This is a genomic window from Vibrio sinensis (assembly GCF_003605645.1).
In the GTDB taxonomy this organism is placed as follows: Bacteria; Pseudomonadota; Gammaproteobacteria; order Enterobacterales; family Vibrionaceae; genus Vibrio; species Vibrio sinensis.
Map to the genome: position 1 here is coordinate 1 of NZ_QVMU01000031.1, position 52,174 is coordinate 52,174.

The 52,174-nt window shown below is 43.1% G+C and carries 67 protein-coding genes; 49 read left to right on the plus strand and 18 right to left on the minus strand.

Annotated features, from left to right (window positions below; translation table 11 throughout):
- Window positions 1–94 precede the first annotated feature (94 nt).
- The 4 genes from DZ860_RS20885 to DZ860_RS20900 all read right to left on the minus strand — a co-directional run bounded on the left by DZ860_RS20885 (window position 95) and on the right by DZ860_RS20900 (window position 4,642).
- Entirely contained in the window at window positions 95–355 is a 261-nt protein-coding gene (locus DZ860_RS20885; protein ID WP_120034896.1) for a helix-turn-helix domain-containing protein, read from the minus strand.
- 5 nt (window positions 356–360) lie between these two features.
- Window positions 361–945: a DUF2913 family protein gene (locus DZ860_RS20890; protein ID WP_120034898.1), complete on the minus strand. Its 585-nt coding sequence runs from the start codon at window positions 943–945 to the stop codon at window positions 361–363.
- An 80-nt stretch (window positions 946–1,025) separates the two neighbouring features.
- On the minus strand, window positions 1,026–4,199 hold the full coding sequence (locus DZ860_RS20895) for an LPD7 domain-containing protein (RefSeq protein WP_243641899.1): 3,174 nt from the start codon (window positions 4,197–4,199) through the stop codon (window positions 1,026–1,028).
- 95 nt (window positions 4,200–4,294) lie between these two features.
- Entirely contained in the window at window positions 4,295–4,642 is a 348-nt protein-coding gene (locus DZ860_RS20900; protein WP_120034902.1) for a plasmid mobilization protein, read from the minus strand.
- Between the two features lie 281 nt (window positions 4,643–4,923).
- On the opposite strand from DZ860_RS20900, the gene DZ860_RS20905 reads away from it, so the two are divergent.
- The 3 genes from DZ860_RS20905 to DZ860_RS20915 are packed head-to-tail and all read left to right on the plus strand — an operon-like array spanning window position 4,924 to window position 6,757.
- Window positions 4,924–5,451, plus strand: a complete 528-nt coding sequence (locus tag DZ860_RS20905; protein ID WP_120034904.1) for a hypothetical protein — start codon at window positions 4,924–4,926, stop codon at window positions 5,449–5,451.
- A 30-nt stretch (window positions 5,452–5,481) separates the two neighbouring features.
- Window positions 5,482–6,189: a StbB family protein gene (gene stbB / locus DZ860_RS20910; RefSeq protein WP_120034905.1), complete on the plus strand. Its 708-nt coding sequence runs from the start codon at window positions 5,482–5,484 to the stop codon at window positions 6,187–6,189.
- Between the two features lies 1 nt (window position 6,190).
- Window positions 6,191–6,757: a hypothetical protein gene (locus tag DZ860_RS20915; RefSeq protein ID WP_120034907.1), complete on the plus strand. Its 567-nt coding sequence runs from the start codon at window positions 6,191–6,193 to the stop codon at window positions 6,755–6,757.
- 451 nt (window positions 6,758–7,208) lie between these two features.
- Here DZ860_RS20915 and DZ860_RS20920 read toward each other — a convergent pair whose 3' ends face one another.
- From DZ860_RS20920 to DZ860_RS20930, 3 genes are all read right to left on the minus strand, one after another.
- Window positions 7,209–7,634 (minus strand): hypothetical protein, encoded by a 426-nt coding sequence (locus tag DZ860_RS20920; protein ID WP_120034909.1) that lies wholly within the window; start codon window positions 7,632–7,634, stop codon window positions 7,209–7,211.
- 59 nt (window positions 7,635–7,693) lie between these two features.
- Complete coding sequence (locus DZ860_RS20925) at window positions 7,694–7,906, minus strand: hypothetical protein (RefSeq protein ID WP_120034911.1); 213 nt, start codon at window positions 7,904–7,906, stop codon at window positions 7,694–7,696.
- A gap of 527 nt (window positions 7,907–8,433) precedes the next feature.
- On the minus strand, window positions 8,434–9,399 hold the full coding sequence (locus DZ860_RS20930; protein WP_120034912.1) for an ArdC family protein: 966 nt from the start codon (window positions 9,397–9,399) through the stop codon (window positions 8,434–8,436).
- Window positions 9,400–10,214: 815 nt separating this feature from the next.
- Here DZ860_RS20930 and DZ860_RS20935 point away from each other — a divergent pair.
- The 3 genes from DZ860_RS20935 to DZ860_RS20945 all read left to right on the plus strand — a co-directional run bounded on the left by DZ860_RS20935 (window position 10,215) and on the right by DZ860_RS20945 (window position 12,145).
- A complete protein-coding gene (locus tag DZ860_RS20935; protein WP_120034914.1) occupies window positions 10,215–11,456 on the plus strand; it encodes an IS91 family transposase in 1,242 nt (413 codons plus the stop codon).
- Window positions 11,457–11,631: 175 nt separating this feature from the next.
- The gene (locus DZ860_RS20940; RefSeq protein WP_120034916.1) at window positions 11,632–11,760 is read left to right on the plus strand and encodes a Hok/Gef family protein; all 129 of its coding nucleotides are present in this window, start codon (window positions 11,632–11,634) and stop codon (window positions 11,758–11,760) included.
- 172 nt (window positions 11,761–11,932) lie between these two features.
- A complete protein-coding gene (locus DZ860_RS20945) occupies window positions 11,933–12,145 on the plus strand; it encodes a hypothetical protein (RefSeq protein ID WP_120034918.1) in 213 nt (70 codons plus the stop codon).
- Here the strand turns inward: DZ860_RS20945 and DZ860_RS20950 are convergent.
- The 8 genes from DZ860_RS20950 to DZ860_RS20985 form a co-directional block, all read right to left on the minus strand.
- Complete coding sequence (locus DZ860_RS20950) at window positions 12,135–12,404, minus strand: hypothetical protein (protein ID WP_120034921.1); 270 nt, start codon at window positions 12,402–12,404, stop codon at window positions 12,135–12,137. The two genes, DZ860_RS20945 and DZ860_RS20950, sit on opposite strands and share 11 nt — an antisense overlap.
- Window positions 12,405–12,737: 333 nt before the next feature.
- Window positions 12,738–12,911: a hypothetical protein gene (locus tag DZ860_RS24525; protein WP_165862946.1), complete on the minus strand. Its 174-nt coding sequence runs from the start codon at window positions 12,909–12,911 to the stop codon at window positions 12,738–12,740.
- Window positions 12,912–12,982: 71 nt separating this feature from the next.
- Entirely contained in the window at window positions 12,983–13,198 is a 216-nt protein-coding gene (locus DZ860_RS20955; protein ID WP_120034923.1) for a hypothetical protein, read from the minus strand.
- Window positions 13,199–13,256: 58 nt separating this feature from the next.
- Window positions 13,257–13,871: a ParA family protein gene (locus DZ860_RS20960; protein ID WP_120034925.1), complete on the minus strand. Its 615-nt coding sequence runs from the start codon at window positions 13,869–13,871 to the stop codon at window positions 13,257–13,259.
- Window positions 13,872–14,025: 154 nt separating this feature from the next.
- Window positions 14,026–14,373 carry a helix-turn-helix domain-containing protein gene (locus DZ860_RS20965; RefSeq protein WP_120034927.1) on the minus strand — a complete coding sequence of 116 codons (348 nt, stop codon included), beginning with the start codon at window positions 14,371–14,373 and terminating at the stop codon, window positions 14,026–14,028.
- A gap of 63 nt (window positions 14,374–14,436) precedes the next feature.
- On the minus strand, window positions 14,437–14,691 hold the full coding sequence (locus tag DZ860_RS24920) for a type II toxin-antitoxin system RelE family toxin (RefSeq protein ID WP_110416396.1): 255 nt from the start codon (window positions 14,689–14,691) through the stop codon (window positions 14,437–14,439).
- Between the two features lie 945 nt (window positions 14,692–15,636).
- Window positions 15,637–16,464: a hypothetical protein gene (locus DZ860_RS20975; RefSeq protein WP_120034929.1), complete on the minus strand. Its 828-nt coding sequence runs from the start codon at window positions 16,462–16,464 to the stop codon at window positions 15,637–15,639.
- A gap of 451 nt (window positions 16,465–16,915) precedes the next feature.
- The gene (locus DZ860_RS20985) at window positions 16,916–17,542 is read right to left on the minus strand and encodes an XRE family transcriptional regulator (protein ID WP_120034933.1); all 627 of its coding nucleotides are present in this window, start codon (window positions 17,540–17,542) and stop codon (window positions 16,916–16,918) included.
- 141 nt (window positions 17,543–17,683) lie between these two features.
- Here DZ860_RS20985 and DZ860_RS20990 point away from each other — a divergent pair, with 141 nt between their 5' ends.
- From DZ860_RS20990 to DZ860_RS21080, 21 genes are all read left to right on the plus strand, one after another.
- Entirely contained in the window at window positions 17,684–17,860 is a 177-nt protein-coding gene (locus tag DZ860_RS20990) for a TraY domain-containing protein (protein ID WP_120034935.1), read from the plus strand.
- A gap of 65 nt (window positions 17,861–17,925) precedes the next feature.
- Window positions 17,926–18,462 (plus strand): hypothetical protein, encoded by a 537-nt coding sequence (locus DZ860_RS20995; RefSeq protein WP_120034937.1) that lies wholly within the window; start codon window positions 17,926–17,928, stop codon window positions 18,460–18,462.
- Window positions 18,463–18,749: 287 nt separating this feature from the next.
- Complete coding sequence (locus tag DZ860_RS24530; protein WP_165862947.1) at window positions 18,750–18,914, plus strand: hypothetical protein; 165 nt, start codon at window positions 18,750–18,752, stop codon at window positions 18,912–18,914.
- Window positions 18,915–18,943: 29 nt separating this feature from the next.
- Window positions 18,944–19,228 carry a conjugal transfer protein gene (locus tag DZ860_RS21000; protein ID WP_120034939.1) on the plus strand — a complete coding sequence of 95 codons (285 nt, stop codon included), beginning with the start codon at window positions 18,944–18,946 and terminating at the stop codon, window positions 19,226–19,228.
- Window positions 19,229–19,230: 2 nt separating this feature from the next.
- On the plus strand, window positions 19,231–19,602 hold the full coding sequence (locus tag DZ860_RS21005) for a conjugal transfer protein traD (protein ID WP_120034941.1): 372 nt from the start codon (window positions 19,231–19,233) through the stop codon (window positions 19,600–19,602).
- Window positions 19,562–21,928: a VirB4 family type IV secretion/conjugal transfer ATPase gene (locus tag DZ860_RS21010; RefSeq protein WP_165862948.1), complete on the plus strand. Its 2,367-nt coding sequence runs from the start codon at window positions 19,562–19,564 to the stop codon at window positions 21,926–21,928. Before DZ860_RS21005 ends, DZ860_RS21010 begins: the two co-directional genes overlap by 41 nt.
- A gap of 53 nt (window positions 21,929–21,981) precedes the next feature.
- Complete coding sequence (locus DZ860_RS21015; RefSeq protein WP_120034945.1) at window positions 21,982–22,638, plus strand: type IV secretion system protein; 657 nt, start codon at window positions 21,982–21,984, stop codon at window positions 22,636–22,638.
- A 6-nt stretch (window positions 22,639–22,644) separates the two neighbouring features.
- The gene (locus DZ860_RS21020; RefSeq protein ID WP_120034947.1) at window positions 22,645–23,595 is read left to right on the plus strand and encodes a TrbL/VirB6 family protein; all 951 of its coding nucleotides are present in this window, start codon (window positions 22,645–22,647) and stop codon (window positions 23,593–23,595) included.
- 24 nt (window positions 23,596–23,619) lie between these two features.
- Window positions 23,620–24,123, plus strand: a complete 504-nt coding sequence (ssb, locus tag DZ860_RS21025) for a single-stranded DNA-binding protein (protein ID WP_120034949.1) — start codon at window positions 23,620–23,622, stop codon at window positions 24,121–24,123.
- A gap of 44 nt (window positions 24,124–24,167) precedes the next feature.
- Window positions 24,168–24,305: a hypothetical protein gene (locus tag DZ860_RS24535; RefSeq protein WP_165862949.1), complete on the plus strand. Its 138-nt coding sequence runs from the start codon at window positions 24,168–24,170 to the stop codon at window positions 24,303–24,305.
- Between the two features lie 9 nt (window positions 24,306–24,314).
- Complete coding sequence (locus DZ860_RS21030) at window positions 24,315–25,103, plus strand: VirB8 family type IV secretion system protein (protein WP_120034951.1); 789 nt, start codon at window positions 24,315–24,317, stop codon at window positions 25,101–25,103.
- On the plus strand, window positions 25,100–25,873 hold the full coding sequence (locus tag DZ860_RS21035) for a TrbG/VirB9 family P-type conjugative transfer protein (protein WP_120034953.1): 774 nt from the start codon (window positions 25,100–25,102) through the stop codon (window positions 25,871–25,873). The genes DZ860_RS21030 and DZ860_RS21035 overlap by 4 nt, the downstream gene beginning before the upstream one ends.
- The gene (locus DZ860_RS21040; RefSeq protein ID WP_120034955.1) at window positions 25,866–27,038 is read left to right on the plus strand and encodes a TrbI/VirB10 family protein; all 1,173 of its coding nucleotides are present in this window, start codon (window positions 25,866–25,868) and stop codon (window positions 27,036–27,038) included. Before DZ860_RS21035 ends, DZ860_RS21040 begins: the two co-directional genes overlap by 8 nt.
- A 5-nt stretch (window positions 27,039–27,043) precedes the next feature.
- The gene (gene virB11, locus DZ860_RS21045; RefSeq protein WP_243641900.1) at window positions 27,044–28,057 is read left to right on the plus strand and encodes a P-type DNA transfer ATPase VirB11; all 1,014 of its coding nucleotides are present in this window, start codon (window positions 27,044–27,046) and stop codon (window positions 28,055–28,057) included.
- Entirely contained in the window at window positions 28,057–29,838 is a 1,782-nt protein-coding gene (locus DZ860_RS21050; protein ID WP_243641901.1) for a type IV secretory system conjugative DNA transfer family protein, read from the plus strand. Before virB11 ends, DZ860_RS21050 begins: the two co-directional genes overlap by 1 nt.
- A 171-nt stretch (window positions 29,839–30,009) precedes the next feature.
- Window positions 30,010–30,279, plus strand: coding sequence for a helix-turn-helix domain-containing protein (locus tag DZ860_RS21055; RefSeq protein ID WP_120034957.1), 270 nt, complete (start codon window positions 30,010–30,012; stop codon window positions 30,277–30,279).
- 40 nt (window positions 30,280–30,319) lie between these two features.
- Window positions 30,320–30,574 (plus strand): type II toxin-antitoxin system prevent-host-death family antitoxin, encoded by a 255-nt coding sequence (locus DZ860_RS21060; protein ID WP_120034959.1) that lies wholly within the window; start codon window positions 30,320–30,322, stop codon window positions 30,572–30,574.
- The gene (locus DZ860_RS21065; protein ID WP_120034961.1) at window positions 30,567–30,836 is read left to right on the plus strand and encodes a type II toxin-antitoxin system RelE/ParE family toxin; all 270 of its coding nucleotides are present in this window, start codon (window positions 30,567–30,569) and stop codon (window positions 30,834–30,836) included. Before DZ860_RS21060 ends, DZ860_RS21065 begins: the two co-directional genes overlap by 8 nt.
- 72 nt (window positions 30,837–30,908) lie before the next feature.
- A complete protein-coding gene (locus DZ860_RS21070) occupies window positions 30,909–31,505 on the plus strand; it encodes a hypothetical protein (protein ID WP_120034963.1) in 597 nt (198 codons plus the stop codon).
- Window positions 31,506–31,507: 2 nt separating this feature from the next.
- Window positions 31,508–32,044, plus strand: a complete 537-nt coding sequence (locus tag DZ860_RS21075) for a conjugal transfer protein TraL (protein ID WP_120034965.1) — start codon at window positions 31,508–31,510, stop codon at window positions 32,042–32,044.
- 11 nt (window positions 32,045–32,055) lie between these two features.
- Window positions 32,056–32,493, plus strand: a complete 438-nt coding sequence (locus DZ860_RS21080; RefSeq protein WP_120034967.1) for a hypothetical protein — start codon at window positions 32,056–32,058, stop codon at window positions 32,491–32,493.
- Here the strand turns inward: DZ860_RS21080 and DZ860_RS24540 are convergent.
- Entirely contained in the window at window positions 32,482–32,652 is a 171-nt protein-coding gene (locus DZ860_RS24540; protein WP_165862950.1) for a hypothetical protein, read from the minus strand. The two genes, DZ860_RS21080 and DZ860_RS24540, sit on opposite strands and share 12 nt — an antisense overlap.
- A 167-nt stretch (window positions 32,653–32,819) precedes the next feature.
- Here DZ860_RS24540 and DZ860_RS21085 point away from each other — a divergent pair, with 167 nt between their 5' ends.
- The 20 genes from DZ860_RS21085 to DZ860_RS24650 all read left to right on the plus strand — a co-directional run bounded on the left by DZ860_RS21085 (window position 32,820) and on the right by DZ860_RS24650 (window position 49,877).
- Entirely contained in the window at window positions 32,820–35,066 is a 2,247-nt protein-coding gene (locus DZ860_RS21085) for a DNA topoisomerase (protein ID WP_120034969.1), read from the plus strand.
- Window positions 35,011–35,829, plus strand: a complete 819-nt coding sequence (locus DZ860_RS21090; protein WP_120034971.1) for a TrbG/VirB9 family P-type conjugative transfer protein — start codon at window positions 35,011–35,013, stop codon at window positions 35,827–35,829. The genes DZ860_RS21085 and DZ860_RS21090 overlap by 56 nt, the downstream gene beginning before the upstream one ends.
- Before the next feature lie 16 nt (window positions 35,830–35,845).
- Window positions 35,846–36,199: a hypothetical protein gene (locus DZ860_RS21095; RefSeq protein ID WP_120034973.1), complete on the plus strand. Its 354-nt coding sequence runs from the start codon at window positions 35,846–35,848 to the stop codon at window positions 36,197–36,199.
- Window positions 36,196–36,927 carry a hypothetical protein gene (locus tag DZ860_RS21100; protein WP_120034975.1) on the plus strand — a complete coding sequence of 244 codons (732 nt, stop codon included), beginning with the start codon at window positions 36,196–36,198 and terminating at the stop codon, window positions 36,925–36,927. The genes DZ860_RS21095 and DZ860_RS21100 overlap by 4 nt, the downstream gene beginning before the upstream one ends.
- A 3-nt stretch (window positions 36,928–36,930) precedes the next feature.
- On the plus strand, window positions 36,931–38,370 hold the full coding sequence (locus DZ860_RS21105; protein WP_120034977.1) for a type II secretion system protein GspD: 1,440 nt from the start codon (window positions 36,931–36,933) through the stop codon (window positions 38,368–38,370).
- 9 nt (window positions 38,371–38,379) lie between these two features.
- Window positions 38,380–39,486, plus strand: a complete 1,107-nt coding sequence (locus DZ860_RS21110; RefSeq protein ID WP_120034979.1) for a hypothetical protein — start codon at window positions 38,380–38,382, stop codon at window positions 39,484–39,486.
- Window positions 39,483–40,196 (plus strand): hypothetical protein, encoded by a 714-nt coding sequence (locus tag DZ860_RS21115; protein ID WP_120034981.1) that lies wholly within the window; start codon window positions 39,483–39,485, stop codon window positions 40,194–40,196. Before DZ860_RS21110 ends, DZ860_RS21115 begins: the two co-directional genes overlap by 4 nt.
- The gene (locus DZ860_RS21120) at window positions 40,183–41,802 is read left to right on the plus strand and encodes a GspE/PulE family protein (protein ID WP_120034983.1); all 1,620 of its coding nucleotides are present in this window, start codon (window positions 40,183–40,185) and stop codon (window positions 41,800–41,802) included. Before DZ860_RS21115 ends, DZ860_RS21120 begins: the two co-directional genes overlap by 14 nt.
- 59 nt (window positions 41,803–41,861) lie before the next feature.
- Window positions 41,862–42,806: a hypothetical protein gene (locus DZ860_RS21125; protein ID WP_133305461.1), complete on the plus strand. Its 945-nt coding sequence runs from the start codon at window positions 41,862–41,864 to the stop codon at window positions 42,804–42,806.
- A 14-nt stretch (window positions 42,807–42,820) separates the two neighbouring features.
- Entirely contained in the window at window positions 42,821–43,342 is a 522-nt protein-coding gene (locus DZ860_RS21130) for a hypothetical protein (RefSeq protein WP_120034987.1), read from the plus strand.
- Window positions 43,342–43,815 (plus strand): transporter, encoded by a 474-nt coding sequence (locus DZ860_RS21135; protein WP_120034989.1) that lies wholly within the window; start codon window positions 43,342–43,344, stop codon window positions 43,813–43,815. Before DZ860_RS21130 ends, DZ860_RS21135 begins: the two co-directional genes overlap by 1 nt.
- Window positions 43,816–43,823: 8 nt before the next feature.
- Window positions 43,824–44,795: a type II secretion system protein gene (locus DZ860_RS21140; RefSeq protein WP_120034991.1), complete on the plus strand. Its 972-nt coding sequence runs from the start codon at window positions 43,824–43,826 to the stop codon at window positions 44,793–44,795.
- A gap of 12 nt (window positions 44,796–44,807) precedes the next feature.
- Window positions 44,808–45,350, plus strand: a complete 543-nt coding sequence (locus DZ860_RS21145) for a hypothetical protein (RefSeq protein ID WP_120034992.1) — start codon at window positions 44,808–44,810, stop codon at window positions 45,348–45,350.
- Between the two features lie 91 nt (window positions 45,351–45,441).
- Window positions 45,442–45,636 carry a hypothetical protein gene (locus DZ860_RS21150; RefSeq protein WP_120034993.1) on the plus strand — a complete coding sequence of 65 codons (195 nt, stop codon included), beginning with the start codon at window positions 45,442–45,444 and terminating at the stop codon, window positions 45,634–45,636.
- 58 nt (window positions 45,637–45,694) lie between these two features.
- The gene (locus tag DZ860_RS21155; RefSeq protein WP_120034994.1) at window positions 45,695–46,804 is read left to right on the plus strand and encodes a trypsin-like serine protease; all 1,110 of its coding nucleotides are present in this window, start codon (window positions 45,695–45,697) and stop codon (window positions 46,802–46,804) included.
- A gap of 110 nt (window positions 46,805–46,914) precedes the next feature.
- Window positions 46,915–47,151, plus strand: coding sequence for a hypothetical protein (locus DZ860_RS21160; RefSeq protein WP_120034995.1), 237 nt, complete (start codon window positions 46,915–46,917; stop codon window positions 47,149–47,151).
- A gap of 68 nt (window positions 47,152–47,219) precedes the next feature.
- Window positions 47,220–47,897, plus strand: a complete 678-nt coding sequence (locus DZ860_RS21165) for a hypothetical protein (protein ID WP_120034996.1) — start codon at window positions 47,220–47,222, stop codon at window positions 47,895–47,897.
- 69 nt (window positions 47,898–47,966) lie between these two features.
- Complete coding sequence (locus tag DZ860_RS21170; protein WP_120034997.1) at window positions 47,967–48,335, plus strand: hypothetical protein; 369 nt, start codon at window positions 47,967–47,969, stop codon at window positions 48,333–48,335.
- A gap of 16 nt (window positions 48,336–48,351) precedes the next feature.
- Window positions 48,352–48,870, plus strand: coding sequence for a lytic transglycosylase domain-containing protein (locus DZ860_RS21175; protein WP_120034998.1), 519 nt, complete (start codon window positions 48,352–48,354; stop codon window positions 48,868–48,870).
- Window positions 48,867–49,877, plus strand: coding sequence for a hypothetical protein (locus DZ860_RS24650; RefSeq protein WP_207890662.1), 1,011 nt, complete (start codon window positions 48,867–48,869; stop codon window positions 49,875–49,877). Before DZ860_RS21175 ends, DZ860_RS24650 begins: the two co-directional genes overlap by 4 nt.
- Here DZ860_RS24650 and DZ860_RS21185 read toward each other — a convergent pair.
- The gene (locus DZ860_RS21185) at window positions 49,840–50,568 is read right to left on the minus strand and encodes a hypothetical protein (protein WP_120035000.1); all 729 of its coding nucleotides are present in this window, start codon (window positions 50,566–50,568) and stop codon (window positions 49,840–49,842) included. The genes DZ860_RS24650 and DZ860_RS21185 overlap by 38 nt on opposite strands.
- Before the next feature lie 26 nt (window positions 50,569–50,594).
- Between DZ860_RS21185 and DZ860_RS21190 the strand changes: the two genes are divergently transcribed.
- Window positions 50,595–50,951 (plus strand): hypothetical protein, encoded by a 357-nt coding sequence (locus DZ860_RS21190; protein WP_120035001.1) that lies wholly within the window; start codon window positions 50,595–50,597, stop codon window positions 50,949–50,951.
- A gap of 51 nt (window positions 50,952–51,002) precedes the next feature.
- Here the strand turns inward: DZ860_RS21190 and brnA are convergent, their stop codons facing one another.
- Window positions 51,003–51,245, minus strand: a complete 243-nt coding sequence (gene brnA / locus DZ860_RS21195) for a type II toxin-antitoxin system BrnA family antitoxin (protein ID WP_120035003.1) — start codon at window positions 51,243–51,245, stop codon at window positions 51,003–51,005.
- A gap of 309 nt (window positions 51,246–51,554) precedes the next feature.
- Here brnA and tenpIN point away from each other — a divergent pair, with 309 nt between their 5' ends.
- Window positions 51,555–51,995 carry a type III toxin-antitoxin system TenpIN family toxin gene (gene tenpIN, locus DZ860_RS21205; RefSeq protein ID WP_165862951.1) on the plus strand — a complete coding sequence of 147 codons (441 nt, stop codon included), beginning with the start codon at window positions 51,555–51,557 and terminating at the stop codon, window positions 51,993–51,995.
- The last annotated feature ends 179 nt before the right edge of the window (window positions 51,996–52,174 follow it).

Here is a 52,174-nt window from a genome sequence, read left to right on the forward strand (position 1 = left end):
AAAGATCGGGAGTAGCCACAACACGGCATTGCTATTTTTGGGTTGAGCTTGTTTTTGCTCTAAGGCGCCATTGAGATATATTAGCCCCACCAATTTAAAAATAACGCCTATATTTTCGCCAATGCATCCGTATCGTCCCTCGATTGATCCCCAATATTCGTGCTGCCTGGCATTGATTACCTCGCGTGTGTTGCAACACAGATTCAATCACAGCGTAACCTAATAAGTCCAACACCCCTGATAAATCAGGGTCACCACTATGATTGCGAGGGGTGTATTGACTTCGGCTCTCATTATCCCCAAGGATAAGACGCATCTGTCTAGCTAACTCTTGTTGGTCAATAATTGTCGACATCGCCGTTATGTTACCGGATGAATAACAATATGAGCTTGATGAGTCATGGCGTTCCACTCGTTCATTTCCGCCATAAACCAACCATGCCGATTAATCACATCAATCAACTCTGGTGCTCTTTCCAACTGGATCAGCATTGATAACGGGGCTTGTTGATGACCACTCTCATCAAAACAATGGTCGATATGATCCTCAAGGATGTATAACATACCAGGCTCCGTAACACTGCCCTCCTCAAAAAGTCGCGACTCTAGCCTCTCTTGATCATACAGATACACTAAAAGAGAATAGAACTTCTCAGCACCAGCTAATTTCGTTTTCTTCGCTTGTTCGTTCAACTCGTACAATTTTTTCTCCAAACACCCATCCTTTCGTCTTGCAACCACCAACATCAACTTAATGTCCTTTTTGATATTGGCTAAACGGGCATCTTTCAATTTTATCTTTAAGAACTTAATTAAAATCTCATTGCGACTCGATGTCGGGCAATAACGTTGAGACATCGCAACCTGACTCAATAAATGAAGCAGCGCATGACTCACGGTTGCGTGAAGATTTTTGTAATATTCAAAATCACGTTTAATTTGCATAGATCATCACTGTGCATTATTTAACTAACTATATATGGTCAAAGCCCACAGTATCCAAGTCGCATCTTATTGCATTACACTCATTTTAACGTATTCGTTGAAGCTTCTTGCTCTGTGAGGTCAATTACCTCACCTTGCTGACTATAAATCTTATTAACCGGCAATTGACCTTGAGCTTGCTTTTGGTCTAAAGCATCATTAAGAATGTCCTTAACTTCATACTGACTCAGGAATTTATCACTTTCGCGGATAGCCATCAGAACTTCCATTGGTATTTCTTTTGCGGCTTGGCCGTTAAAGCGTGGCTGCAACTTACCCTCTTCTTTCGAATAGTGATATTCGACGGTGATAGCATCGTTCACTAACTCAACCTTATCACGACCACGTTGAACAAGAGTAATATCCCACTCAACACGGTGGGTTTCTAATGGCTCGATACCAATCTTTTTCCCGTCCTCATCTTTGACATCGGCCATAACGGTAACGTCACGCTCTCCAACTCGCTGAACATCCACACTATCACCAATTTCGACGCCACTTTCTTTAATCGCATCTTGAAGGCCAACACCCCACTTTGTTTCGCCATTACTTAACTCAACATAATAACTTGGCTTTGCGCCCTCTTCATGAAGATAAGGGGCTTTACCATGCGCAACTAAAATGACAGCTTCATTTTCGACAGCTTTCTCGTCTAAATCCTTTGACTCAACATACTCATGATCGTCGGCAACAGGCTGACTTTGATTTTGCTCTTTCTGAATGACTGGTGCTAAAGCATCGCCATAGTCCTTGTTGCTTTCCGCACCTTGCTCAAGCTGCGCAATAATATATTTATACCCTGCACTATCAGTATGCTTCTCTGCCAGCCCTTGATGACGCACTGCCATTTCAGCAAGACCATGACTATCAAGCTGTTCCATCTTTTTCTGATCACGGGCCAATACATCAACGACCTGTAAAGCCTCTTTGATTTGCTGTGATACCTTACTAACCTCATCCATTGAATGCTCAACGCTGTTAGATTGAGACTTAGCATTAATATCCGTTACATTGTCACTATTTACATGTAAATGATCAGCTTTAAACTCATCACGGCACTTAACAAATAACGCCTGCATCTCTTTTGAAGCAAAGACGATATTTAAGTTTTTAGCCACGGCCACATCGATCACTTGTTGCTGAAATGCTTTCGTTCCTGTGATATTGACTGTCCCAAACTTTTCAGCAGCCAACGTCATAGCGGCTGCAATATGTGCAACATCAGGCTTTCTGCTACTCATGACAATTTGGTTGCCGGTATCTCTAAAGATTGCATCACCGGTATTCACGTCTTTGAAAGTGATCTGCTTGCCTTTTAAGTCCTTGGTAGGAACAAGATCCGCTAACTTTAACGTTAGCTGCTCAGCGAGTGCTTGCTGGCGTTTAAAGTTGTCTTTAATACTTCGCAACTCAAGCTCAGCGTTAGAGATACTATTTTGCTCTCTGCCTGGCAAAGTGCTGTATTTTTTCAAATCTGATAATGCCATTCTCTTTTCCTCAAATTGCTCTTGTCTAACCAAGAACCTAAACACCCTAATAGATTCATCAAGGCGCGATAATTTTTGTTTATTGCTGTAACCCTGCGTGACATAACGGCTTGCTGACGAGATCGCGTTCAATACTTGTCGGTCTTCTCGCTCCAAACACTGATCTCGATACATCGATGAAAGTAGCGTTTTTGTTTGATCCCAATTCAAGTGCATGTGACCAGTACAAAAATCACTGACGTTATAGGCTCGACTCTCCGTTTTTATCCTTGCGCTACCATCCTTTGCTCTAAAAACCTCGTAATTCTGTGGAACTAAACCGTGACTCTTTTTAAAGTGTTCTATTAGACGCTCTGGTTCAAGCCGCTGACGGATCACACGAAATTGATCGCGCTCTTGCTGGCTAGTTCTATGCGATAAATGAGTTTTTAAAAGCTGCTCAGCAACAGATTTCGGTTTATCGACAACAGCCGCTTTAACCGGTGAAACAGTTAATAATCTCGATGGCAAACCAGTAGTGCTTCCTTTCCCTAATCGACTGGTATTAATTCCGGCTCGAACTCCTCCATTGGTGCTTCTGGCATCTCTGCTTCTTCCACCCCTATCAGCAGTCCGTCGCAATTGGTGATCTCGACTTGTTCTTCGGGCGTCCAAATCAGTGTTTGCATCACTCGGCAAAATACTTTGGGAAACCTCTGACCGTTCTCTGTTTGCTCTAACCAAACCGCGTTGGGGCAAACTTGGCAAGCCGTTTGAGATTTTGGCAAACTGTTTAAATCCAACTCGTTCAAAACCAGACTCTCTATTTGTCGTCCGTCGTCTCGATTGAAAATAGGTGGTATCGAATTGTTTTCGTCGTTCATTTAATAACTCCTGCCTTTCTTGTGGTTCCAGTGAATAATAATATTTTCTAAATTTCGGTGACGCGGGATGAACATGTTTCATTTCATAACTTCGCGTATTACGCCATTCATTAACCAAATTATCGATTTGTGTATCCGTAGGCTTTATTCTTAACAACTCTCGCCGTTCAATATAATCCAACTTAAAACACGCATCTTTTAACCGAATGTTTTTTGATTGACCTGGTAATTTTATTTTTAAATACTCACTATCAGACCCAGCTCGTCCAGATGAAACTTCACCAAGTTTTGATAATTCATTTTTAAACTGAGAAAGAGTTCGAATATCTTTCTTATTAATCATCTCAAACACCATTTGTCTAAATTCAGCATTTGCTCCTTTGAATGTATCACCTTTGTAACGACTAATAAATTCAGAACTATTAGAGAACAGCCTATACTTTCGTTGATTATCGTAAGGTGATTCTAATTGGCCTTGTCTATTTATCCGCTCTTGAATGGCATCATGATAATCTATATTATCCTTATAAACACCAAACGGCGCTAGTGATTTATTTGTGACCAAGTTAACTTTTGGAATAACAATATGCACATGAGGGAAACGCTCTATTAAATCTCCTGTTTTTTTGTCCTGATAGGATTTTATTTTCGGGTAATGAATCTCAGCATAGATGTTATATTCATCTTTATGGTAAGCGGACATTATGTTAGACTTATATTCGTTATAAGCTTTTAATATTCTATCATGTTCAATATCGCGCTCACCAAAACTCAGCGTAATATGTAAGTAGGCTTCTGTATCTTTTTCATCATTGATTTTATTAATGATACTTTCGGTTGCCTGTAAATTACCATCAATACACACGCGATGATCAAGTTCGTCACGACTTAATTCACGACCAGACTTAACGCCATCGACTAAATACTCAACAATACCTGATTGACCACCTGATACTCTCGCTAACATTTATTCAGCGCCCCTTGGAGTAAACGTTCAATGCTAATAAGATTATTCAAGGTTTCTATATATACTTTTTCACTGATCACATTACCACGATATGCACTATTAAGTTTATGCGCTATCTGGTTTAAATTGTTACCTGACTTATTGAATATAAAGAGCAACTTATCATATTCAACAGGGCGCCGTTCGTTAACGTTAAACGTATATTCTTGGTTCAAGAATATACGGCGGAAAAACTCAGTTTTTGTCAATTCCGTGGTTTCCATAATCTTCTTATATGGCTCGTATTCCGACTCGGTCAGCCTAAAAGATATCGGTACATTCTTGTTCTCTTTATTCGCCATTATCAATCGTCCATTTTGGTTCGTAGAACCTTGCGCCTTTAGGGGTTCAAAGGGGGGTTCCCCTTTGGCACGCGATTATACCAAATTACGAAGTAATTTTGTATACATCGACAGCGTGCCTATGTTTTTAACTTAGCTTAAAGGCTCAACTCAAAACTCAATAGAATTACAATACTTTTCCAAGAGGAATCCAACTTAAGTTCAATTAATGTACAAATTGAATTCAATTGATATACAATCATAAACCATGAATAATTCAACTAAATATCAATAGTAATCTTATGGACACCAAATATCACGATATCATTAGAAAAAGATTAGCTAGTTTCATAGAAGACCTAGAAGCTCCTATATCATTCTCGAAAGCTGTTAGAAACAACCATGAAGAGATAAGAATGGTGATGAACGACGGATACAAAGTTGCTTTCATCATGGAATGTGTATCTATGAAACAAAGCATTCGAGTATTTAGAGAGGCTCTCTATCAGACGAACAAAAGAATAAAACTTCAATCAACATCGTCTACGAAAGATACACCAACAGCACAGAAATCAGATAAACAAAGCCACAAAATGCAAAACTCTGTAGCATTAAGTAAACCAACTAATAATGAAATCCCCCCTCAAAAAGAAGATGTTATAGACAAATGGAAGAATGCTAATGTTTCAGACAAAAACCTTATTAGAATGTTGGAAAAAAACAGCATTTCGGTAGAAACCGTCCTATCTTGGAATTGCGCTAACGAGTTTCAGCTATCGCGAAAAATCACTGAACATATTATTTCCATAAAAAACAAAAAGACAATATAATAGAGCAATTAACGCACAATAGGAAAAATCATGAAACTGGCTATCGTTAACAACTCCGGTAATGTAGGCAAATCTACAATTTGCCAGGTATTACTACAACCTAGACTAACCAACTCAAAAATAATAAAAGTTGAAACTATAAACTCAGATGGAACCGATGATCTTAAATTTGCAGCAGGTGAGTTTCATTCAATAATACAAGAAACCGATTTATACGAACATGCGATATTAGATATAGGATCATCTAATATTGAAACTTTCATGAACCAGATGAAAGAGTTTAAAGACTCTCATGATGATATTGACTATTTTATTATCCCTATCACTCCGAAACACAAACAACAGATAGATTCGGTTTCCACTGTTACAACTTTAAACACATTAGGCGTTGAAGCAGAAAAAATTCGTTTTATCTTCAATCAAGCTGACAGAACCATTCCGACTGACAGGCAGTATTCGGTGTTTATCAAAAATATTAAAGAAGTACTAGATCTAATCATAAACCATTCAAATACACCAACCATATATGAAACATCAGCATTTTCATTACTATCACAGCAAGACAGAACATTTAATGAAGTAACTAATGACAATAGAGACTTCAAAGCAATGCTTAGAGAAAGCACTGATAGAGAAGAACGTTTAGCAATATCAGAACTACGCACAACAAAACAACTAATAAATGGTGTCAATGATATTCTTGATGCTGCATTTTTAAATCTAAACTTAGGATCTTAACATGAATCCCTTAAATCTAAATAGAGTTGATGAGGTTGTCGATGCGCGACTACGTATTTTACTTGCTGACTACTTCGAATTTGAATCAATCATTCAAAAACTTCCTACAAATGTAAAAGAATCTCTAGCTAATGTTCTATTAGAAATAGAAAGTTTAAATAAATCTCTTGACTCTATTCCAAATGAGTTTGATGAAAGATTTTCAAAAAAAATGAATCAAATTGTTGCAGTAACAGAAGAAATAGACAAACACAGCACTACGCTGGCGGATACATTACGCGATGTAATCGCTGATATGAATAGCAAAAATCAAGCATTCCAAATTGAAGCTAATAACCAAAATCAAGCTATTCTTGAGCAAAAAGCCTCTCAGTTTGAAGCCGCAGCAAAAGAACACGCAATCAAGTTAGAACAAAAAACCATCTGGCAATTGGAAAGTACCATCAACAGGATGGTCTTCTTCGACAAAAATTCCATTTACATAGCTCTCATCACAGCCCTTATTATACTGCCAATAGCGAGTAGCATGATGACCATTGCTATGTTGAAACACTTCAATTTGATTTAACCAATTTTGAATGTTTTTGTGCTTACCCATAGCAACCTTAGAGCAATCTCAACCTTTTGACTCTCGTTACTCATGGATAAGTACAAAAACTAAACTCTCACACCATCAAAAATCATTAACCAAACTACCCGCTATCTTAAAAGCGATTCTGTAGGGTGCGCATCCGATTTTGTAAACGTTAGAATATCTCCACACGCAAACATACTCTCGTTCCCGCTAGTCGTTCATCAACACATCCTCACTCGTTAATTCTTTCTCTGGTGTGCAGTAGCTTTTAGATTGTTGAGCCTGATAATACCTTTCCCAAGTAGGGGTCTTTGATGTGATAAATACAGCGCATATAACGAACGTATGCGCGATAAGTTTATTCTCGCTTCGCTCCTCCCTACGGGGTGAAAAGCATAAAGCCACAAAATAGAATCTCGCTAGATTTATGGCTTGACTACTTTATTTAATAAAACTTGGCCCATGCTTTCTGACCATCTGCATCTGGAATTCTATTCACTTCCACGACTCGGCCATCTAAAACCAACAACAACCGCCAAGCTGGATAAGGGATTTCATTCTCTCCTGACTTCCAACGATTTAATGTTCGTGTCGGGTTAGATTTACTCTTTAACCCCAACTGCTTTGACACGACCCCTAACGAATGAATCTCAGCCAAGTGATCAATCACTTCTGTGATCTCTTCTGCTGTTGGCTCTCGATATAAGGGGTCATCAATCGAACGATAGCTATCAGGGCGATCAATGTGGTGATTCATAAAATGAACTAACGCACAATGCCTCGACACCAAATCCAATTCATAATCAAAATCCTCTCTGATTTTCTCTTGCTTTTCTTTTGGTAAATCAAAAAGCGTAGGGTTAATCCTCATTATTCATCACCTTATCAAAGTTAATCTAAAACGGGGCATCCTTGCCCCTCTTTGATTAGTTATCCTATGCTGTTAAGCCAATCCGCCGTAAATTTCCCTGCCGCTGGCCTTGTCATTAATATCATCCTAATCAGCAATTCAGGATCGCAACTAGGGTCAATAACGACGCAACCAATTAATTCAGGGTGATACTTTCTAGATACTGAACCATTTTCAGTTAACCAGAATGCCGCATCAGGGCAATTGCTTTCAACAAAAAGAAAACCTTTCATCGAACTTCTCCATAAATGATCAAACCCACTGTCTGACCTTACGGATATTATATCTTAATTACGAATAAATTACACCAAATAGGCAACATAAACACTTAAATGTGCTTTTTTGTCAGTTTTTAAATTTATCGCTATGCGATAAATACCTGAACGCGCTCACGCAGTGAGTAAGAAGCAAGCCATCAACACAAACAAAATATAAACTTTATCTCCACAATATCAGCGTCAAAAAACACCCCTCATCCTGCCAAGATATGAATACGTTGAACAAAACACAAAGACTCGATACGAATTAGATCGTTCCACTTAATGACCAGCGTTTACGAAAGGTGATAGTCGTAAGACAAAGAAAAGATCAGCACACGACTCGAACTTATCCATATATCCATATGAGACCGGAAACCAAAAAAATTCAGGTCGATTGTGGGGATGTGGGTAAGTTCGATTGAGCCTTTAGGCTCATTTGGGGGCGAGGCGAAGAATGAGCCTCGCTCGCAAAAAAACCAGCCCGTAGGCTGGTTGCCAAGTCAACCGATGAGATATTGATGGGCTTTGCTTGCGAGGCTGGCAGCCTTGAAGATGAATTTTTTGTCACTGTTTAACTTGCTTAACCATCCAGCTATATAACTTTCATGCTGCACATCGCCTATAATCCCCAAATCAGCACAACAAAACGCTGCGCCTAATTCCGCTACAAGTTCCTCAAATGCGTAATCTTTAGAACCAAAGCTATTTTTTAGATTGCGGTCTAAACGGCTGCTATGACCTGTTGCGTGGACTAGCTCATGCCATGCTGTCGCGTAGTAATCACTTGATGATTGAAAACGGTCTACCATTGGCAGTGTAATTTGATCATGTGCTGGCGAATAAAAAGCACGTACACCGCAATGATTAATTGTGATATTCGTTTTAGCGATCGCATCCTCTACATGTTCCAACACCTCAAAATCATGCTTGGGGCGAGTTTCGTTAACGCTTACGGCTGGCTTTTCGATGTTCTCGATTTGATCAAGGTTGAACACAACAAAGGTCTTTAGCATTGGGATCAATTCTTTTTCGCCGTTCTCGTCCTCTTTTTCCCAGGTTTTATAGTAAACAATGGCCGTCCCTTTCTGCCCTTTGATCACGTTGCCGCCTAATTCCACCGCTTGCTTGAACGTCAACCAATAAGGGCTTGAAAAACCTTTCTCGACCGTCTCCGACCAAAGCAAAAGAATATTAATACCTGAATACGTCGATTTCGTTTTAAAGTTCATCGGAAGCATTGAACATTCATTGGTTCTATCCCAAGGACACGCCCACGGTTTCACGCCATTTTCTAACGCCGCAATCACGCGATCTGTCACGATTTGATGTATATCTTTCGCGACTTTAACAACTTTACGTTTTTTACCTATTTCATTTTTGGAGGAGTCCTTCGACTCCAAGTTCGAGAACTTGGTCGCTTGCTGCTGGTTAGTGCTTGTTGAGTGGGTTGCAGTTGAGTGAGTCATGGCTGTGTTTCCTATTTAGTGTGTTTTCATCTTCGGTATCGCCTGACTGTCCGGCCTCCTGTCATGGTTCTCTCTTGCAAGGGCGCGAAGCGTTTATACACCCTTGCAAGAGAGGTTCTGATAGGAGACGGTTAACAGGAAGACGCGAGAACGTTGATGAATAACGCACATAGGAAGCACAATGACGCACGAGACAGCAAACCGCGATTACAAGCACTTATCAGGAGAAAGTGAAATGCTTTGTGAACACTCCGCAGGAGTGAGAATGCTCTAGCGAAGCGCGCCGCTTCAGGCGCATAGCGTAGTTGCGTTAGGGATAGTGTGGCAGGAACTTAAACGAACAGAGCTGGCTAATACCAAGTGAAGTATGAACCTGGTATTAGCCAGTTCGTTTTGAGTTAAGTTATCGACACGAGGCGAAGCCGAAAAGCCCGACCGCGTTAGCGGTAACGCCCAATGCTTTTGATTGTAAGGAAATGGTTAATTAGAAATGTTGAATAAACAAAAAGATAGAGCGTAGAGCAGAAAGGCACTAGAATAGCGATGGGTGCTTTTGGTGGTTTACCGAAAGCAATACTCCTTTTGCGGACGGTAAATATCAAAAAACCCCGAATGAACTATAAATTCAAACGAGGTCTTAATGATTTTTCCTGACAGAACAAATCTTAGCCTCTATTACGATTCAGATCAAGGAGGCGATAGTATGCCAAGATAGCGATGCTGCGCATCGAGCGTGGGCGCGTTAAATCATTTATTCAACATTCCCCCTGTTGACGCTATGCTCTCTTCACTTCATTTCTCACACAATCAACAAATTGACCTTCTATTCAGGACGCAGATACCACTCTCAAAAAGAATTTGTCCCTCGGGCTACAAAACTCCTTTTTGAAAAAGACAACACCTGGGAAAAAGTACTTTGGGAGCACGCTAGTACATTCACGCTCTGGCAAATCACTTGTGTTGAAAGGATGTTGGCGTGCGGAACCAACTTGATAGGAGCTAAACACTACGATTGTGGTAATAGTAACTGCCCCCATACAAAAGTCATTTGCCAAAGCTGTAAGACTAAGGCTTGCAGCTCTTGCGGGACGAAGTCCACCGAGCAATGGATAGCAACGCAAATGGAAGTCATGCCAGATTGCGAGCATCAACATATAACCTTTACGATGCCTAGTGAGCTCTGGCCTATATTCGAAGTCAACCCAAAGTTGCTAAACGACTTATTTTCATTAGCGGCAAACACCTTGTTAAATTGGGCGAAAAAGCATGGTCTTGAAGTAGGGATATTTGGCGCCTTGCATACATATGGGCGAGGGCTAAATTGGCATCCCCATATTCACTTGTCAGTCACCCGAGGTGGATTAGATGAAAATCACTCCTGGCAACCCATCTATTTCAAAAAGAAACAGGTAGAGAGCCACTGGCGTCGGGGCTTGATAACACTTCTAAGGAAAAAATTTTCAGAGCTCAATTTATCAACTGAGAGCACGGGGCATATCTATGATTATCGACAGTGGTCCATTTTTTTAGACAGTCAATATCAGCGTTATTGGAACCTACATTTTTCGAAGAAAACAAAAGCGTTAAAGCAGACAGTGAATTATCTAGGGCGATACTTAAAGCGCCCACCAATCTCAGCATCGAGATTACGACATTACAGCGGTGGAACCGTAGCGTTTAAATACCTAGACCATCGAGATGGAGAGCATAAAACGAAGGTGTTAACGCAAAAAGAGATGATCCTTCGCTACGTAAGCCATATCCCACAACACCACTTTAAAATGGTTCGGTATTACGGTTTTCTGTCGAATAGGAAACGTGGTCGTTTACTTCCACTCGTTTATCTTGCGCTCGACAAAGAGACGGCGAACAAAGCAGAAACACTCTCTTATGCGAAGCTATATAAAGGGCTAACAAGAAACGACCCATACCAGTGCATATTATGCGGTAATAGGATGATTTTTAGGGGCTTTACAAAAGGAGCGGGGAATGCCGAATTGTTGGATGGACGCCGAATGAGTATGCGAGAATCACGGCGCCTTAGAGTAGCAGCCTAGAATAAGTGTATCTAAAAATCGGCAATTAGCTGAAAAAACAACCAATAGAGTAATCTTTAAGGTTTTTATCCACCCTATATCAAATCAATTATGCCTCAAATAGCCATTAAACATCGAAATTCTACTTGATGGTAAGGATTGAAATTCCTAACCATCAAGAAGTAAAACCGCTCTATTGAGCTTAATTGTTATTTGCTTAACAATTTTGTGTTTCACATGGATGATGAAAGACTCACTTTGTGAGGTTTACATCAAGGATGGTCACTCGGTAATTTCAGCGACTAACGCCTACGAATCGAAATAGTAGCTGAACAAGGAGGGGGGTCACAATCCCCCTCCTTGATTCAGTTTGTTTTGTTTGGAACAGCCCTAAGCACCCAAATCTTTAATTGTAGTGATGATAATGACGGCGAAAAGTCCTAGACCTTTCGCCGTTATCACATCAGGTCATTGAAATAGACAAGGAAGAGAACCTCATGGCAGCATTTCAGTTCATTTTTAAAGGTACAGAAGACAACGAATTAAGTCGTGAAGTGATATTTATGAAAGGTTTAGGGGCGGCAAAACGTTCAGCAAAAGCAACCGCACCAGGGAACGCTTACAAAATCGAGATCACAGACTTAATGGGAAAAGAATTAACGCGCATAACATTAAGCCTCTCCAACTCATGGCATGATGCTATTTTGTAAGATGCTGTTCGAGAACTTGACGCATACGCCAGTATTCATCAAAGCTTAAAGGCTCTGGTGTCTCTAACACTGATTCACGGATGAACTGCTTGGCTGGCTCTAGCTTGATATTCAAATATTGCTGAGAGCCAAACACCAGTTTGGAATAATTCGGCTTGTTAATCACAAGCGGTTTTTTCCCTTTTACCCTGACCTCGAAACGTTCAATGACGTAATCATCCTCACCATTCTCAAGACAAACCCAATCGTCAGTTTCCAAAGTGATACTCCATATAAAATTTCACTCCTTAATCGTACCCGTACGATTAAGAATGATTTTAATAAACACATCACAGAAATGAGATAATTGATTATTTTGGGTGTTAGGTGGTGAGATCGAGGCGAAATAAAAATGCATAACAGGCGTTTAACATTTGTCAAAAAGCTGTAATTAACTTTCAGAATAATTTTGAGGGTTCTTGGAGAGGAAAGCCCCTACTTTCGCCACCTTGGCGCAAGGCCAGTTCCCTAAGCGGCAAAAGTAAGGGCAAACTTAGCTATTTAACGTAATAGGCATAATCTGAATTCTGATATGCCATACGGTAAAATATTATTAGTCGTAATCCTCCAAGAAATTTTTAATCGCATTGCGACTAATAAAAGCCGCAATGACAGGCTCTTGGTTGGGGCGGAAAAAGTTACGCTCCATGAGGCTAGTCAGCTTTTTTAACTCTTCATTAGTAGCTGATTGGTTTAGGGTGTGAGTGATGCTACAATTCATTTGCATCTTAATTCTCCTTAGAGTTAATTGCACCTCTCGATGTCTGTCGTCGAAAACTACATCGAGAGGTTTTTGCATTATATAGATTGATCTTCTCTTAACCGCTTCAAAAAAGAACCTATTATGTAAGCATTAAGAGATCCCGTAATTTTTCCATCTTTCTTTAATTCTTCAAAATCCCTTTTTGCTTTCTTGGGGATTTTTTTTAATCCGTAATCAAAAGTGCCTTCTGTATCGTCTAATACCGTTTCATTTAAAACTGTTTTTGATACACCTATTGGTTTTCTTGCCATAACACCTCTTAACACCATAATGATGCCATAACGATACCATAAAAATACCACTTCAACATCATAATGATGCCATATTGGTGTTCTTTAATTGTTTTGCTAACAAGCTAAATTTAGCAGCTACGGAGCCATTCTGAACCGCTTGTCCATCGAATTGCGCTTTGGGGATCGAAGCGGAAAAGGGAATTACAATACTTGATAAGATGAGATTAGATTGTTGCTTGATAAAAGACTCCATTACACTAAAGTCTCTACGTGATGGATGAACTTTATTAAGAACAACAATGGACTTGAGCTTTACACCAACTAGCTCAGATGCAGCAATCATAGCTTCATTGAAATTAGCCAAACCAAATTGTTCAGTTGGGTCATCGTTACTAGGGGTAACAATGACATCGGCTTGGCTAATTGCGTATTGAGTCAATGTAGAATCAAAACCACCACAATCAATAAGTATATTTTTTTCTTCCGCTTCTTCTGCCCATTTCAAAATGTCTTCCTTTGTTTTTGCATGTCTAATTTCTAATGTACTTTCACCTAATGACAGTACACTAGTTAAACCTAAATGAGTTACATCTACATCAATCACAAAGTCAATGTCTAGATGATGAAGTAAATTAACAGAAAAAGCAGTTTTACCAGTTCCACCTTTACTATTGGCAATACAATAAATCATAATCAATCTCGCTCAATCAACTGGCATCATAATAACACCGTAATTACGCCATAACAACATCAAAATGATGCCATTTTGATGTTGTTATGGCGTAATTATTAAAAATCCATCAAAGAACTACAATAAAAAGCACCTTTAACGCACGTTTTATTGGTTACTGTATAAGTTGCTCAACTTCAATTCCTAAAGCTAAAGCAACAGCCTCTAGCGTTTTTCGTTGAGGATTTATGTCAGGCTTTTCCATTTGACTGACAGCGGATTGTTTAATACCCATTCTGGTAGCTAGTTCCGTTTGATTGATTCCTAGATGTTTGCGCCATGCAGCGATATAACTAGTACCGTTAGTCAAAATCTCTTTTGCCACCTCATGAGGAATAAAAACACCATTATCTTCATCGGATTTATGATTTTCTGCCAGAACCAAGTATTCATCATAAGGAATGACGGCAAACGCAGGCTTTCCATCTTGTTTGATGATCTGAATATTTTCACTGTGTATCATATAATTTACCCTTATACGTACGTAATCTATTTGTTGAGTTCGGGGCGTTGCCACCCCGTTTGATCAATAGGTTTGAGTGTCCCTTTTCTTAATCTCTTGTATCTCAACAATTCGCACAGAGCCATCAAAATCAAATAGAACTCTGTATCTCCCTACCCTTAGCCGATAATCATATTCGTGATTGGTCAGTCTCTTGACGTTTCGGCAGTTCGGAAAGTCTTTCAGGGTTTCCACATTTTCAACAATTGCAAGTCTATCTTGTGTTTGGACTTTCCTAGCTTGCTTAACAGCTCGCTTCGACCACAGTATTGTGTTCACGAGATAATTATAAGTTAATTTACTTATAATTGCAATAAAAACTAATATTTTGATTGTAAATGACCCCAATAGTTACAACGTAACATTTTAGCGATAATCAACGATGAAACATATGTCAAACTGAGCAAGACCTGTTCAGTTCAAAAAAATCTTGCAGTTTTAAGTTGTTACTTTTCATGAGTCGCTGTGCGACGAATACCGAAATGCGCTCGCTTTAGCGAGTAAGAGACCATCTAAACGCTTCTGAGAACGTTTAAAAGAGAAGATAAAGGTAACAGCACCAAAATAAGCCGCTGCCCTGCTAGAATCTTGTAGACGGCTTGGGTGAATAAATCTCGGTTTTTATGTGGTCGTTCCACTGAATCATACGTATAGGCTCGATAGTTTCCTGTCGGATGACAAAAGAAAGGTTCAGCGCAGCCAGCTAGAGCGATAAATAAACGGTTGTGTTGTTAAGTGGAGGCTGGCTGAGGGTACTCTGGAGCGTAGCGACTTCTTTTAAAAGGGGATCGATCAAGTTGGCCGTGGGTGAACTGCGATCGCTTAAAGAGAATCGATTACTTTTACTATTGAGTGTGCGGCTTGCTGCACTACAGTGCAGCGGCTTCCCGCTGTCCTCGCATTCAAGAATGCTCGACCATCGCGAACCTGAACTATATGAATACCTTTTAATATTTATATACGTATTTATGTACATACAAAGTTTAACTACGAAGTACACATAACCGCAGTTTACTTTTAGGAGCTATCTTAACAGTAGATCCTTACTCCCTTTACTTGCACTACCTTTTGGTTTGAACACAAAAATGGAGGCGTAATAAGGAAAAATGGGGCATTTCAAACGGTGGGCACAACAAAACACCGGCTTGATTTGATTGTTTTTTGAACAAACTTGAGCAACGGACGTAACAAATCCTCCGCCGTTAAGCGGATACAAGAAAAAATCTAGTGAGGGGCTAGGGTAAACTGTGACGGCTGGTAGCCAGTAAAGAGTGACATCACTTTATCGGCATAATCATTAAAGCGGGTGGCATTAAATATATCTTGGATACCAGACGCGATAGTGCGGTAGTTAAGCCACTCAAAGCGCAGCCCTTTATCTTCCATTCGCTTACGGGAAGCGATGATAAGCACACAAATTTCTTTATAACCAATAACTTTGAGGTCTTTAAAAAAATCGGCTGAGAATTGCTTGTAAGCAGCAGCACTGCGTACTGTCCCCTCGACATCATCGACACAAACGTTAATACGTTCAGTGCGTAGATAATTTGCTCGTTTGAGGTATTTCATCACCTTAGCAAACGACTTAGGCGAAATGTATTCCCCCCAACGTAGGACATAATCTTCTTGAAGTTGGTCATAACTGATCGTTTTCAATCCAGCGACCGTGGGTAAACCAATTCGTCCACCAATCAAATCCGTGTTTGGCATGATGCACGCTAATACTTTTGCAATAAGCGTTCGGCACTTGATATTATTCACCGCAGCTCCGCCCCAAGCGAATAGACCTGGGAAGCGTTGCGGATTATCAATGAACTCCTGACACGCTTTTAAGATAAACGCATACTCGTGAGGTAGCTTGACGACTTCACCACTACGTAGCAAACGGCGACAACTAAACCCTATCGTGAAATTTTGATTGGTCTCTTTTTGAATCGCAATCGTTTCATCAAAAAGCTGGATGAGTTCATGCTTACGAAACTTACGCTTGGCTCGATACGCTTTGTCGTATTCAGGTTTAGTTAGAGTAGGGGATGTATTATCGGCTAACATGCGACTCGCCCTCAAAGCTATAACCTAAACGGGTATCTCGCGGATAGCCATTATTATTAGTGGTTATTACTTGAATGCTGAGTCTACATTGGCCTTGCCTATGGCAAGAAAGATGAATAATGTACATTTTAAATTCCGCTAGATTTGAAGTTGTTTGGCTTCCACACCAAACAATGAGACTACAATCTACACAAGATCAGCTTAAAGATCAAATCCTTAAATTTCAGGCACAAAAAAGCCGCTCACTAGCGGGCGAACGGCTATTTGCGAATGCTATGTCGTTAGATTGGAAGTCTAACACACTCTAAAACTTAGAAAATACACTACATAGAAAACTATGTAGTAGCGTGCTATGTAATGCACTTTTAACCTAAGATCTGCATTCATTATACAATCTCAGGGGCCAATTTTTCAAGAAAATAAAACTTTTATTATGCTTATTCTTGTGTTACTAAACTTCACAAGAAAACCAGAAAACTCTTCCTAAAACTTCAAAATCATTTAAGTCACTTAGCTCATAAATCTCTGTCTCATAGGAGTCATTATAACTCTGAACAATAAGATTTTTAGGCGTTCTTTTTAGGCATTTTACACGCAATAAACCATCATGCCGAAAGACATACATCTTGCCATCTTTTATTAATGTTTCAGATTCATCTATAGCTATTATTGAACCATCTAATAACACGGGAGCCATACTATCTCCCGCAACCCCAATACAAGATATGTTGTTGATATTCTTATATTTTATTGCATGCTTAGGAACAGGAGTAAAATCACCAGCCTCATCATTTACAAAACTGCCACAGCCTCCAGCAGCTAAAATAGAAGGGTAATAACGAATTAATATACATGCCGGTTCAGCCTCCCCCTGTACCTTAGATTCCCCTGTTAAAAACTGCAACGAAATATTAAATACTTTTGATATTTCAATTAAGTGTTTACTTTTAGGTTCATTTTCATCTCTTTCCCATTGAGATATAGCCGTGGCGGACACGCCAACTCTGGATGCAAGATCGCGTTGTGTCATACGCCGTTTTAAGCGTAATTCATTAATTATTTTGCCTATTGTTTTCATGAACCAAGTATAAATCACACCAACAAAAGCATCCTTAACGCATTAAAGTAAGTAAAGTTTACAGAATAAAGTTTACTTACTTTAATGTTCACAATATAATCAAAGCATGATCATTCATACAGTAACCAACAATGGCACTTTATGACGAACAAGACCAAATCAACGACCGCTATTTGGTTTGAAATGGACAAGGAAACCAATCGGTTACTGAGTTTGTTTGCTGAACTTAACGGTCGGAGTAAGAGATCTGAAGCTGCACGCAGGCTAAAAAACGACTTACTCAAAGAAAATAATGCGTTAATGAAAGCCAAAGGGTAATTCCTTTACTTTTTTTACCAAAAAATCCATTTGATGGATTGCTCTTTAACATTTTCGCCTGGGAGATGAATCGCCGCATCAAGCCATTGAGCTTGGTGGCTACTTTTATTGATTCATCGACGACAATCCTTCAATTGTCAAACACACCTCAACGCTTAGCCCGCGTGGTAGAGGCGGCTGCTTTTCTGGACAGCCTTAAAGTGAACAGATTTTTTCAGGAAAAAAACATGAATACTCTTGATATTGTAAGCTCTCAGCAACTCGCTACGAAATTATCAGGCACTCTGGCATTGCCACCCTCTGCCCGTCGTCAATATGTCAAAGCACCAATGAAAAATTGGAGAGCGCGTATTCACTACGAAATTAGGCAATACCGAGTCTCAAAAAAAACATCAACCATTATCATTATTAGCAGCAAAAAACATTGCACCGCTTTCTACGCTCATGCTTCTGTGTTGCATTGCCCTCATGCACGTTGCAACGTCACAAAAGCCTTATTGCTGGCCGATAAGATTGACCGTAAAAATGACCCATTACGAACGCTTGGATACACGCCAAAACGTGATAAGCATGCCGTGTTTTTAGAAGTACTTTATCGCTAACATCGACAACCTCCCGTGCGCTATGCACTTTTCCACAAGAGTTCATAGCACACGGCGGTTTCTTTACTGCTGTGTCGAATGCCATTCATCGGTATTCGTTTCACTTTGTTCTCACCAACAAAGCATGTGACGCAACGTATCCCGCATGGGGCTTTTAGAGCAGGGATGAGTTTGGCTTGGGAAACCATTAATGAATAAGTACCCTTAGTCTACGGCAATACGGCCTGGTTGCTGCCGTTAACTGCAACCCAATACGCTGTAACACTCATTAGAGAGGAATCATCAACATGACGATGACCAACTTGTTCCCTAATAAAAATCTGAAACGGCAACAAAAAGAATCTGAACGAATGAAATCGGTGATGCGTGCTCGTCGCCGTATCGAAGATATCCGTGATTGCCATGATATTGGCCTTAAACCCCAAGATTACCATTTGGTTTTAACGCATTAATCATCCTTTTACTTTCGAGAGACACCACCATGAACAAACGCGCTCTAATCGCCGCTCTACTCTTTGCAACTTGCTCCACCCCACTATTAGCCAGTGGTGGCTTAGCCCCCGCGACCGATGCCATTAATGACTTTCGAGTTTGGTTTTATGGTTTTCTGGGAACTGGCAGCCTTGCTTATATCGCTTACAACTGTGCCATGGCGATGGCAGAAAAACAGCAATGGAATGACGTGATGATGTCTGTGGGTAAAACCGCTGGCGCCGGTGGCTCTGTCGTGGCCGCAGATTGGGCATGGCGCATCTTTGGTAGCTAATCATGAATAATGAGATTCAGGAATACGCCAGCCATAACGCCATGGCGCGAGTCTCACTCATCTTCGGCGTTCCTATCATGACGTTACTGATTTTCCTCATCTTAATGTTGGTGACGGGAGGGGTTGGATTCTTCTTTTTTGGTGTGATGGGGCTTATCACCCCGCTAATGCTCTTGTTTGTACTATTTGGTATTCGCATCCTTTGCTTAGAAAATCCTAATGCCATGACCGAATTAAAATGGAAAGCCAAAGCCGCTATCTATCGCTTACAGTGTCGGTCAATGGTGACGTCATTCACTTCGACTGACACGCCTCAAAAGAGGAGAATGCACCATGTCCGTGAATGGATTAAAAACCCTTCCAATCACCAATAAACTGCCGAAATATGGGTATCCCATAAACGAACACATGATAACCCTTGATGATGGTCGCCTAATGGCGGCCATGCGCATTAAAGGAATACCATTTGAATGTGAATCAACGGCCAGTATCAACGCGGCCTTTAACAAAATCCGCAATTTTTTAAACCAACTCGCTACACGTCAAGGCTCGAACTTAGCGGTATGGACTCATATCATTAAGCGAGAGGAAAAGCTCGATGTTAGCTACTCGTTTGACAATACCTTTGTGCAAAACTTCTCAGACCGTTATTTAAAGACCTTTGAAGGGCAACGCTTCTTTAGCACCGATTACTACCTCACCTTTGTCTATAAATATCAAGGTGAGCTTTCAGTCGGCGAGCGTGAACTTTACGATTTACTCAATATTGGTTTAGCGGTTTTAAGTGAGTTCTCAGCCTCTCTGATTGGATTAACTCAAGAGAACAATTCAATCCGTGCTGAAAACATCGAGCTTCTTAGCTTTCTAATAAACCACAATGACCGAACTATCCCACTGACGCAGAATAAAGTCGTTGAAGTCGTAGGGGATTCCGATTGGCATTTCGGCTATGACTTACTCGAAATCAGAAATACACACAGCACAACCTCGCAATATGCCTCATTTTTTGAGCTAGACGGCTACCCAATGACGACACATTGCGGCATGTGGGATTTTATTTTGGCCATGCCTTGCGAGTTTGTACTTACCCAATCGATGATATTCATGAAGCCGCCCGAAGCGGTGAAACGTATCAAGACTCAGCTTAACCTCATAAAATCCAGTGACCACACGGAGAATGAAGTCAATGAGTTAGAAACTGGCCGTGATGAAGCATCGATTGGCAACATTAGTTTTGGTGATTACCACTGTTCACTCGCGGTTTTTTCGAAAACCCAAGAAGGGGCAATCAACGACGGAAACGATTTATACAGCGCATTCCTTGGCCGTAACGTTTCGTTTAAGCGCTCTAACCTTAAATCGCAATTCAGCTTTTTAAGCATGATGCCAGCCTCAAAAGAACGCATGTTACCCATTCCTCGAACAGTGACAAACCTAGCTTGTGGATGGTCATTGCATAACTACTCCCAAGGAAAAAAAGAAGAAAACCCGATTGGTGACGGCTCGGCCATCATGCCATTTAAAACCGTCTCAGATAGTGTCTATTACTTTAACTACCACGCATCGAAATTGGGGGTCAACGCTATCGGAGAACCCATGCCTGGACACCTTATGTTACTTGGTGCATCAGGCGTCGGAAAAACAACGCTTCAATCCGCATTAAGCGCTTATTTTTCAAGATTTAAGCCTCAGATATTCGCACTCGATTACAAACGTTCTACAGAACTGCTCATGCGGGTATTTGGCGCCCAATACTTCACGTTTGAAGAGGGGATCGACACAGGGCTTAACCCGTTCCAGTTACCGGACACACCTCAGCTTCGCAGTTTCTTATTAAGATTAACGCTTCGTATTGGTGCAGACCACAACGGGGTATGCACCAATGCTGAAGAGAAAGAATTAAAAGAAGCGATCGACAACATGATGGATTTAGGCGGCGAACCTCAAAATCGCGGGTTAAGTCAATTATTGCAATTAGTACAAGAGCCTGAATTGCGCGCCCGCCTCAGTAAATGGTGTCATAGTGAAAACGGCCAATTTGCATGGTGCTTAGACTCACCTGTCATGCGTTTTGATCCCGATACTATGGATAAAATCGGCTTCGATACCACGTTGTTGATTGGGGATTTGAGCGCAGGTAGAGCGGACAAACCCTATTGTGAGCCAATCTTTGGCGTGTTGTTCTTCTTAAAATCGTTGATGCAAAAAGAGGGGCGAATACTCATGTCCATTGTGGAAGAGTTCTGGATGCCAGCTAACTATCCTCTTACACAAACGCTCATGAGAGACGTATTGAAATCAGGCCGATTTAACTATGAGTTCATGGTTTTATGCTCTCAGTCGCCAGAAGATGCGATAAATTGTGACATTTTCCCCGCCATCATTCAGCAGACAGCGACGAAAATTTACTTACCAAATCCAGATGCAGAATTTGAAAGCTATAAGCGCTGTAACATGACTCTAGCTGAGTTTACCAAGCTTCAAGCATTAGCTAGGGATTCTCGAACGTTTTTAGTCAAGCAGTCCAATAGCAGCGCCTTTGCCAAGATGGAATTAAACGGGTTTGAAGAGTTACCGATCATATCGCCATCTAAACGAGGGTTAGCACTTTGTGATCAATTACGAGCGGAGCACGGCGACGATCCCGATGTTTGGCTCCCCCTGTTCACTCAAGCCATTAAAACCTTTGCCAAAGAGTAAAGCACCAATAATCAGCGCCGCACTCGCGGCGTTTTCTTTTACTAGGAGTTCTCATGAAAAAGCAAATCTTGATATTACTTCTTGGTATGCCGCTTAGTGTGCAAGCAACCGGAATACTCACTTTTGATACGGCAAACCTTGCTCAAATGGCACTGGAAGCAACAACAAGAGCAAAAGAGTTTGCACAAATTATGGCGCAGTCACACAAAGAGTTCAGTGAAATGCAAGCGCAAGGCGAGCACTATAAAGAAATGGTCGATGGTCATTTCGATTTTGAAGATTTGTTGAACGACCCCAATTTAAACCAAGCGTTCGCTCTAGAGGATTGGAAAAAAATCTACGATAACGTCGAAGACATCGCCGACCTTCGTTATGAATTCAATATGTACTCAGATGACCCCATCATGCAACGTCGCTATAACGACCAACTGCGTATGTACCGCACCAAAACCACGTTTTACGAAAATACCGTCAAACGTTACGAGCGGCTATCAGAGCTACTCGGTCAATTTAACACCGCGACCACGCCAGCGGCCAAAGCAGATTTAGCCAATGCCATCAGCTATGAGCAAACTCTGATCCAAAACGATCAGCACATGCACAACGCCTTAAACGCGGCGATGGAAAGGCAACAACAATTAGAGCAGCAGGCGAGAGTACGTGAAAATACCCGAATGTTACTCAATGAAGGTATTCCTCGACCAAGGTAATTCACTATGTTTGAGACCCTTTTTGGTTTTTTAAATACCATCATCATTAATAACATTGCCGCGATGGTCGGTAACTTCACCACCGTGATCATGCCGCTCATTGGTGGGTTTGTTGGGCTGTACATCATTTACCTTGCCTGGGAAGCGCTCAATAACAACCAGAACTTCATCGTGATGGAAACCATCAAAACTATTGGCAGTTTAGGTGCAGTCACCATGGTGGCACTCAATACCCCTTGGTATATGGCACACATTGTGCCTTTTGTGCTCTATACGCCCGATGACATTACCGCCGCGCTACTCGGCGAGGGCGAAAATGCCAGTAATTCGCTACAAATGCTGTGGGATAATGTCTGGGTCTCACTCAAACTCATCGCCAGTAACATTGAGTTTGGGATCAGTGATGCCGCGCTTCTTAGTATGTTTTTAAATGGTACGATGCTCTTTTTATCTGTGATCGGTTTTGTGCCGTTCTTTTTCATTTCGGTGGCAACTCTACTCGGCGCAAAAATTGCCGTGAGTTTTTTGCTCATCGTTGGTCCCATGTTCATCATGATGGCGTTTTTTCCCTCGACACGAGCTTTTTTCCAAGCGTGGACAGGTCAATGCTTTAACTATATGTTGCTCTCGGTTTTTTTTGCTTTGTCGTTCATGTTCGCGATCGAAATCATCGATGAAGTGGTGCTCTCGAAGAATATCACCGTCGAGAATATCATTCTGAGCGTCATTATTTTCTTCTCCCTATGCGTTCTCGCCACCCAACTACCGACACTGTCATCGACATTAAGTGGCGGCGTGGGAATAAGCGGATTGGTCGGCAATACCATGAGCGGCTTAAAAAACAGTGCCGGTGCAGCCAGAGCGGCGCATGGCGCGGGTATTGCGACCCGTGCTTATGGAAAAAGTGTCGCTACCAATATTGCTAATGTTGGCAAAGGCAACGTTAAATCGGGATAATTCATTATTTAAGGAGGCCATCATATGGCATCAAAAGGCGTTAACAAGGTCATTTTATTGGGGAATCTCGGTGCTGACCCTGAGGTTCGTTACATGCCAAATGGCGGCGCCGTCGCCACTATCACTATTGCCACCTCCGAAACGTGGCGCGATAAAGGCACGAATGAACAACGGGAAAAAACCGAATGGCATCGCGTGGTGCTGTTTGGCAAACTGGCCGAAGTCGCGGGCGAATACTTAAAAAAAGGGAGTCAAGTCTATATTGAGGGACAACTGCGCACTCGCAAATGGCAAAACCAGCAAGGCCAAGACCAATACACCACCGAAGTGGTGGTGCAAGGTTATCACGGCGCCATGCAAATGATCGGCTCAGCTAACCGCAGCAACGCCGGACAATCCAGCGCTCAGTCGTCACCACCACAACCAAGCGATACACCTCAATACAATGAGCCACCGATGGCGTTTGATGACGACATCCCCTTCCAGAATTATTTTGATGCGCACCCCATGCTCATCCACGTTGTTTAACCCAAGCCCGCTCTCGATGCGGGCTTTTTTTTGAGAGATTTTTCATGAAGCGATATTTAGCGTTACTGCTCCCTGTCATTTTAACGGCCTGTTCATCCACTCCACCTAAAGCGCCAGAACCAACAGGAAAGCGCGTACCGGTGAATCCGCCTCATATCCAAATCAGCGAACTATCAAAATAAGGACGCATTGTGGACAACACGCAACCAGAGTGCGCCCCAAATGAAAACATGGCGCAGGTACTCGAACAAACGAAAGCGTTAATTCAAGCGCCAAATACCAAAGCAATCACACAAGAGGCCAATCAATACTTACAAGGGATCAAAGCCTTTGAGCAAGACCGCGTAGAGCTCGCTAAAAACTCAGCCAAAACCGCGTGGAAAGTGGCTGCTGGTACAACCATAACGGCTATTGCTGCCGTTGTTGCACTGGCGGGATTAACCCCGTTAAAAGAGACACAACCTTATTTAGTAACCACCGATTCAACCACCGGTATCACTACTATGGTGAAACCGCTTGTTGACGGTCAACAGGTCACTTATGGTGAAGCGCTCGATCGCTATTGGGTTAACACTTACGTCATTTTGCGTAATGGGTATGTGTGGGAAACCATTCAAAACAGTTTTGATACCGTGAAACTGATGAGTGCGCCAAATCCTTTTGCCACTTATAACAGCTATATCTATGGCGAGAAGTCACCCACCAAAGTGTTCAAAGACAATCAGCACATCAACATTAGCGTAAAAGACATCAACTTCTTACCCACGGACAGCAAAGAGCAAAAGCTCGTTCAAGTGCAATTTACGCGCAACATTGTCAGTGCTAACGGTCAGCCATCCACCGGCTATAAGCCGACACATTGGACAGCAACCATGACCTTTGATTATCGAGCAGATATTAAAACCGAAAAACAGCGACGCCTTAACCCGCTAGGCTTTCGCGTCACCTCATACCAAGAAGATAGAGTAGTATTGAAATGAGACCACTATTGATTTTAAGCCTATTGCCGCTTTCAGTCTCAGCGGCCATTTTTCCAATCCCTCAGCAGTATGATTACCGTATTACGACTTCTCAATATAACCCTGAAAACGTCATTAACGTTCGCACTAAAGTAGGTGTATCCACCTTGATTCAACTAGGGGACGGCGAGTTTATTTCTACCCCTGTCGATGGTGCAGTCTCCGCTTCTCCATCTGGCATGGGGATAGGCGATGCCGCCGCTTGGGGAATGTCAATCAATGGCAACAATATTTTCTTAAAGCCGATTGGTGAGTTTCCAGACACCAACCTAACGGTTGTGTCGAATAAAGGCCGTACTTATTCATTTTGGTTAGAACTCAGCGATTTTCCGCACTTTATCGTCAGGATGGTGTATGAGAAGCCCAAAACGGCCAATGCCCTTAAATCAAACGTCCCATGCTATGACGGCCTAGTGAACTTCGATTATGAAATGTGGGGAGATAAAGAGCTGGCGCCACAATACATGTGGGACGATGGCCGCTTTACTTGTTTGAAATTTGAAGACAACAAAGAACTGCCCGTTGCCTATCAAGTTGGCAATGATGGTCAAGAATCATTAATCAACTACCACCTAGAGCAAGACGTCATGGTACTGCAAGGCACATCAAACGAGCTTCGACTTCGTTTAGGTGAAAGCGTCTTAGGACTGGCTTCAAGTGCAATTAAAACCGAAGGCTATAACGACAAAGCAACCAGTGTCGATGCAAAGAGGGTCGTCAAAGATGAGTGATAGAATACCAAGCATTACTGATAAAGACCGCTTAGAGTTACATGTCAAAGGGAGCAGCAGTAAAAATGTACTGATAAACGCCACAGTAATTGTTGCTGTCATCATCGTTGGACTAGCTTCCAGTTATACCTTTTTACAACGGATTATTGGGGATGAAGAAGTGGTTACTCATGGGTCTGATACCAACTACCTACAAGGAACTATCGCGGACGACACGCAAGATGTGACCGGTTTTATGGAAGAAACCAGCGCGGCGGAAAGACTTCGCGCAGCCGATGAAGCCGCCATCGCCCTTAAAGCCGCCGATGAAGCCGCTATTGCAGAAAAAACAAAAGAAGAGGCCGCAGCTCAAGCAACACCAAAAGCTGACACACCACCGCCCCTAGAGCCAAAGACCGTGACAAGGCAAGGCCAAAGCGAACGAAATAATCAACCACCACCACTCACACCAGAAGAACAAGCTCGAATACGCAAAATGAGCGGCGCCCCAATTGTTCAGCAGCAAAGTACACCTCAAACGGGCTTTCCAACAGGGGAATATGACAGCACATTTGATGCTCCTGAATTTGCCGACGGTTACGCCAACGTTCGTTCTGAGGGCGCATTAGACTTCATGCTGATGCACGGCACAGCCATTCCTTGTGCGCTTTACACGCAAATCATTTCTGAGCAATCGGGGTATGTCACTTGCCGCGTAACGCAAGACATCTACAGTGCTAATGGGGCCGCATTATTAATTGAACGCGGCTCGTTGGTCAGTGGGACGCAAAGCGTGGCAATGGAGCAAGGCAAAGGACGCATCTTCACCACGTGGGCGGACATTGCTACTCCAATGGGCGTTAACATTCGCATTGATTCACTAGGTACAGGTGCTCTGGGCGCTGCCGGTATTGATGCCTGGGTAGACAACCATTACGCACAACGCTTTGGTGGCGCCATCATGTTGAGCTTTGTCGATGATGCCTTGGCAACACTTGCCGACCGTTTGAGTTCAAAAAATGAAGTGACCTTTGATAACTCAACCCAAAACGCCGGAGAGATGGCCGCAAAAGCGCTGGATGCCAGCATCAATATAGCGCCAACCGGTTACGCCTACATCGGTCAACGTATTAACATTTTAGTGGTTCGTAACATTGATATGTCGAACGTCTACGCTTTTGAGTAACTATTATGATAGACAATTCAGGGATGGCGCGAGACTGGTTAAAACAAACCGGTCTACAAACTATTTTAGATTTAGAGGGTATAACAGAAGTTGCCGTCAATGAACCGCTTCGCGTTTGGTTCGATCGCGGTAATGGGTGGGAAACCCAAGACATGCCAAATCTCACGTTGCAAAGCTGCTTAGCATTAGCAAAATCATTGTGTGTTTTTGCTGGCCTAACCAAGCCTATTGGGATTGAAAATCCGCTTGCTTCGGTGATATTACCCGATGGGGAACGCGGCCAAATCGCCGTGCCACCCGCAACGCTTCAAGGTCATATCAGTATGACCTTTCGCAAACCGTCCTTAGCTCGTTTCTCACTGGAAGATTATGAAAAAACGGGGCGCTTCTCTCGATGCAAAGAAATCATCGCTCAAGATGACGCGCTAACTGACCAACAAACCGCACTGCTTGAGTTCAAAAAGAAAGGGGACTACCTCACTTTTTTGCGTGAAGCCGTCAAGATGAATATGAATATTCTTCTTGTTGGGGGTACAGGTAGCGGCAAGACAACGTTTATGAAAGCGTTGGTTGATTGCTACCCACTGGAAAAACGCCTTTTCACCATTGAAGACGTACACGAATTAGGATTACCACTTCACGCGAACCATGTTCACTTGCTTTATAAGCAAGGCGGATTAACCCCTAAGCAGTTAATTGAAGCATGTATGCGAATGAAACCCGATCATGTGTTATTGGCAGAGCTTCGAGGCGATGAAGCGTGGGGCTACATTGAAATGCTCAACACCGGCCATCAAGGTTCAATCACCACCATTCACGCTAATGATTGTTTAAGCGCACCGGCGCGATTAGCCACCTTGATTAAACAAAGTGAGGTGGGAAGAACTCTTGATCATGAACTCATCATGCGCACCATCACGTCAAGTATTGATGTTATCGCGTTTTTCAATGGCACATACCTAACGGAATTAATGTATGAGCCACAGAGGAAAAACGCCATTCTTGCAGGAAAATCATAATGGCTATGCGACACTACACCAGGCGAACCCTCACCATCATTTTTACAAGCTTGATCACATCATGCTTTATCGCAGGGCAAGCCATCGGCGGATTGATACTTTTAAACTTGCTCAATTTACCCATTTCCAATTGGCAACTCTCGTCACTGTGGCAATACTGGTCACACTATCGAACCCATCCTGATGTCATAGAGCCACTTAATGTGGCGCTTTTTTTTAGTGGTGTGTTGCCATTGGGCGCCATGCTTATCACATTACTGTTCTTTCTGGTGTTGATTAAACGCGAGGAGCTGCATGGTAGCGCCCGATTTGCTAACGATGATGACTTAGCCAAATCGGGTCTTTTCCCCAAAAAAGGCGTCTTTGCTAAGAAGAGTAAACACCCCTCGCTACTACTAGGCAAAATGGACAAAGGTCGTTTTGAAAACCGTTTTGTAGAAATGGAAGGTCAAACGTTCGTAGGACTGGCGGCGCCAACAGGTTCAGGTAAAGGGGTGGGGTTTGTCATACCTAACTTGGTGAATTACTCGGATAGCGTTGTGTGTGTTGATGTGAAACTGGAAAACTTCCAAAAAACCGCAGGGTTTAGACAAAAATCAGGCCAAGCCATCTTTTTATTCTCACCCGATGGTTACGACACCCATCCAGAAGATCTCAGCACCGTAGAGCTTCGCAGTCATCGCTGGAATCCCTTTCATTACGTACGCCGAAATGCAGCGTATCGAGTCGGGGATATCCAAGTCTTAGCCAATTCGCTCTATCCCACCGAGGGAGTGAAAGAGCCGATATGGCCGACCAATGCGGGGAAGTTATTTACGGGTCTTGCTCTATGGATGCTTGAAACCGAAGCGCTCACAGGCATGGTTCCGACCATGCCCTATCTTCTCAATATTGTTGGCGTTGAAGGCGGGCTAAACGCATGGATGAAATCAGAACTCCAAAAAGGATATTTAAGCCAGGAATGCGCGAATGAATTTAACGCCTTTATCTCATACCCTAAAGATACCAGTGGTTCGGTACTGGCTAACTTCAATACGCCACTGGCTATCTATGCTGACCAAACCGTAGGTGCGGCAGTAAGTGGTAATGATTTTGATTTTAATGATTTACGTCGCAAGGGGATGACCATCTATGTAGGTATTCAGCCAGGGAACTTACCCCGTTTTAAGCAATTGCTTAACCTGTTCTTTGAGCAGTTAATCAGTGTGAATACTCGCGTTCTACCAGAGCAAGACCCAACGCTCACGCATCAATGCTTACTGCTACTCGATGAATTTCCGTCTCTTGGCAAGATAAACCAAATCAAGGTATCGATTGGCTTTACTCGTCAATACAACCTTCGATACGCGATTATCTACCAGAACCCTGAGCAAAATGAAGATATTTACGGCAAGGAGGCCGCTAGAACACTGAGTAAAAACTTAGCGGTAGAAATCATTTGTCCGCCCAAAGAAGTTGATGCCTTTGTCGAAAAAATATCAAAAACACTGGGGACGAAAACCGTTAAGGTCAGAGGGCACTCAACCAGCCAAGGCAAAAGCAGCAGCAAAAGCCAGAATGTCTCTTGGCAAAAGCGCCCTCTCATGATGCCTCATGAAATCGTGGAACTTGGTCATAAGATGCACCCTGTAGCACCAATTGGAACAGATGTTCTTCTGCTAAAAGAAAACACACGGCCATTTATCATGAAAAAGCTTATCTACTTTGATGAGCCAGTGATGCAAGCTCGCGTCAAGCATTCGCTAGAGAACATCCCAGAAATTCCACTTCTGAGTGTTTAATGTCAAAAGATTTCTTTATAGTTCAGGTTCGCGATGGTCGAGCATTAACCAATGCGAGGACAGCGGGAAGCCGCTGCACGATAGTGCAGCAAGCCGCACACTCAATAATAAAAGTAATCGATTCTCTTTAAGCGACCGCGGCTCACCCACCGCCAATACGTAGGAGTTTAAATGACACCTCATCCACAGTATGCCAGGGACGAGTTTGATATTGATGGTTACCAAACCAGACTATCAACGGCAATCAAAACCGTCCCCAATTATAAACTCGCGGCAATCACGAAGATTAGCCGCAATACGTTAACAAAATACCAGTATCACCAATCCAGCCCTGACATGAGAAAGTTATGCCTTATCGCTAAAGCCACCAATGTTTCCGTTATCTGGATATTGTTCGGAACACGATCTCAAACGGGTTCAATTGGCATTCCATCGAATTAACGGTACTATTAATAATACTGTTAACTTATTTGGATTTATCATGAACATTTCAGCCAACGAGCTTAAAACAAGAGGGGCATTAGCCATTGAAGAGGCCCTAACCACTGAAACCATCGCAACCATCACTGTTCGTGGCCGTAGAGCTTATGTTGTTACCACCATGGATGATTACGATGACTTTAGAGAATGGCAGTTAGATAAGGCTTTGCGTGAAACCGAAAATGATCTAGAAGCGGGTCGTTACGAGATCACTAATAACATCGAAAAACACATTAGTGAACTTCGTCATGATTAAGTTGGTTTTAACTGATTCTTACAAAAGAAAAGCCAAAAAATTCTTTAAAAAGCATCCTAACTTACTCAATCAATACGAAAAAACGTTAAAGTTGCTCATTATCAACCCTGCACATCCATCATTACGATTGCATTCGATCGCATCCAAGGGGCTTCATTCGATTTCAATCAACATGAGCTATCGCGTATTGCTGTCGATTCAAATCAAAGCAGACGGCACGATCATTCTGGTTGATATTGGTAACCATGACGATGTGTATTAACGAGAAAACTATCCCTACCTCTATTAAGCCAGCGCTGAAAAACGCTGGTTTTTTTATTTAAGGACATCCCCTATGCAATACGCTCTGCTTAATCGTTATAACGATAATATTCGTCCATTGATTGATGCTCATGAAATTTACGCTCTTGAGCAAGGACTCGATAATCTCACCCTGTTACCTTGCGACAAACACTACGAACAATCACTCACACGCCAAGTCGTTTATGGCGTCTATAAACCTCAACCCGATGCTCAATTTCCCAAAAGTGAAATCAAACGCCATATTTTTGAAGCATTGGATAAATGGCTGTACCACATTGATGGTTTGACCGTGATCCAGCTTGGTATTGAAGATATTGAACTGTTCAGTGATATCACCATCATGAACTCCTGTGGTCATTGTCCGACACCGCACAAATCAGATGACATCGCGTTCGCAGCCTTACTCTTAGCACCGACTGACTTTAACTTAGGCACGGGCAAAACAGCGGCTAAGACCGCCTTTCTTCGTTGGGATGGCGTTGACCCACTCACTACGTTGCTTAATCGCAAAGGGTTATTCTCACTGATTGCGCCAGAAAAACGCAAGAAAACGCCACCCACGATAGAGAACTGGCACTCGTTTATCGATACCAAACGAGCAATACAATATGCGCAAAAATGGAGATAACCATGAAACGAGCCATCGGGTTACTCATAGGGACATTATCACTAATAAGCACAACGCCTACACTCGCCTTTGACAGCAAAGCGTGTTCCATTTGGCTTTGTTTACCGACGGGATTTCCGTCTGGGTGCGGGGAAGCTAAGTCGGAGTTTAAAAAACGCATCACCAGGGGAAAATCACCGCTGCCCCCGTTCGTTTCGTGCTTAGTGAAAAGTGCACCTTCAACGACGCTTCCACAATCGAACATTACCTCGACAGAGGGAAAAGCCGCGTTTATTCCAGAACGTAAAAAGTGTGTAAAAAGTCAAATCATCCATCAATCCAATGACAGCGACCGAACCGTTTGTGTGCAATTTGAGACCATAGCGGCTCACGCCATAAAAAATACGTCATGTGTTGTCTCTCAACCGAAAGATGGAAGACCAACCTATTCACCCGCAGGATGCTCAACCACCATCCGTTACATTGACACTTATATGGACGGTAAGCCCTATGGCGACACTTACTACTTCGACAGCTCAGGGAATGAAATCAATCTTTAACGGGAGAATGTATGCTCATTGGTTTAGCTGACTTGCTTCACGAGTTATTTAAAGAACCGCAGCGTCAAAAGCGACAACACTACAGCGACATAGATCCAAAAATTTCTGATTTAGTAAAAGCCTTCAATCAGATTGAAGGCATTACCACTATTGCATCATGCCAAGGGCATATCTCAGGACATATTGAAGCGCCGTACATTTACTTTAAAGCAAGTAATATTATTGTTTCTCAAATCGTTCAAGCATTAAGAAAAAACCGTAACTTCCATACTAGATGGGAAATTACGGGGGTATTTGACCAACATAATGACCTCAGTTTCCGCTTATCTTCACTAAAGCTCGATACACGAATTTATCAACGTGGTTGGTGGGATTTAGGGTGGAACCGAAGCAAAGTAGATCACGACTTCATTGTGTTACAACAAATGTTAGAAAACTTAACCCGTTGACTCCATCAATAGAAACAAACCGGCCACCATGAATAACCCAAAAATCACCATCACGACCATTCGACGGCGACCGCGTGGGTCTTTTTTCCCACAATGACAACAAACATTGGCTTTATGCGAAATAAAGCCAGAACAAGCTCGACAATGATTCATTTCCATCACATAACACCCTGTATTAACGGTACAAATAGACTTTTTGCATGGCGATAATTGGCGCCCAACGCAAAATTTCGCCCTCTTAATATCGTATATCTCATGAAACCCACTTTTTACGCAACAAATCGTTGCGAGAAAAACATCATCTTCGACTCAGCACGGAAACTTCTATGCGCTTATTTATTGCAGAAAAACCCTCACTTGCTAAAGCCATTTATGAGGGGCTTGGCGGGACGGGATCAATGTCCATGGGACGTGGCTATCTACAAATCGGCGATGTAAAAATCGCACCCTGCTACGGCCACATGATGGAGTTGTTCGATCCCGAAGACTACGACGAAAAATACAAAGTCTGGTCAATGGACGACTTACCTATTAAAGCGTTTATGCCTCCGGTATTAAAAGCCAAACCCGAATCCAAAGATCAACTCGACATTATCTTTCAACTCATTGAAGAGGCGAGCGATATTGTTCATGCGGGCGATCCCGATGATGAGGGCCAATTGCTGATAGATGAAATATTACATCACGTCGGCAATACCAAGCCGGTTTATCGCGTTCATATTGCTGACTTAAACTTAAAGCCAGTACAAAACGCCTTAGCCAATTTAAAACCCAATAGCGAATTTGAACATTTTGGCCGTAGCGCATTAGCCCGCTCTATTGCTGATCAGCTTTTCGGTTATAACCTGACTCGTGGGTTTACCTTGCAAGGTCGCCATCAAGGATTTGATGGTGTGCTAAACGTTGGCCGAGTGCAAAGTGCCGTTCTTGGTTTGATCAACTCACGAACACTGGCGAACCTTTCGCACCAGGAAAGTTTTTACTACGAAGTGAACGGGCAATTTAGTACTGCCACAGGGGCTTTTTCAGGGAAATATCAGCCATCGGACCATGATATTCTCGATGAAAAAAACCGTATCATTGAAATGGCAAGTGTCACGCAAGTCGTGACTCAAAGTAAAGGGGCAACATTTACGGTCAGTGAAGCCACCACGAAACCGGAAAAGAAAGCGGCGCCAGCCCCCTATAACCTTTCATCACTACAGCAAACCTGTGCGAAAAAATGGGGTTACAGCGCAGATAGAACGCTTGAGATCATGCAAAGCTTGTATGAAACCCACAAGCTCTTAACCTATCCACGCTCAGATTGTCGCTTTTTATCGGATGAGCACTTTGTGCATCGTGAGTCCATTTTGCAAGCGGTAGCCGGCACGATGCCGCAATTTGCATCGCTGATTGCAAAAGCAAACCTTGATAACAAACATAAGGCATTTAACAGCGACAAAATCACCGCGCACCACGCGATTTGTCCCACTGAAAAATCCGGCGTGGGCATCACACTGACAGCCGATGAGAAAAACATCTATGAGTTGATCGCTCGTGGCTTTATCGCCTTGTTCTATCCCGAATCGGTGCGCAATAAAACGCGCGTTGTGTTAATCAATGAACATCAACGCGAGTTTGTAGCCACGCAAACTGATTTGCTGTCTCAAGGATGGGAATCACTTTACGGTAGTGAAAAAGAGGCGCCAGTTCGAGCGGTTGATTTAACCACAGTACAAAAGGGTGAAACGCTGCCTTGCATCGAGGCGAGTATCGATAAGAAAGCGACTACTCCACCCAAATACTTTGTTGAGTCCACCTTACTGGCGGCCATGAGTCGCGCTGCAAAATTCATTTCCGACCCTGAGCTTCGCAAAGTGTTAGAAGCGAAAGACAAAGATAACCCCGCCGAATCTGGCTCTATCGGCACGGAAGCGACTCGCGCAAGTATCTTGAAGAAGCTGTCTGATAATAGTGCCCTTATCTCTATCGAAGAGGAAAAAGGCTACAAAGAGAAAGTATGGAAGACCACCAAGCAAGGGCAAGATTTTTGCGCGGCACTACCTAATGAGATCATTGCGCCTGATATTTCAGCGCGGTGGTCGAGTCAACAAGAAGCCATCAAGCAAGGCTCGTTAACCGTTGAAGCTTTTGTTGACGGTATTGATGTGTATATCGAGAAGCAAATCGAACACATCAAAACCCACGGTATCAAAATAACCCCTAACATGCCGCCTTGCCCTGTGTGTAAAAAAGCTTACTTACGCCGCCGTAGCGATGCGCATGGTGAGCTGTTTTATGCCTGCAATCGCTACCCCGATTGCAAAACCACGTACCCAGACAAAGGCGGTAGGCCCAACTTAACGCCTAAAGTGAAGCGCATCATGAACGTATCAAAGCACCCATGCCCTGTGTGTCAAAAAGGCTTGATGCGTCGCAGCACCAAATTCAAAGGTAAAACCCGTTATTACTGGACATGCTCCGGCTATCCAGAATGCAGAACTACTATTTTTGACCAAGCAGGTAAACCTAATTATGCCACTGCAAAAACAGAAACAACGCCACCTAGTGACGCACCAGCGAGCGAATAAGCTTGCTCTCGTCATTGGCACGCTGATTTTATCGAATCTTTCATTCTCCGCTTACGCTCATGAATGCCGCACCGTGAATTATAAAGCCGGTGACGTGGTTCACGTCTCTAGCGCACAAAATCTCGGTACGCGTATTTCACTGCCAGCCAATCTCATCAAGCCGCCGGTTATTACCAATGCCAGGTTGTGGGATATTGGGGGTGAGACTGGCACAAACCACATTGTGGTGTCACCCAATAGCAATAGCAAACTGGGGAATAAAGCGATGGTGTTTGCCTTTGCTGATAACGGCAAGGTGTACGACATCATGGTAACAAGGGTCGCGCAAAAGGCGCATCAGCCATGCGTCACCATTAATGAACGTCCTAACTTTTTCTTTGCCCCTACCCCCGATAAAAAACCAGCGCCGAAACCTGTCGAGAAAGTGAAACCTAAAACCACGCCGAAACTTGAAAAAGGGGCGCTCGTCAGTGGGTCTGGGGAAGCGGCGTATCCGCAAATGTTCACCCAATACAAATGGGATAAGAAAAAAGAACTCTACCCACAAAATCTGATTGCCGATGTGTACGACAACGGGCGAACGACCTTTATTCGCCTGGCGAACCGCCATCAAGGTTCGCTTTTAGTTGAAACCAAAATCGGTAACAAAAACACCTTAATTCCCGTCTCTCACAATGACGACTATTCCATTTTCAGCGTGAACGGCGTTTATGGCCGCTTTGATATTCTCGTTGGCAATTCAAACATTACGGTTACTCGCTAACCGCTAAGGACATACTGTGAAAAAAACACTTTGTGCGCTGGCCTTAATGGCTTGCGCAGGGACAAGCACGACCTTTGCAAAAGAGGTCGATACTTTACAAGTCTCGGTTCGTACAGTTTACCCAACATCGGTGAGCACGGTTGGGGAGGCGGTAAAATGGTTTGTTGAACCGCTTGGCTATTACGTATTAACCGACCACCCCGCCCCCGTCAGTGCAAAATCGCTACTCGCCAAACCCATCCCAATGGAAGCCATGATGCACCGCACCATGCCGGTATTGCACGCGGTTCAACTACTCATTGGTCAAAACAACACCATTATTGTGGATAAGAAAAACAAACTTATCACCGTATCTGAGGGGCGCTCATGAACATCAAAATTACTGGATTAGCGGCCGTATGCGCCGCGCTACTGGCAACAGGGTGTGCCAGTCAAAATGAGACACTGGGCAATGGCGAATACTTAGAATTGTTATCGATTAATGTTGTGGAGCGCGATTTATCCAGTTTTACTCCGACGAACATCTCTCGCACTGACATTGCCACCATCGCCACGAAAAAAGCGCCGATTCCGTACACGTTCACTGTCCGTAGCGGGGAGCGTTATCAAGTGGCACTGAATCGCTGGATAAAGGCGATGGGCTATCAAAATATTGCCTGGTCAATGAATCCCACCCATCGTCAAGCGCTTGATGAACTCAGCAACACATCAATGCGATTTGATGGCAGTTTCAAAAAAGCAGTCAATGAGCTATCCGATGCGCTAGGCACGCCAATCAACATTATTACCGACAACAAAACGCTTGTTGCTGGCGTGTATGACTTTGACGGCGAAGCGCGTATTACTCACATCAAAGGCTCATCACTCAAAATCGTGGTTGAGCGCGTAGTGAAAAACTATGGATTACGTTGGGACAGCGGCGATGCTTTTTCACGTAGCTGGCTGGCGCCAAATGATTACGAGTTTGGCTCAGACTATTACTTACTCACTGAAAAAGAGGACATCGAGACTGCTCTAACCACGGTGCTTGAAGCGTTCCCTGTTTATTCCTCAATCGTGGAATCAACCGGACAAGTCATTATCCAAGAGGATTTATAACCCATGAAAAAAATGATTGTAGGCGTACTGATTAGCGCCCTAATGATGGGCTGCGCCTCTCAAGAATACCAAGATGCACTCAACACGAACGATGGCGTTCAAGATGCCATATCCACCCACACTGACTATCAAAAACAATCAAAGGTCACTTACATCAAAAAACCGCCAGTGGTACTGCAACCCGTGACAGAGGTGTACAACCGCGACTGGCTCAAAGAGCAGGTGACGGTGAATGTCTCACAAAGACCGTTATCATTGGTGCTGGAAGAAGTGATGTACGGTACGGATGTGCCGATTTATTTTGGTGAGGGAGTCCAGCCAAATAAAGCCGTCACACTGAACTTCTCACAACAACGTGAAAATGTGTTGAACCTTATTGCTCGTGATAGTAGTTATGGCATTGAATTTCGCAATGAACGCCTTGAAGTCACCAAAACGATTACTCGCGTGTTTACTCTCAATATTCCAACCGGTGAAGCATCGGGGCAGTTAGGCTCACAAGGCAACGCATCGGGTGAAGATTCGGCGCGCATCGAGGGGCAATACCTTAATGTCTTGTTTGATGAAGTGAGCATTACACAAGAGGTCGCCGATACGGTCACTGAATTACTTGGCGGAGAAGATGACAAAGAGAGTACCGTCACTGTCTCGATTAATACCACCACATTGATTGTTAAAACCTCGCCTGACAAGATGCAAGACGTTCAGCAATTAATTGACCATTACCAAGCTGAGCTTTCTAAACAAGTGTTGCTTGATATTCAAATCCTAGAATTTCGCTCAAACCTTGGGTCAGAACGCGGCATCGATTGGAACATCGTAAAAAGCGTTGGTGACGGTACACTGCAATTTTTCGTACCTGGTACGAGTACCCTTTCACAAGGGGCGGGGTACGGTATGGCTTTCACCGGCACAGGGGATTGGAGCGGCACACAATCGTTTATTAAAGTGCTTGAAAAGCAAGGCAGCGTATCAACCCAAACGCCAGTGACCGTACTTGCTCTAAATAACTACCCAGCAAAAATCACCCAACACCTTGAAGAGCCATATGTCGATGAAATCACCAGTGACAGCAGCGAGGGGGTCGTATCGGGCGGATTTACTCGTGCAACCGAGTTTGAGGGGGTCGATTTAATGGTCTCAGCTAAAGTGCAAAGTGACGATGTATGGCTACGTCTTTCTGGTCAACTGCAAAAAATCGTCAATCGTGAAAACCGTGAGATTTTTGATAACCAAGCGAATTTCTTAACGGTGCAAAAATCTGAAATCAACTTCGTCAATAAACTGCGTTACGGCCAGACCTTTGTGATTGCTTCGGTCAAACAAACCACCTCAACCGCCGAGCGCACCGAAAACTTCTGGTCGTCGATGTTTGGTGGCACAGGCTCCAACAAGGAAGCCGTCGAGACGTTGGTACTACTGACGCCGCGTAAAGTCCAGTAAGGAGTCGTTATGATTTTAGCTAATCGAGCGCTGCTCTATAGCGCTAAACAGCTTAAAACGCACCGGCAACAACACCCTGCGCGTTTTGAACGTATCTTAGAAGAAAGTGGGGTTTATTGTCGATATTACAGTGAAGAGCCCGCCATTCTTTTTGGCGAATACGTCCTCAGTCAACTCAAAGCACAAGGCGACCCTACGGGTCGCTTTGTTTTTGTGCAAAAACTGGATGAAAGCCTGTGGTTTTTCGCTTCATTTGAGGATGGACAGCTTGAGCGAGAAAGTATTGGCTTACTGGATGCGCAAATTCACTCGTTTGATTATTCACTACGCAAAGCTGAACGCATTATCGCGACTGATAAAGCGTTTAACGGAATGTTCATGGATGAGCGATTGCTGCTGATTGAACCGTTCGCCTTAGATGAAATGGCGGCATTTACTTTGCAAGCCAAAAAGACGCTGACCGTAAACAAGTGGGGAGGAGTCATGCTTGCGGCGGTGTTATTTAGCATTGTGGCCACGGTCGCACTCTATCCCGAACCAGAGCCCGTCGTCAACGTGGTGGATGATGCCAAAACTCGCTACAGCAAAACGCACCTGAGTTATGCAAAACCCATGGATGCACTGATGAGCGGCCTCAATTTGTTGATGGATGCGAGCTTCATGCCAGCAGGGATTGAGGCAAAAAAAGTCATACTGACGAATCAAACCCTGAGTATGACGGTCAATGAAGAAGATATTGCACCCTCAATAAAAAGCGCGTGGCTGGTTTCGATGCCCTCACTGACTCAACACTATCAAGATAATAGTGTGACATTGTCACTTGTAGAGCCTAATCCTTGGCGTTCATACGCCGTCAAGGGGTACAGCGAGCAACTTCAAGATGTTCTGTTTTATCAAGGCGGCACGTTAACTCAAACCGCTGAACAATATATCGATGACACTCGCATTCGTACTTATCAGCTCAATTTCACCGGCAATGCAGGTCAAATTCCCTTATTAGCACAATGGCTAAACGTACCGTTCGTTACCGTGAGTTTCATGGAAATGGAAATGGATGACGCCTATCAAATCACAACATTGAACATGACACTTGATGTTCAAGGAGAACCTTTATGACACCGGAAACAAAGAAGAAAATTAGAATGGCGGTCTTGGCCACGATTGGCCTCTCAATGGTTGGCTACATGGCTTTTGACATGCTCAGTGGTTCAAGTTCAACTCCGCCTCCGATTTCATCAAACCTGAATGAGCCTAATACTCATGAGCCCAATTTGGATTTCATGGTTGAAGCTGCTTCACTGGCTCCCGCACCACAATTTGAACCCCAAGATGAAGCGTTACTTTCACAAAACGTCACCATGCAGCCTGAGTCGTTAACCACTACGGTGACTTATCAGGCTTCAATCAAGGCCAAAGAGGTACTTGATGCACTGGAAGCGACCTACATCAGTAAGGTCAATACCGACAAGCTTACCGCGCAAATTGCTGAGCAAACCACAAAACAATCGCTGGATGCCATGCAATTACCCCCTCAAGCGGTGGTTGAAACCATCACGACACCAGTAACACCAAATACCTCCGTGATAGATGCTATTGAGGTAAAAAGTATTGTCGTGACACCAACGCGCACCACCGCATGGCTGAGTGTGAACGGTGAAAACATACCGGTGCAATATGGTGTGTGGGTGGGCGATGTGCGCGTCGTAAATATCACCAAAGATTTTGTTCGATTTAGCAACAAGGACGGCAAAGGGTTCACTAAACATGTGCCATCCAGTGCCACCATTCTGACACCACCAAAAGGAGTAGAAAATGAACCATTCTAATGTTGTGGTCAGTGACCAGCTCAAGTCACTCTACTTTACGCATCAAAACGCGGTATTGCTTGACGATGGAACGTTGCTCACTTCTGATTACGACAGTGCCGCTATTGCTTTAATTAAAAAGCACATTATTGAGCAAAATAAGGAATACCCTGAATTGCTCGGTGTGGTCATTCGAGTTGAAAAAACCGATACCTCAACCATTGCAGAAAAAATCGAAAGCCTATCGACCAAAGGCGTTCAATTTCAGATGCAAAATGACGATATTTCCACGATAGGTAAAGATGCAAAAAATCTTTTGCAGTTAGCCGTTAAGCGCGGCGTATCTGATATTCATATTGAGTTGTACGGGCATGAAACACGCATCATGGCGCGTGTGGATGGGCGCATGGTGGAGCTACAAAAAACCATTCCTGAGTACAACTACGGTCTGACACTAATTTCTTACCTCATTAACCAACTGGGTAAAGATCAAGATAGCGATTTTAGTCCAAAAGCCAAAAACAACTGCCGCATTGAAATTGACCTTATCGCACCAGATAAAAACAGTGACGGAAAAGTTATTGAAGTCGAGCGTGAAACACGATGGCGTGTCAGTTATATCCCCGCTCAAAATAATGGCGGTCAACTTTCGCTTCGCTGGTCAAACAAAAATACCAAAATTCCTCTTTTAGAAGAGTTGGGATGGGAAGCTGGACATATAGAAACCATTCGACGTTTCTTAAATAGCGCATTTGGTGCATTACTTTTTGCGGGCCAAGTGGGTAGTGGTAAATCAACCAGCATCGCTGCCATGCTAAATGAAATGAAAAACACTGGTCGCTCTATTAACACGCTTGAAGATCCGGTTGAATTTGATATCGGTGTAATACAAACCTCCGTAAAAAGTACAGAGGAGTTAAACGACTTAATCAAATTACTGCTGCGCCACGATGTGGATATCGAAATGCACGGCGAACTTCGAGATCAAGAAGGTGCAATGGCTGCGTGTCGTAAAGCGGAAACAGGGCAATTGATGTTTTCTACCATCCATACTTCCAGTGCTGTAGGTATCGCACACACGCTTAATCAACAGATGAAAATTCCACTGGCTTTGATTACTGCTCCTGAGCTAATGAAGATGTGGGTTTATCAAACTCTGGTGCGTATGTTATGCCCTCTCTGCTCTCTTTCGTTAGAAGAAGCGAGCCTTATTTGGTCTGAGCCTGAAAAAAAACAGTTCAAAGAGTGGAGTGAGCGCAATCAAATTAACCAAGCAAGCTCAAAGATGCGTTTTAGAAACCCTAGTGGTTGCAAGTGCTGTCACGAAGGAGAGAAAGATCGTACATCGTTGGTTGAAATGATTGTGCTCGATGATGAAGACCGTCAATTCATTATAAAAGAGGACTATATCTCTTGGGTCAAAGCCCTAAAGAAAAAAGGGTATAAAACGGTACTCGATCACGCCAATCTCAAAATCTCTCGTGGTGAGATTGACATATTCACCGCGGCAGAGCGAGTCAATGGATTGTTTGAGCGCTCAACGGATTCCATTTATGACTCGTTTTTTACTGCCATCGATGCCCCAGTCGATAACCACAGCGACGATGAAGAGGTCGTGCCATGCTAAAGAAAAAAGAAGAAATTCATTTTTTCGATAAGGTGCTGCGCCTTTCTAATGCGGGGTTGATGCAAAAAGACATTGCCAGCCAAATTGAGAAATATGGCACGACCAAAGAAAGAGCAATTGCCAAATCCTGCCTACAAAGCATTGCACGAGGCGCGGGGTTTTCTCAAGGTCTCAAACCATGGGTATCAGCTAACGCTTACCTTGGTTTATTAGGCGGCGAAAAAGCCAGTAATTTTGAGCAAGGTCTGCGCGATGCACTGGGGGCGTTGAAAGTGGATGAAGCCAGCGGCTCCGCTATCGCTAAAGTGCTCATCAAGCCGTTGCTGGGCGTTCTGTTGTTGTTGCTTGTCAGTGCCCTATTAGCCGCTTATGCGTTCCCGTCATTGTCAGAACAAGCCCCACGTCAAACGTGGGGTTTTTTATCCCTTAGCGGTGAGCAATTCGGCTTATTTTGGCTGCATAACGGGCTGTACGTCCTTGGCTTATTTTCGGTCTTGCTACCACTGATGGTGCTGTCACTCAGTCGCTATTGCGGTGAGCATCGAGTCAAACTCGACGTTCTACCGGTTTATCGGCAATACCGCTTCATCCACTGCACTAACTTTCTAACCTCCACTGCACATCAAACGGCCGTAGGAACGCCATTAAAAGAGTCACTGGAGCATTATCGAGAACACGCAACCCCTTACATGAAGCATCATATCAATACGATGCTGCGCGCTTTGGGGGCGGGTAAATCCAACATCGGTGACATTTTAGATTCGGGGCTACTCGATGCCGAAGAGCTCGATACCGTCAAACTCCTCAGTGATTCTGGTAATGCCAGCGTTATCTTGAAAAAAAGTGCTTTGATGCACAGTGAGCAACTGCTGCTTGAAATCGACCGCCTTAAAACATGGGGCAGTCGCATTCTTTTTACTTTATTAGCCACAGTAGGCGCATGGATGGCGCTCGGCGTAGGTTCGCTCGCCTTACACATTGCGACCACTTTTTCCTTAACTTAATTGAGAACTCTATTATGAAAACGACGAAACAACCGACATTCACCGCTCAACCATCAATGAAAAACAAACAACGTGGTGCGCTCTCAGCAGAGCTGAGTATGGTTATTGGTGTAATCGTGATTGCCCTGATTTTCATGGTGTCACAAGCCCCTAACTACCGCTACAAAATGAATGAAATCCGCTTTTTATCGCAAGCAAACGATATTGCGCAAGCAACTATCGCCTGGCAAAAAGCCCGTTCAAACTTTGAAACCGTGTCCATGACGAAAGTTTGTGAAGAAGGCAGCCTGAGTAAATCGATTTGTGGCTCATCAAATGATGGTATAGAAACCAACCCATTTGGGGGGAACTGGTCAATTAAAGTGAATGCCGGCAGTAAAGGGCTATTTGATGTGGGGGCAACACTACCACAAGACGCACATCGTATTCCAAGCCTTGCTAACTCAATTGCTTCGTCTACACGAGAAAATTGTGATGAAGCTGCCGGCTGTTCAACTCTAGCGACGACAGCTAGCACAATTACAATGACGTACTAATGCGTCAGCGCGGCTTTCTTAGCGCGGAATTAAGTCAATATCTTATCGTCGCTCTCCTACTTTTTACGCTGTTTGTTCCGCCCCTTTTTCAGTGGGCGAGACTCTATCAAAATGCAGCCAGCATTAACCAAACGATAGAAACCATTACTCAAGCGGCGCAATTTCACTATGCCAAAACTGTCCTGACTACACGCTGTTTACCTCAAACCGCGCTTTCATTGGCAGATTTAGACTTACCGTTAACTCACGACGATGTGCGTTATGAAGTGCGCTACTTACAGAGTGGCGCACCCAAGGCAAGGCCAAGTGGTATACAAGTAGGCGTGACGATAATTGAGCCGAAGTTGCACAACGTCGCAACTCGGCTCACTCCTGACGAAATCCAAGGCGCAACACTCCTGTTTAACGCTCCGTTAAATTATCAATTACCTGACTGGCAACAACTCGACATCAGTACGGGTTGTATCCGATAGGAGGCCAATTGAAAGGCTTAAAAAAACAACAAGGTTTTGCAATGCTAGCTTCAATGTCCATAGTCCTTGGCGTGGTCGTTGCAGGCTCAATGTGGGTGGCAGAAGAAAGCGCAAAACGCCGAATTTTAAATAATTCAGAATCGTTCTATCAGCGTGTTATCTATCTACGTACTCAAATTCATGCATTTGTAAACGATCGCTATCTGGAAGGGCATCGAATCAATGGGGCGGCGATTTTCCCTCATCGCCTCGGCGCTTTAGAGCCTAAATACATTCCGACGTGTAGCAGTGCTGATAATCAAAAAGGGTTTTGTATGCTGGTCAATCAAACCCCTTGGGGAATGATTGAAGACAGTGATTACCGCGTCGTTGCTATTCCTAAAGATGACGGCTCAGGAGTCAGTCACTATCGTGCAGAGTTTGATATCAAACTACCAGATAAAAATGCGGTGGCTTTGAAATATGAACGACAAGTGACTCTGGCCATGTTGGCGAAAGTCCCGAACGTTTTTTATGACGATACCAATAACATCTTAACGGTACGTATAGACCGACCGGATAAAGCGTTTGGTTACGAATCATTAGTGAAACGCAGTGGTGATGATTCAACCTTACTGGGTGATTGGGATGTGGGCGGTAATCACGCCATCGTCAACACCAGGGATATTACGATCCGCAATTCAGATAACACACAGAAAATTGTCAGTCGTGGTCTCAGTGATATCGCCACGTTAAAGCATGGAGAATGGCTAGATAAACCCTCCTGTCCAGAAGGGACGACTGCACGAATATGGCTAGCATTAGGCTATATCGAAGTTACCAATCAATACACCCTTACTGGCAGCCAAAAACCATTTATCAACAACGAAACGACAACTCAATGGCAAATCGGCTTAGTGGTGCGACTAAAAGAAAATAGCACCGGACGATTAGAGATATCAAACGCTGGTGAAATCCTCGCTATCACCCAATGCAAATAAAAGGAACCCATTATGAAAATAAATAAACACCAAATTATGCTACTCGCCGTTCTGATAAGCGGTCATGTTAGTGCCAAAGTCACTTATGAAGATGCATTGAATTCAAATCAAGCTTACGAAGATGAGTTAAATGCACTATACAACCCCAACACATCGGGACTAGGCCCTTATGAAGCGAACCCCACAGCATCAAGCAGCAGTGCCGAGACGGGAGCAGGCAAAGTTAACAATGGCGGTTATTTTACCGTCAAAAGTGGCGCAGCGGGCAAGGTTAGCTGGAGTGTCAGTGGTGACTACCCTACTACTTATGGTGTGTGTAGAGTGCGGCTGATTGTCAACACCCCGACAGGAACGGTTCAATCGCCCGACTCATACGGCACAGAAAATGATGGTGGTCAGCGTCGTAATAGCGCCAACCCAAGCACCGCAGGGACGATGAGCGGATTAAGCCCGAATACTCAGTATTCAATTCGAGCTACCTACTCAGCGGTCACACACGCTTGGGGATGTCGCGGCGTAGCCAACCCTATTACTTACCAGTGGACTGGCGTGTAACCAGCGCATCAAAAAGGGGCGAGCCGCCCCTTTACAGAAAACATAGATTTGTTATCATTACTATCTAAATCGACCCTAGACTGGTGATGCTATGAAAATGACAATGCAAGAGATGATTGATATTTATTATGACGGAAAAAGAAAAAACGCCGCAGAAGCTGCCGGAATAAGTTCCCATCATCTCAATAACTTACTGTACGCTAACAAAGAGGTATTACGCTTAGATAACGGTGATTGGATTATGCTCACAAAAACCGCAAAAATATTCAAAAAACCAAAATTATAATGCCATAAAAAGACATTAAACTGTTATAATTAGAAAAATTACAGAGGCAGTAACGCACATGAAAAAAACATTATGGTTAGGCACGTTAAGTTTGATGTCATTCAGCTCATTAGCTGTCATGAATGGCACTCTATTGGACTGGACACAAGAAGATGGCACAGTGTTCCTCGATAATGCCAATGAAGCCCGCAACAATTACTGCACAGGCACACTCATTGCTGGCACTCAAGTATTAACCGCCGCGCATTGCGGTGAGGAGACCGAGGGTGTTGACCTAATTGATACGGTACATTTTGCTAATAACAGCCAAGTGACCGTCACCCCTGCTAATATCACACTTAACCCTAGCTACGAGAATTTAGGTGATACGTCTAGAGGTCAGGACATTGCCTTGTATTCGCTGCCACAACAAGCCGATTACTATAAGATTCGTTTCTTTAAAGATCTGCGTAGTGATGTCTTTGTTCTTAATCAAGCGATGACTATTAGTGGATTTGGTTGGACGCCAAAAACACTACATCGTGCTGATTTTACTCAAACCGACCTAAGTGATTGTCCAGAATGTACTTCATCACCAAACTATCAAATTAATGCAAAAGTCGTAAACGCCTCACATACAGCTCCAGGTGATTCTGGGGCTGCATGGATCAATAATAACAATGAGATTATAGGGGTACATAAAGGAAGTGCTCCATTCACGAGTGGACGAAGAGAAACTTACGGCACAAACTTACACTACGCGAGTGATTGGCTACTTGAACAGGTTAATAACTGGCACTACCCAACATTGGCTGATGCAAATGGTAAAACCACTATTACCATTCAATCGTTACACCCAGCGACTGAGCGCGTCACCGATGCAGCTTGGGGTGAGAACATCACCTTGATTGCCGAAGAAAGTACCTGTGTAAGTATGAGTACAAGCGATACGATTGAACCATACTCAAAATGCACTTACGTTATCGAAAGTAACGGCAGTGAGGGTAAATTACACCTGACCGATAACGCATTTATCTCTATCAATAAGCCTAAACCGGTAACACCACCTGAACCGCCAGTTCCAGAGATTACACCACCTGTAACTGGTGACTCAGGCGGTGGTTCATTTGGCCTATTGTCTATCGTGGCATTGTTGGGCTTTGGTATTCGACGTCGCCTAACGAGATAATAAGCCATGACGCATCATTTCGGTCATATGGATTCGATGCTCTTTATTTTGGTCGTAGTATTGGTTGTGCTCACTATTTTAAGTATTTATACACGCGATAAGGATTAACAATGATGGATAGCGACAATAAGCGCCTTTTCTTTGTCAGTTCAATTGAGGAGCTGAATGACTTTTTAAGTACCGACGCCTCACAAGGTCGTCATATCTACTGTATTTTTAGTCAAAGAGTCATCAACCCCTTGATCCAAAAAAAACTAGAGCGACAGAATATCCCTAGCATCAGCTTCATGGACGGCCACACGCTCTATCCATCGCAGCAAGAAGAAATCGCCGACGTCAACTTTTAAGTCAGCCGATACCCCCTTAAAAAAGACCGCTTATTTTTCAGCGGTTTTTTTACGCCTGGAGAAACACGATGTATTTACCGTTACTCTTTGAGATAGCCAGCCTCATTGCTTCATTTTGCCTGCTGTTCATCACCTTAATCATAGCCACTAAGTGTGTATTTCCCATCACACCTAAACATCGTTTACATCGATGGAGTTTCACGGTTGGTTTTAGCCTGGCGATAGGGTTTCAACTTAGCGTGATAGGCATTAATGGCTGGCTATTGATGCTCGTCATGGCCTCATGCGGACTGATGGCCTTTGGTATGTTATTTCGGTTACAAGACTCACACACCGCCTTGTTGGTTGTCGTCCCCAGTGCGCTTAACCCAACACAAGCGCATATTCATTTACGCAACCCCACTGACACATTCACCAAACAGACATATCATGAGCTACCCCAATTATTAACCATCCTTTCTCAACAAGGATTTAAGACGGCTGTATTAACCTCTCCGATGTTTGTCAAAGAGACAGGGACAAGACCGATTCATCGACTTACTCGAATTCTGGCTAAAACCATTGATAACATCGACATTCAATCTAGTTCATGCTGGAAACATCCATTGGGAACCGCATCGCTTCTCTTTGCCAAGTACCTACAAAAAACTACCACATTAAAAAACACATCTATCATTCACTGGCCGCAAATCACATTGTCTTTAAAACTGGCACGCGAGGGAGAAGTCGTAAACTTGCGATTTTGAGCTTGGGTGGAACAAAGCGAAGCGGCGTTAGCATTTTTAAGAATGAGTACCATAGTAGGAAAATAAACCATGTATAAAGCTCTCTTTGACCGTAAAGTATTTAGCCTGGCAAGCATTAATCCAACATATCAAACAGAACTCGATTCTTTCATAAAAAACACGATTGAAGCCACCAAATTTAAGCCCAACAAAATCACACTCTATTCTTATCGCGCAAGTAGTCCATACCACGTCATGAAGATTGATAGCCAATTTGAAATCACAATTACCGAAAACAAAGTCGCGATCCCTGACCTTTGGAACTTTCAAGACGGACTCAGAACCGGCAACGTGGATATTGAAGTCTACGATAGCGTCGATGTTCTTTACTTAATTGAAGCCATTATCGACCAATGCCGACACTACAATCCCAACCTGCTCGTAGAGCGCACAAAGTAATGTAGGGTAACAAACAATGCTCAAATACATTGGATTCATGTTGGCGTCGCTGCTTTGGATTCAATCTGCCAATGCAGCAATTACATCAGGTGGCAGAACCTACGACGGCGTGAAAAAAATTATCGTGCAACGCAATATCCGCTGCCCGAACTACTGCTCAACCATCTCAAAATACAGCCGTAAATATAACGTACCAGCTCAACTGATTGTCTCTATCATTCACAACGAAAGCGCTTTTAACCCCAAAGCCATTAGCCCTAAAGGGGCCAAAGGACTCATGCAGCTAATGGATATCAACAGTAAAGCAGCACGAATAAACCCATTTGACCCACATGAAAACATTCGTGCCGGCACTGAGCTTTTCGCTCGATTGATGAAACGCTATAACAACGTAGAGTTAGCTTTGGCTGCGTATAACGCAGGGGAAGGAAACGTCGCTAAATACGGCGGTATTCCGCCATTCCCTGAAACTAAACAATACATCCATCGTGTTCTTGATCACTACCGAAAATCAAAACCAAGGAGTAAGCTATGAAAACAAAAACTACCAGCATACATATAACAGCACACCAATTAGCAATAGGAATGACGATCCGTTGCCCTATTGAAAAAGATGAAATAATCATTACGGACTTGATCGCTAATAACGAAGAATCTTTTGGACTTGGTTGCCATAAAGGCTACACAACCTTAAAGGTAAGCGACACGTTTGAACTCATTAAACCATTTGATTTAACAACCGTTAATCTAAATTGGATTGAAGAGCAACTGACCGAAAACGCCGAGTCTCAAAAAAATAATGGCATTATGACTTTACTTTGGGAAACGGAGTCTTCGACCGACAAAGGCATAATAGAATTTACTCCATACGTTTTAAACCAAATCACTTACGAACACATAAAAAACACCGAGCCATTTACGCTAAAAGGTCAAGCAGTCGTTGATTTCTTTAGTTTTTTGGAAAACAACTATAACGCCGCCAATCTCATAGCGAACAAAGGTGATTTACAATGTAACTCCCAAATGGAGGACGGCACGGAGATTCTATCTTCTTTGATCGAAATAGACGATTTCATAAGCACGTTGACACCACTACTAACCGAGGCAGACCGCATCAAATTTAATCAATGGTGTTCATTGGGTTGCCAGTACGTGAATATTGATTTCCTGAAAAAGAAACCACCAATCGCCTCAACTTGCCCTCTTCCACTGGATGCAAAAATACCACATATCCAGCCGACGATTGAGGATTTTGACTCCTGGTTTGAGGCACAATTAAATCAGTCAGGACACCCACCACTACCTCATGATTTTGACATATACCTTGGCATCATTATGAAAGATTTCGTTAAGCAATCTCTTGATAACCAAACGTTGCGTGATTACTTTGACAATACCGTGCATCAAGGACTTCCACACAACTGCGGCTCTCGCCCACAAACATCTAGAAAAACCTGTCCATTATGTAAGGAATTCTTCCTACAAAGTATGGTCATCAGTCGGCTCAGCGAAATAGATTCCGTCTTACGCGCAACTTCTTAAAACCGTAGGTATCGAGCAACAGATTCAAAGTATCAAGACTATCTTGTGATAAGGACGTATCCTTATAAAGCTCAACGAAAAGCGCATCTTTCTTGTTTTTATCGCTCGTCACCCCTTTTATCTTGGTATTATCAAGAGATTGAAGCAGTCGATACACAGTATAAAAAGGAAGCAAGCGTACCATTGATAAATGAGCATACTTTGAGTATTTCCCATCCGCGGCAACCAGCGCTTTTTTGATATCTTCTTGACTTAATTCATTCGTCAGCTTGTATTGCTCCCATACCTTACTCATTTGAGGCCAGTCAGCTTTTCGATACCCACCCAACAACTCTAAACGCAACGTTAGATACCTCACCGCTCGTTCTAAATCAGATTCGTTAGACGGATTTTTTGACGTCGAATTTTGATTACCGGCTTGCTGAATACGTTGAGAGCGATCGCGTTGAGTCGATTCACTAGATTCTCCTTGTAAAAAACACCCCTTTGTATAATCAGGAACTATCCTGATTGCCTCTGGGTTATCGACTTTCTTAACACAGGTTGGTCCAGCAAAGCTCTCATTACCGAGCTCATCAACCACCACATAAGCAATACCATTGGTCAATTTTTTATGACCTTTGTCTTCACTGAAAGCGCAATCAACACTGAGTTGTCTTGTGAAATCAATTCGAACGACTTTCCATCCCATTTAATACCACCTTGAGAGCTAATTGTATGAAAAACATTCATATTACATCGCCACTGGCGATAAAACAGGCTTATTTAGAAAAACTGAAAGCATTTTGTCTCACCGCACCTGAAAAAGACATCGTGTTGTTCTTTGACAAATGCCATCTTGGTAATCACTGTATCGAGCATAGTTTTAACCCTGAACGATATCACCAAGAACTTTCCTGCGGACAAGGCTCCGAATCATCCGACATTCTTACTTCATGCCGACTATGCAGAACATTTATGCGTGTGGTAATTGACGCGGTTCCACAACGACCTGAGCTAAAAGCGTTTTTTAAACGAGAGCCCGCAACCTGCTCAATTTGCGCGGAAGGAAAACAAGAAGATCTTTCGTATTAAAACATCATACTTAAAGGCAGAGAAGACTTGCTCTCGCTGCCTATTTTGATGTTAGTTAGAAATGTGGTTATGGGCTGAACTTTCAAGCCTTTCTGCAAGCCATACCTTAATGATCGACTGCCGTGTAACACCTACGCGGCTAGCTTCGCGATCTAATGACTCAAGCATCCATGCGGGAAAGTCTACATCGACTCGTTTCTGTTTTTGCATTGGACGATTAACTTTAGATAAATCTAGTTCATCTAAAATGTCATCGTCACTTTCAAACTTGGCATCAAACTCATGCGCTTTCATATAAGTTCACCTCCGCTTTGCGTGAACGTCTGACTGAAATGATCCTAAGATTTACAGTAAGGATTGAATGGTCCACTATAACACACTGGCAAAAACCTACGATCTGAATAGAGCTTGTAAGAATAACAAGAAAAGACTAATATAATGTTGTAGATGAAAGGCGGTAGAGGCATCCCCTTGTAAAACAGCATCAACCTCATTGGATGAGTGGCGGTAGAGGTATCCCCACATGAAACAGTATCAACCTCATTGGATTAATCTACACAATGAAGCCCCTTTATGGGGTTTTTTTGTGCCCGAAGGAAAATAATGGATATTAGAACGTTAAACCAGAACGCCTATGCTCAACTAGCTAAGGATAGGCCGCAGGTACTCGAGAAGAACCGTAGCTATGGGATCGTATCTATTACGGTAAACGATCTTATCTACGCAATACCATTACGAAGCAATATGAATCATAGCAACGGATTTAAAACAATCTCTATGAAACGGGGGAACAAACTCATCTGGAACGGACTTGATTATTCCAAAGCCCTTGTCGTGCAATCCACGGATATTGAACCAACAGCTTTTAAGCTTCGAGAGAAAAAAGAGTTTGATAAAATTCAATCAAACAAAGAAAAAATCATAGCGGATTTTGAGAAGTATGTAACGGCTTACATTGCATGTGTAAAGAAAGGAACATCTACAACAGACCACCGTTTTAAATTCACCACATTACAATACTTTCATACTGAATTCGGCATTTAAAAAAATGCCTGTGTTTTTCAACACAAGCATTAAAGATCGGGAGTAGCCACAACACGGCATTGCTATTTTTGGGTTGAGCTTGTTTTTGCTCTAAGGCGCCATTGAGATATATTAGCCCCACCAATTTAAAAATAACGCCTATATTTTCGCCAATGCATCCGTATCGTCCCTCGATTGAT

Excerpts from the sequence above, each read along its gene's own strand:
- DZ860_RS20885 (WP_120034896.1), bottom strand. The coding sequence starts at position 355 with ATGTCGACAATTATTGACCAACAAGAGTTAGCTAGACAGATGCGTCTT.
- DZ860_RS20890 (WP_120034898.1), bottom strand. The coding sequence starts at position 945 with ATGCAAATTAAACGTGATTTTGAATATTACAAAAATCTTCACGCAACC.
- DZ860_RS20900 (WP_120034902.1), bottom strand. The coding sequence starts at position 4,642 with ATGGCGAATAAAGAGAACAAGAATGTACCGATATCTTTTAGGCTGACC.
- DZ860_RS20905 (WP_120034904.1), top strand. The coding sequence starts at position 4,924 with ATGGACACCAAATATCACGATATCATTAGAAAAAGATTAGCTAGTTTC.
- stbB (WP_120034905.1), top strand. The coding sequence starts at position 5,482 with ATGAAACTGGCTATCGTTAACAACTCCGGTAATGTAGGCAAATCTACA.
- DZ860_RS20915 (WP_120034907.1), top strand. The coding sequence starts at position 6,191 with ATGAATCCCTTAAATCTAAATAGAGTTGATGAGGTTGTCGATGCGCGA.
- DZ860_RS20920 (WP_120034909.1), bottom strand. The coding sequence starts at position 7,634 with ATGAGGATTAACCCTACGCTTTTTGATTTACCAAAAGAAAAGCAAGAG.
- DZ860_RS20925 (WP_120034911.1), bottom strand. The coding sequence starts at position 7,906 with ATGAAAGGTTTTCTTTTTGTTGAAAGCAATTGCCCTGATGCGGCATTC.
- DZ860_RS20930 (WP_120034912.1), bottom strand. The coding sequence starts at position 9,399 with ATGACTCACTCAACTGCAACCCACTCAACAAGCACTAACCAGCAGCAA.
- DZ860_RS20945 (WP_120034918.1), top strand. The coding sequence starts at position 11,933 with ATGGCAGCATTTCAGTTCATTTTTAAAGGTACAGAAGACAACGAATTA.
- DZ860_RS24525 (WP_165862946.1), bottom strand. The coding sequence starts at position 12,911 with ATGCAAATGAATTGTAGCATCACTCACACCCTAAACCAATCAGCTACT.
- DZ860_RS20955 (WP_120034923.1), bottom strand. The coding sequence starts at position 13,198 with ATGGCAAGAAAACCAATAGGTGTATCAAAAACAGTTTTAAATGAAACG.
- DZ860_RS20960 (WP_120034925.1), bottom strand. The coding sequence starts at position 13,871 with ATGATTTATTGTATTGCCAATAGTAAAGGTGGAACTGGTAAAACTGCT.
- DZ860_RS20965 (WP_120034927.1), bottom strand. The coding sequence starts at position 14,373 with ATGATACACAGTGAAAATATTCAGATCATCAAACAAGATGGAAAGCCT.
- DZ860_RS20975 (WP_120034929.1), bottom strand. The coding sequence starts at position 16,464 with ATGTTAGCCGATAATACATCCCCTACTCTAACTAAACCTGAATACGAC.
- DZ860_RS20985 (WP_120034933.1), bottom strand. The coding sequence starts at position 17,542 with ATGAAAACAATAGGCAAAATAATTAATGAATTACGCTTAAAACGGCGT.
- DZ860_RS20990 (WP_120034935.1), top strand. The coding sequence starts at position 17,684 with ATGACGAACAAGACCAAATCAACGACCGCTATTTGGTTTGAAATGGAC.
- DZ860_RS20995 (WP_120034937.1), top strand. The coding sequence starts at position 17,926 with ATGAATCGCCGCATCAAGCCATTGAGCTTGGTGGCTACTTTTATTGAT.
- DZ860_RS24530 (WP_165862947.1), top strand. The coding sequence starts at position 18,750 with ATGACGATGACCAACTTGTTCCCTAATAAAAATCTGAAACGGCAACAA.
- DZ860_RS21000 (WP_120034939.1), top strand. The coding sequence starts at position 18,944 with ATGAACAAACGCGCTCTAATCGCCGCTCTACTCTTTGCAACTTGCTCC.
- DZ860_RS21005 (WP_120034941.1), top strand. The coding sequence starts at position 19,231 with ATGAATAATGAGATTCAGGAATACGCCAGCCATAACGCCATGGCGCGA.
- DZ860_RS21010 (WP_165862948.1), top strand. The coding sequence starts at position 19,562 with ATGTCCGTGAATGGATTAAAAACCCTTCCAATCACCAATAAACTGCCG.
- DZ860_RS21015 (WP_120034945.1), top strand. The coding sequence starts at position 21,982 with ATGAAAAAGCAAATCTTGATATTACTTCTTGGTATGCCGCTTAGTGTG.
- DZ860_RS21020 (WP_120034947.1), top strand. The coding sequence starts at position 22,645 with ATGTTTGAGACCCTTTTTGGTTTTTTAAATACCATCATCATTAATAAC.
- ssb (WP_120034949.1), top strand. The coding sequence starts at position 23,620 with ATGGCATCAAAAGGCGTTAACAAGGTCATTTTATTGGGGAATCTCGGT.
- DZ860_RS24535 (WP_165862949.1), top strand. The coding sequence starts at position 24,168 with ATGAAGCGATATTTAGCGTTACTGCTCCCTGTCATTTTAACGGCCTGT.
- DZ860_RS21035 (WP_120034953.1), top strand. The coding sequence starts at position 25,100 with ATGAGACCACTATTGATTTTAAGCCTATTGCCGCTTTCAGTCTCAGCG.
- DZ860_RS21040 (WP_120034955.1), top strand. The coding sequence starts at position 25,866 with ATGAGTGATAGAATACCAAGCATTACTGATAAAGACCGCTTAGAGTTA.
- virB11 (WP_243641900.1), top strand. The coding sequence starts at position 27,044 with ATGATAGACAATTCAGGGATGGCGCGAGACTGGTTAAAACAAACCGGT.
- DZ860_RS21050 (WP_243641901.1), top strand. The coding sequence starts at position 28,057 with ATGGCTATGCGACACTACACCAGGCGAACCCTCACCATCATTTTTACA.
- DZ860_RS21055 (WP_120034957.1), top strand. The coding sequence starts at position 30,010 with ATGACACCTCATCCACAGTATGCCAGGGACGAGTTTGATATTGATGGT.
- DZ860_RS21060 (WP_120034959.1), top strand. The coding sequence starts at position 30,320 with ATGAACATTTCAGCCAACGAGCTTAAAACAAGAGGGGCATTAGCCATT.
- DZ860_RS21065 (WP_120034961.1), top strand. The coding sequence starts at position 30,567 with ATGATTAAGTTGGTTTTAACTGATTCTTACAAAAGAAAAGCCAAAAAA.
- DZ860_RS21070 (WP_120034963.1), top strand. The coding sequence starts at position 30,909 with ATGCAATACGCTCTGCTTAATCGTTATAACGATAATATTCGTCCATTG.
- DZ860_RS21075 (WP_120034965.1), top strand. The coding sequence starts at position 31,508 with ATGAAACGAGCCATCGGGTTACTCATAGGGACATTATCACTAATAAGC.
- DZ860_RS21080 (WP_120034967.1), top strand. The coding sequence starts at position 32,056 with ATGCTCATTGGTTTAGCTGACTTGCTTCACGAGTTATTTAAAGAACCG.
- DZ860_RS24540 (WP_165862950.1), bottom strand. The coding sequence starts at position 32,652 with ATGGAAATGAATCATTGTCGAGCTTGTTCTGGCTTTATTTCGCATAAA.
- DZ860_RS21085 (WP_120034969.1), top strand. The coding sequence starts at position 32,820 with ATGCGCTTATTTATTGCAGAAAAACCCTCACTTGCTAAAGCCATTTAT.
- DZ860_RS21090 (WP_120034971.1), top strand. The coding sequence starts at position 35,011 with ATGCCACTGCAAAAACAGAAACAACGCCACCTAGTGACGCACCAGCGA.
- DZ860_RS21100 (WP_120034975.1), top strand. The coding sequence starts at position 36,196 with ATGAACATCAAAATTACTGGATTAGCGGCCGTATGCGCCGCGCTACTG.
- DZ860_RS21105 (WP_120034977.1), top strand. The coding sequence starts at position 36,931 with ATGAAAAAAATGATTGTAGGCGTACTGATTAGCGCCCTAATGATGGGC.
- DZ860_RS21110 (WP_120034979.1), top strand. The coding sequence starts at position 38,380 with ATGATTTTAGCTAATCGAGCGCTGCTCTATAGCGCTAAACAGCTTAAA.
- DZ860_RS21115 (WP_120034981.1), top strand. The coding sequence starts at position 39,483 with ATGACACCGGAAACAAAGAAGAAAATTAGAATGGCGGTCTTGGCCACG.
- DZ860_RS21120 (WP_120034983.1), top strand. The coding sequence starts at position 40,183 with ATGAACCATTCTAATGTTGTGGTCAGTGACCAGCTCAAGTCACTCTAC.
- DZ860_RS21125 (WP_133305461.1), top strand. The coding sequence starts at position 41,862 with ATGCAAAAAGACATTGCCAGCCAAATTGAGAAATATGGCACGACCAAA.
- DZ860_RS21130 (WP_120034987.1), top strand. The coding sequence starts at position 42,821 with ATGAAAACGACGAAACAACCGACATTCACCGCTCAACCATCAATGAAA.
- DZ860_RS21135 (WP_120034989.1), top strand. The coding sequence starts at position 43,342 with ATGCGTCAGCGCGGCTTTCTTAGCGCGGAATTAAGTCAATATCTTATC.
- DZ860_RS21145 (WP_120034992.1), top strand. The coding sequence starts at position 44,808 with ATGAAAATAAATAAACACCAAATTATGCTACTCGCCGTTCTGATAAGC.
- DZ860_RS21150 (WP_120034993.1), top strand. The coding sequence starts at position 45,442 with ATGAAAATGACAATGCAAGAGATGATTGATATTTATTATGACGGAAAA.
- DZ860_RS21155 (WP_120034994.1), top strand. The coding sequence starts at position 45,695 with ATGAAAAAAACATTATGGTTAGGCACGTTAAGTTTGATGTCATTCAGC.
- DZ860_RS21160 (WP_120034995.1), top strand. The coding sequence starts at position 46,915 with ATGATGGATAGCGACAATAAGCGCCTTTTCTTTGTCAGTTCAATTGAG.
- DZ860_RS21165 (WP_120034996.1), top strand. The coding sequence starts at position 47,220 with ATGTATTTACCGTTACTCTTTGAGATAGCCAGCCTCATTGCTTCATTT.
- DZ860_RS21170 (WP_120034997.1), top strand. The coding sequence starts at position 47,967 with ATGTATAAAGCTCTCTTTGACCGTAAAGTATTTAGCCTGGCAAGCATT.
- DZ860_RS21175 (WP_120034998.1), top strand. The coding sequence starts at position 48,352 with ATGCTCAAATACATTGGATTCATGTTGGCGTCGCTGCTTTGGATTCAA.
- DZ860_RS24650 (WP_207890662.1), top strand. The coding sequence starts at position 48,867 with ATGAAAACAAAAACTACCAGCATACATATAACAGCACACCAATTAGCA.
- DZ860_RS21185 (WP_120035000.1), bottom strand. The coding sequence starts at position 50,568 with ATGGGATGGAAAGTCGTTCGAATTGATTTCACAAGACAACTCAGTGTT.
- DZ860_RS21190 (WP_120035001.1), top strand. The coding sequence starts at position 50,595 with ATGAAAAACATTCATATTACATCGCCACTGGCGATAAAACAGGCTTAT.
- brnA (WP_120035003.1), bottom strand. The coding sequence starts at position 51,245 with ATGAAAGCGCATGAGTTTGATGCCAAGTTTGAAAGTGACGATGACATT.
- tenpIN (WP_165862951.1), top strand. The coding sequence starts at position 51,555 with ATGGATATTAGAACGTTAAACCAGAACGCCTATGCTCAACTAGCTAAG.